Raw genomic sequence first — 57,671 nt, forward strand, 5'->3', positions numbered from 1 at the left:
AAGACACCGCCCTTTCACGGCGGTAACACGGGTTCGAATCCCGTACGGGTCACTTATATGATGGAGGATTAGCTCAGCTGGGAGAGCATCTGCCTTACAAGCAGAGGGTCGGCGGTTCGAGCCCGTCATCCTCCACCATTATCATCGCGGGGTGGAGCAGTTCGGTAGCTCGTCGGGCTCATAACCCGAAGGTCGCAGGTTCAAATCCTGCCCCCGCAACCAAAAAAATGGTCCGGTAGTTCAGTTGGTTAGAATGCCTGCCTGTCACGCAGGAGGTCGCGGGTTCGAGTCCCGTCCGGACCGCCATTTATAAAAAGGCTCGGTAGCTCAGTTGGTAGAGCAACGGACTGAAAATCCGTGTGTCGGCGGTTCGATTCCGTCCCGAGCCACCATTTGCCGGTCTAGCTCAATTGGTAGAGCAACTGACTTGTAATCAGTAGGTTGGGGGTTCAAGTCCTCTGGCCGGCACTCTAAATGATGGAGGGGTAGCGAAGTGGCTAAACGCGGCGGACTGTAAATCCGCTCCCTCAGGGTTCGGCAGTTCGAATCTGCCCCCCTCCACCATTTTATAAATAGGGGCATAGTTTAACGGTAGAACAGAGGTCTCCAAAACCTCCGGTGTGGGTTCGATTCCTACTGCCCCTGCCACTATTTTATTTATTCATCTTCAGATTATGGCGGTTGTGGCGAAGTGGTTAACGCACCAGATTGTGGCTCTGGCACTCGTGGGTTCGATTCCCATCAATCGCCCCATTTTATCATTGGGCTATAGCCAAGCGGTAAGGCAACGGACTTTGACTCCGTCATGCGTTGGTTCGAATCCAGCTAGCCCAGTTGCATTTTTTTAAAAACAACAGCATAAGATGTATTAGGTTCTTTTACATGTTGCGGAAGTAGTTCAGTGGTAGAACATCACCTTGCCAAGGTGGGGGTCGCGGGTTCGAATCCCGTCTTCCGCTCCAAATTACGGCGGCATAGCCAAGTGGTAAGGCAGAGGTCTGCAAAACCTTTATCCCCGGTTCGAATCCGGGTGTCGCCTTTCTATTGCCGGGGTGGTGGAATTGGCAGACACACAGGACTTAAAATCCTGCGGTAGGTGACTACCGTGCCGGTTCAAGTCCGGCCCTCGGCACCAGTTTTACTTACATGTTTGTTTTAAAATATAATCATATCAATGATCTACTTATGTAGATCATTTTTTTATTGCTTCGGTGATTGAAGGGTTATTTCAGCACCAAAAAAAATAGGTAAGTTTTATCTATCACAATTCGATAAATTTTGTGGTAAAATTAAAATTTGAAATCTAATATTTATTTGAAGGAAATCGACTATAAAGGTAGAATAAAGATATAAGAACGTATGTTTGTAGAGAGGAGTTCTGTATCCAATGGAGATTAAAGTTGAGACGCTAAGAACCCTAGTAGAAGAAGCAGACTTTGAAGGCAAAAAAGAGTGGGGTGAGAAATTAGGAATTACTGAGGATAGGCTAAATGAAATAATCAATTCTGGAAAAGTATCTTCTCAAGAAGAATTATTTGATTTATGCAGCTTTTTTGGAGTTACTCCAACAGACCTAGAAGTGAGAGAAAGACAGCAAATCGATTATAGAGAAAGGGAAGCTGGAGATAATTTTATAGACGTAGTAAATAATGAGATCCTTCCAATTCGTCCTTATAAAGTATTAGAAGTATTTGCGGGCGCAGGTGGTTTAATGTTGGGGCTAGAGAAAGCCGGTTTTGATACAGCTGCTGCTTTAGAACTCAATAGGCATGCCTGCGCTTCACTTAGAACTAATCGACCTAACGTAAATGTAATTGAAGGTGACATAGCTGATATTGTTAAAGAAGGAATAAGAAACTACATCGGTGATGAAGAAATAGATGTCTTATCCGGCGGTTACCCATGTCAGGCTTTCAGTTTTGCAGGCAGGAAACTTGGCCTGAAAGATGCACGAGGAACGATGTTCTATTGGTATGCACAGTTATTAAATGAGCTAAGACCGAAGATGTTCCTTGCTGAAAATGTGCGTGGACTAGTTAGTCATGAAAAAGGAAAAACACTTCAAGGAATGATGGATGTATTCGATGAAATTGGATATAACGTAACTTTTAAAGTTTTAAAGGCTACGAACTATAATGTTGCCCAAAAAAGAGAGCGAATTTTTATTATCGGTGTACGTAAAGACCTTGAAGCAGAGTTTAGATTCCCTGCACCTCGTGATTATATACCAGTTCTTCGAGATGTATTGCAGAACGTTCCTGAATCACCAGGCCGTCAGTACCCACAACGTAAACGCGAGATTATGGAGATGGTTCCGCCTGGAGGATACTGGAGAGACTTGCCTGTTGAGGTTCAAAAGGAGTACATGAAAGGTTCTTTTTACTTAGGTGGAGGTAAAACTGGTATCGCAAGACGTATTTCTTGGGACGAGCCATGTTTAACATTAACAACTGCACCAGATATGAAACAGACAGAGCGTTGTCATCCTGAAGAGACTCGACCTTTCACTGTGCGCGAGTATGCACGTATACAGAGTTTCCCTGATTCTTGGGCGTTCGAGGGTTCAATGGGGGAACAATATAAACAAATTGGGAATGCTGTTCCTGTTGAATTGGCTCGTCATGTTGGACTAGCGATGATTCATACTTTAAATGAGATAGTAGCGCCTAATATTATCAACTATAATGTAAATGAAAATGAACGCGAAGTTATGGAACAAATGAACATATTCAGTGTTACTAACTAAATTTTAAAAAGGTACCTGCTTAATTATTCGAGTTAAGGTACCTTTTTATTACTATTTCTGCTCTATTTTATTAGACAAAGGAAACCCATTATAGTGTTTGAAGTTTTCATTGAACAATTGTCTTACAATATCTACATTGTATTGTTCAGCTGCTTCGGCAATATTTTGGAAAACCGTATTATTTGTTGATTGTGGTGTTATCTGTTTTTCTTTGAGGAAATCATCAATTGTTCTTGGAAGAGCTTCGCATAGTTCTGCAAAAGCATTTGGATTCCCTGTTACTAGCTCATAAAACTTGTCACCAGATGCTTTATAAATCTTCGGATTATCCTTGTTATGTATGGTTATTTTCCAGTGAACAAGGAAACTACTTGGAGCAATTATCTGTACCCAATATGCCTTATCTTCGACATTTTCATCTTCAGATACATACGCTTCTAATTCGGTATATAAATCTTTTTGATTACTTCCTTTTACTGTATTATGTTTATTTTTAATGTCCGCATATAAAAGGTCATCTTTTGCTTTAATATCGTATCCTTCTCCGACCGGGAATTTTTCCAAACCTTCAATTCCACCGAGCAGATTTTCATGAAATTCACCAATAGCATTATTCAATGATTTGTCTATCTTCCGGTTTATTTCAGCCATTATTTTTTCAGCAGGAGATTGCCCTAGAAACTTCATATCAAATAAAAGTTTAATCGGGTCAATCATGTTGTTATAAAACTTTTTTATTGTAAATTCCTGTTTTGCATTTTCATATTTTGTGTATAGAACTTGGATACAATTAAAGAGATGTTGGTCAGAAATAAAATCAACGTATTTGTTCTTTGTCTGTTTCGTCAATACGTTCCCCCCAATTTAAAACATTTGTAATAAAATCCTAACACCTAATACAAATATTCACAAGAGAAAAGTGTGATATTTTGTAGGCAGGTCTCACGACTGCTTCAGCGATATAATCCGTAGGAAGGAGCTAGAGAAACATGAAAACATATGGATATGGTCCGTGTCTCTACTATAAACCACAATGAAAAGCCGAAGAAGACGATTCATCAGTATTGTCAAGCATACTTAATCGACCTAGAAAGAATCTTCACCTAAAAAGAAAGAGAAGGGTCCGATGGGAAATTAACATAAATGGTAATTAACGGGTGTTAGGTGAGTGGTCATATTCAAAACTGGAACCGTTTAGGAAGAATATGAGTCACTTGCTTATTCCGACTGTTGAATTTGAATCATTGGGAGCAGTTCATTTCAATTTCTAAGTCAATTGACATATCATCAGGTTCTGGTAACTGTTCAAAAAAATCTTCGCTAGATTTCTGAATTTGAATGTGAGATGATTAAAGACAGTTCACGAATCTCAGGTACATACAAGTCAATTCAAAGTAGTATTCCTTTTTAGAATCATTCATACTTGGAAAGCGAAGATACGGAATATGATTACAAGCAAACTAGGTTGGGAACCTATAAGAGTGAAGTCCTAGCGGCACATGCCTATGATTGAGCTCAACTTATTTGATCAATACGAAAAACTCAATTTTGACAAAGAGTTCTATTTAAGCAGTTTTGTAATCAAAGTTTCCTAGTTGTAAGCTGGGTTAAAGGAATGAATAAATGAATAGTAAATTTTCTTAAGAAAGTATTCAGATGAAGTTTCTGCTGCAACCGCAAAAACAATTATATTAAGGAAAATAATCTTGATAAGCTATTTTGATTCATTTATATTAGGAAGAAAAACGTAAACTCACTAATTAATAGTGGTTTTTTAATACTTTTAATCATGTAGAATAATATATAATATAGATGTGAAAAATGAGGTGACATAATGGAAAAACTACAAGAGTTTTCTAAACAATATCAAGATGAAATGAACTGGAAAATTAAAACAGGTGATTATAAGAGAACAAAATCTTCCTTATTAAATAATTATATGCTACTTACTACCGAAGTCGCAGAGATAGCCGAAGAGCTACGTAAAGCATTTAATATGACAAACACTTTAATCAATGAAGGTTCGAAGAGGATAAAGCGTTTGAAATAGCTAAGGCTTCAATCAAGGAAGAACTGGGTAAAGAATTTGCAGATTGTTTGGCTTATATTACTAAGTTCGCTAATTATTTTGATATTGATTTAGAGGAAAGTTTTTATTCAAAAATGGAAGAAGTAAAAAACAGAAAGAATAAAGATGTTGGACTGAAAAGATAAAAAAACAGAAATTCTCCTTTACAACGGAAAATTCCTGTGGTATATTATTTAATGTCAGTTGAAACGAACCTAAATGATCAAAATTAGTCGTATCAACTTGATAGGAAGTTGGATTATTTTATAGGTTCAAATTCAGTGATACCAACTGATTGAACATATATATCATGCCGGTGTGGCGGAATTGGCAGACGCGCACGACTCAAAATCGTGTTCCTTCTGGAGTGCCGGTTCGACCCCGGCCACCGGTATACAAAGGCTTCTACAATATGTAGAAGCTTTTTTTTTTTGTGTGAAAATATCCTCCAAGGCTTGTGAAAACATGATACGCGTGCAGATTGTCTAAATCCGCTTTTTTCAAAGATACTAACAAAAAGTTCTTTGAAAGAGGTGTTTTTATGGAAGGGACTTGGGCTTGTCTTATCCCATTTATTCTGGTCATTCCCATTTCAATCATTACAAAGCAAGTGCAGTCCGGTCTGTTTGTCGGTTTGCTGGTCGGAAGCTATCTTTTGCATCCCAGCTTGCTTGGCGGGATTGAACATATGGTTCAATATGTCATCAGTAACATTGTCGTCACCAATAATATTAGAATCATTGTGTTTCTATATTCATTTGCCGGCCTTGTAGGGATTATAAAGCTGACCGGCGGGATAAAAGGATTCGTCCGTTTGATCAGTAAAAAAGTTAAAACCAAAAAAGGTGCGATGCTGCTTGCATGGCTGTCGACATTTGGCACGTTCAGTGAACCGGACTTTCGCATCGTCACAATTGCACCGATCATGAAAGCTTTAAGCAAGCGTCTGGACCTGTCGAAACAGAAAATTGCGTATGCCATTGAGTTTACGGCAAACCCTGTCATTGCCTTGATTCCGATAGCAACGGCATTTGTCGGCTACATGGTTTCCATTATCGGACAGGCCCTTAAAACGTCAGGAATAGATCAGCCGGCTTTCACGGTGTATGTGAAAAGTATTCCCTTCAATTTTTCTCCATTGTGATTATAGTAGTCGGAATTTATTACTGCTTTTTTAAGAAACAAAAAGCGGACGAAAGCTTAGAAAAAACAGAAAAGAGCGGACAAACTTCTGCTCGCAAACATAACAAAAATACGGAACCGATTCCGCGGAACAGCGGTGTGTTGCTTTCAAAAGGCTCAGGTTCATTCAACATGGAAACAGGGACGATTTCAGATATTCACGATGGACATACGGGAATGTTCGAAAGTGATGAGCATGCTGACCAGCAGGAGGAGCTGGATTCGGCGCACCGTGCTTATATTAAGGAAACACCGATTCGGCCTTGGAATTTAATCATTCCCGATCGGGCTGTTTTTGCTATTAACACTCTTTCTCAGCTGGTGGGACGGCCATTCAAAAGCACAAGGGTTTTTGAATGCTTTTATCAAAAGCGATATGCTTGGCGTCATGTTAACCGCATTATTGGCAGCGGTTATTGCAGCATTTGCTCTTTTTATGTTTCAGCGTTTTCATGCAGGCGAGCTTGTTACCCATTTTATTAAGGGCGGAAACGAATTGGTCAACGTTATTATTATGTTATCGCTGATTTGGGTCGTAACAGCAGTATCTGAAGATCTGGGATTCTCGAAATATGTTACTTCTCATTTAACGTCATGGATCCCTCATATGTTTATTGCGCCGTCTCTTTTTATACTGGGGGCTGTTATATCCTATTTTATCGGGTCATCCTGGGGGACTTGGGGGCTTTTAATGCCGCTCGGCGTAACGCTGGCGGTTCAGTCACATACCAGTTTATTATTAGCGATCGGGGCCGTGTTTGCGAGCGGAACATTTGGAGCGTTTGCTTCTCCTCTCAGTGATAATACGGTGACAACCTGTACGGTGTTGGGGATCGATGTTGTGAAGTATGCCCGTTCGAAGCTTGTTCCGGCGCTTATCGCCGCGGGGATCTCCGTTGTGTTATACGGTGCGTTTTCATTTTTCAGATAACAAATACTTTTTAAAGGCGGTATCCGGAATGGGGGGTAACGCCTTTTTATGAGCTGTTATACTAGAGGAAAAAAGAGGTGATGACATTGAAGCAGATTATTGCAATGGGCGGCGGGGGCTTTTCCATGGAGCCGGATCATCTTGTGCTGGATCAGTATATTTTAGAGCAGTCGGCGCGGTCAAAGCCGAAAATTTGTTTTTTGCCGACGGCAAGCGGAGATTCGGAGAATTATATCGGCAGGTTTTATCAGGCCTTTCAAAAGCTGCGGTGTGAGCCGGATCACTTGTCGCTGTTTAAACCGCCGGGTTCTGATCTCAGATCCTTTCTCATGAAGAAAGATATTATATATGTCGGCGGCGGAAATACGCGCAATATGCTTGTCTTATGGAAAGAGTGGGGGCTTGACCTTATTCTTCGTGAGGCTTGGGAAAACGGCATCATGTTGGCGGGTCTCAGCGCCGGGGCGATTTGCTGGTATGAAGAAGGAGTGACGGATTCAGCTGGAGATTTGAGAGAGTTAAGAGCTTTAGGATTTTTGCGGGGAAGCTTTTGTCCGCACTATGACGGAGAAGCGGAGCGCCGGCCGGTGTATCACCGTCTGATTTCAGAAAAGAAACTCAGGGAGGGCTATGCCGCTGATGACGGCGCTGCGCTTCATTATAAAGACGGTCAGCTGTTCCGGGCTGTCTCCTCCCGGGAAACCGCAAAGGGTTATCGGGTTTTTAATACCGAAAAAGGCGTTCGGGAAACAGAGCTTATGACCTTACCGTTATCTGAATTTTGATAATATGCTTTTTTTTGTACACAACTTATGTTACGATGAGAGCGAAATCAATAGTTACTGGGGGTGCCCGTCTGAGCGGGCTGAGAGAGAAGCGGCGGCTTCTTAACCCTTTGGACCTGATCTGGTTCGTACCAGCGTGGGGAAGTAAAGGTTTTATTATTGTTGATGAAAACAATAATAGTTTCTTTCTGACTGCAAAACCGGGTTCTTCTTTGAACCCGGTTTTTTTGTGCTGGTGCTGAGCTTGGTTCTGTTATTCAAATGATAAAGGAGAGATTTGTATGCAAAATCAATCAGTACAGCAAGCGAACATTTCCATTATGTCGAGTTTTTCCGGCAGTAAAAAGGTTTATGCAGAAGGTTCTTCGCCCGATATACGAGTGCCGATGCGGGAAATCAGCCTGAGTGCGACTACGGGGGCATTCGGGGAAGAGGAGAATGCGCCGGTCCGTGTTTATGATACGAGCGGGCCGTATACAGACCCAGATGTACAGATTGATATTCATGAAGGGCTGGGGGCGCTCCGCACAAAGTGGATTACCGGGCGCGGAGATGTAGAAGAATATAACGGCCGGACCGTGAGACCTGAAGACAACGGCTATAAAAAAGAGGGCCGTGCCGCCGAATACCCCGGCCTACAGCGGAAACCGCTTCGGGCCAAGCCGGGGAAAAATGTAACACAATTGCATTATGCGAGAAAAGGCATCATTACGCCGGAAATGGAGTTTATCGCAATACGTGAGCATGTGTCTCCCGAATTTGTCAGGGAAGAGGTGGCGAGCGGCCGGGCGATTATTCCTTCTAACGTCAACCACCCGGAAAGCGAGCCGATGATTATCGGCCGGAATTTTCATGTGAAAATCAATGCCAATATCGGCAACTCGGCTGTTACATCTTCTATCGAAGAAGAAGTCGAAAAAATGACGTGGGCGATTCGCTGGGGCGCCGATACGATGATGGACTTATCCACGGGAAAAGACATTCATACGACGCGTGAATGGATTATCCGCAACTGCCCCGTGCCTGTGGGGACGGTGCCGATATATCAGGCGCTTGAAAAAGTAAATGGCATTGCCGAGGATTTAACGTGGGACATTTATCGTGACACATTGATTGAGCAGGCGGAGCAGGGCGTGGATTATTTCACCATCCATGCCGGCGTACTGCTTCGTTACGTCCCGTTAACGGCTAAACGCACGACGGGAATCGTATCCCGCGGCGGGGCAATTATGGCGCAATGGTGCCTGGCTCATCATCAGGAAAGCTTTCTGTACACGCATTTTGAAGACATTTGTGAAATTATGAAAACCTATGATATCGCTTTTTCTCTTGGTGACGGGCTTCGCCCCGGTTCGATTGCGGATGCCAATGATGAAGCGCAGTTTGCGGAATTGGAAACTCTCGGAGAATTGACGGAGATTGCGTGGAAGCACGATGTGCAAGTGATGATCGAAGGACCGGGTCATGTGCCGATGCATAAAATTAAGGAAAACATGGACAAGCAGCTGGAAATTTGTAAAGAGGCGCCTTTTTACACGCTCGGACCATTAACGACGGATATCGCTCCGGGTTATGACCACATTACTTCAGCAATCGGCGCGGCGATGATCGGCTGGTACGGGACGGCGATGCTTTGCTATGTCACGCCGAAGGAGCATTTGGGGCTGCCGAATCGTGATGATGTAAGAGAAGGTGTCATCACGTACAAAATCGCGGCACATGCCGCAGACCTTGCTAAAGGGCATCCGGGTGCACAGATCCGTGACGATGCTCTGTCTAAGGCGCGGTTTGAATTCCGGTGGCGTGATCAATTTCATTTGTCGCTTGATCCTGAAAGAGCAATGGAATATCATGATGAAACGCTGCCGGCTGAAGGCGCAAAAACGGCTCACTTCTGTTCGATGTGCGGTCCGAAGTTCTGCAGTATGAGAATTTCTCAGGATATTCGTGATTATGCGAAGGAAAACGGACTTACTGAAGACGAGGCCGTCAACGAAGGGCTGAAAGAAAAAGCAAAAGAGTTTGCAGAGAAGGGAAGCCGTTTATATCAATAAAAGAAAAGATGAAGATGGAGTTTGCCCATCTTCATCTTTTTTAGAAAAACGGTGAACGGCGAAGCGGCGGAATGCTCTGTTCAAAGCGGAATATATTTTCCGGATCGTATTTCGTTTTGACTTGACGGAGGCGGTGAACATTTTCTCCGTAATACGTTTGCAGCCAGTTTCTGATTTCTCTATCAGGCCAATTCACGTAATCTCCCATCGTTTCTCTTGATAGGGACGTTCTCAGTCCTTCGATCCAGCGGACATTTTGTCTTTCTTCTTCAGCAGATGTCCAAGTTGTAATATATTCTTGGGCAATGATTGCGTTGCGATAGTAGAATGCCGTTTGGTCAGGAGCGATCCGTCCGGCCGCCCCGCCGAGAGATTGCTGCCACACACTGGCGTTTTCGTTCGGAGCGTGCTCTAAATAGCGCTTTAAAGTGGAAATCGCGCGTGTTGATAATGGTTTTTCAATAAAGGATCCTGACCGCTTCATCTTTTGCGGCTGATTGCCTCCCGGGCTGTTAAAAAAGGCTGCCGCTTTAATAAATGGCACTGTCTTGACCATGCCGCTTGCCGGTTTTCCCGCTTTCATTAACGGAGCCAGCAGTTCTTTCAGCTCATCCTTTGTCCCGGTAAATTGACCGAGCGCTTCTATGCGGTTTACTTCCTTAGGCCAAAACTGAATTGATGAGGTAAGCCGGTTGTCTGTAAATGGAGCCCAGCGCTGCCATGTGTTAAATACTTCCTCAAAATCATCCCAGCCCCAAGTGACAGAAAAAACAGACACGCACGAGATCGGCACGGCTTTAAACATCATGGATGTGACAATGCCGAAGTTGCCTCCCCCTCCGCCCTGAGATGCCCAAAATAGATCAGAGTGCTTTGAGCGGTTGACTGTGATCAAGTCAGCACCCGCTTTTTCGTCCGCTATGATCATTTCGAGCTGGAGGAGACGATCGCAAGTAAGTCCGGCTGTCCTTGTTAAATATCCGATTCCTCCCCCGAGCGTCAGCCCTGTGATTCCCACATTCGCAATGGTTCCCGCAGGAAGGGTCAAGCCGTACCGCCAGAGTGTCCGGTAGACTTCCCCCAATTCGGCTCCCGCTTCAATCGAGACCAGCCGCTTATCCTCATTTACTCTTATTTTCTTCATTTCACTGAGATCAATGACTAGTCCGTCATTTAACAGGGAAAAATTTTCGTAGCTGTGTCTTCCGCCTCTGATACGGAAAGGCACATTGTTCTCACGTGCCCATCTCACCGCATTGAGGGCGTCATGTTTGTTTTGACAAAACACAATGATGTCTGGATATCTTTGCAGGCTTAAATTGATATTGGTTCTTGCAGCATTATAGTCCGGGTCATCTTTTTTGACGATGCGACCGGTCAATGTTGTCTTTTCCACATTCTCACTCACTTTCACTTGTACTCTGCTATGTTTTCTAGCATATGCGGAAAAATGAGAGAGTGTATGAGGAAAACCCCCGGAAGGAAACGATATTTTAAATTATAGTTGACAGGTAGGGATTGTATGAATTAACATAATCATTACATATTTCCAAACGATGGCTGATCGGATCACCGAAGGCTCTTATCTTTTAAACAGATAAGGGCCTTTTTTGCGTGAAAGTCATGAATGAAATGAAAAGCGGAGGGATAAAAGTGGCGTTAAAAAAGGTATCACATGTACGCAAAAAGAGCAAAAAACGAAAAAAGTACAGAAAATACACATTGAATTTCGAACTGCTTGTAGAGAAAAACAAACGGGAGATTATGAGAAATGAGGAACAGATGGAGCAGATTTATATAAAGATAGATGAAAAGCATGCGGGGGTTCGATAAAGATGAAGGAGAGAAAATGGAGGATAAAAACAACGGTACTCGCGCTGTCGGTATCCATCATGTTATCAGGGTGCGCGTTAGGGAGCGCCGGGGAAGAACCGTCATCTGCGGTGGATAAAAAGGAAGAAACACGTATTGCCCATGTCAAGACAAAGGAATTTAAAGCTTCTCATCCGGCGGCCATTCCCGCTAAATCGAAAGCCAGAACTGACACTTTTGTTGCTGGGATTTCCGCGCCGGGCGGTGTGTTTCTGCCGTACTTTTACGAAAACGGCTGGGACGGAAATGCGACAGATCCTATTTTTGAACCGTTAGTCAAACTGGATAAAACGGGGAAGCCTGCCCCGGCTCTTGCGGAAAGCTGGAAAATTTCCAAAGATCAGCTTACATACACGTTCCGTTTAAGAAAAAATCTCGTTTTCAGCGACGGTTCACCGCTGACCGCAAAGGATGCCGCATTCACTTTAACACTGCTGCATGATCCTGCATACGCGGGCTATGAAGATATCACCATGGCCTATATTAAAGGCGGTAAGGCTTACAAAGAAGGAAAGGCAAAGACGATAGAGGGCATTCGCCTCCTTGATGACAGAACCATTCAAATCACGACTGAGAAAGTCAGTGCGAAGTCGCTGCTTCTTTTAGGCGGCCAGGTGCTGTCAGAAGCCTACTACGGAAAGAAATATCAATTCGGCAAACTGGACTATTTAAAAGAGCTTTATGCCAAACCGCTCGGAGCGGGACCTTATCAATTTACAGAATATCTTCCGGGACAGGAAATACGCTATCAGGCTAATGAACACTATTATGCCGGAAAACCAAAAACCGAAAAGCTGATTTATAAAATTATCGATCCGTCAACTTCCCTTCAGCTGTTTGAAACGGGTGACCTAGATTACGCTTCTTTTTCACCTGATGATGATACGGTTCAGCATTTAAAAAGTCTCGGTTTTGCCAATATAAGCGTATCTGTCGTGAATGATTACGGGCTTGTGTACGTCAATCACAAGCGTCCGCCTTTTCAAGATAAGAAAGTGTCCCAGGCGCTTATTTACGGACTTGACCGTCAAAAAATCGTCGATGTCCGCTTTAAACGCTACGGAGAAGTCGCGAATGTGCCGGTGTCTCCGGTTTCGTGGGCTTATGATGACAAAGATGTCAATCGATACGCGTTTAACCCTGAAAAAGCCAGAAAGCTTCTCGATGAAGCGGGCTGGAAAACGGGCAAAGACGGTGTACGTGAAAAAAACGGCAAAAAGCTTGAAATCAGCTATTACACGTCTAAAGCGGATGATGATTTCATCCCGATCGCGAAAGAAAATTACGCGGACATCGGAATCTCATTAAAACCGGAAGTGATGGATTTTAATACAGAAGTAGCGAAAATAAATGACAAACAATATGACCTTGCCGCCGTTTCCACCTCGCAGATTCTTGATCCGAATGACACGGTGGAAAAGCTGGCTTCCGGCCATCCCAATAATGTAACGGGGTATTCCAATCCGAAAGCGGACCGGCTGATAGAGAAAGGAGCCGGCACGCTTGATATCAGCAAAAGAAAAGAGATTTATCACCAGCTGTACCAGGAGCTCGGGGAAAACCCGCCTTACATTCTGATTCATTACCGTCAGAGCGCAAGGGCGGTCAGCGGAAAAATAAAAGGGCTTGTACCTGACAATTATTCTGGAATCAGTTCAAGTCTCTCAAATGTCTCAATTCAATAGAACGGTTGGGCAAAATACCCGGTGCATCCCGGGGATTTTGCCCTTTCAGCGGAAAGGAGAGGCTTTTTGTGAAACGGTATGCCGCAGAACGATTCATTCAAATGCTTGTGATCTTATTTGGTACGTCCTTTATTATTTTTTTCTTATTCGCCATGCTGCCGGGCGACTATATTGATTCCAATGTAAACCTGACTCCTGAAAGAGCGCAGGAGTTAAAAGCGCTTTACGGGCTGGATCAGCCGATTTGGCAGCGCTATGTGACATGGCTCGGAAATGTGCTCAGCGGAGATTTTGGGTTTTCTTTGAAATATCAGGAGAACGTCCTGTCACTGCTTCGGAAATATGTCTGGAATTCGTTTTTTGTCGCGTTTTTGGCGTTGCTTGTCACATGGTCAGCCGCGATGATAACGGGTGTCATATCCGCTGTCAGGAAATACTCATGGTTTGACGGGATCGTGACGTTTCTTGTTTTTGCTTCCATGGCGTTCCCGTCTTTTTTTATCAGCCTTCTGTTTATTAAGTGGTTTGGGGTGGATTTGAAAATATTGCCCGTCGGCGGGATGATTGATACCGGAAGCACGAGTACAGGTTTTTCGTACGTGCTTGAAGCCGCCAGACATATGATTCTTCCGGTCGTGATTTTATCTATGCTCGGCATCGGCTCGCTGACAAGGTATTTCCGCTCCGGCATGCTGGACGTGATCAGACAGGATTATATCAGAACGGCGAGAGCGAAGGGATTGAAAGAGCGCACCGTCATCTGGAAACATGCGTTGAAAAACGCGCTCATTCCGGCCATCACCCTGCTTGCTTTTGAACTGCCGGGACTGTTTTCCGGAGCCATCATTATTGAACAGATTTTCGGGTGGCCGGGTGTCGGACGTATTCAGATGGAATCTGTGCATTATCGTGATTATCCGGTTTTGATGGCGTTTACCTTGTTTTTGTCTTGTTTAACGATTGTGGGGAACTTCTTGGCGGATATCGCTTATGCCGCGGTTGATCCGCGGGTCAGGCTGAAATAGGGGGTGTTCGGAATGAAAAAACAAAAAGGGGCGCCGCCTTCTCTTTGGAAGCAGACGTACCGCCGCCTGCTGCAGCATAAGCTGACGGTCATCAGTCTTCTTTTCTTATGTTTTATGTTTTTATTGTGCTTTATCGGGCCGTCTTTTTCTCCGTACATAACAGATCGGACGGATATTTCAAATGCCAATCAGCAGCCGGGAATCCATCATTGGCTGGGAACTGACCAGTACGGGAGAGATGTGCTGACGAGGCTGATGCTGGCGGGGCAGATTTCTCTGACCGTGGGGCTTGCTTCAATGGTGCTGTCGCTTGTCATCGGTTCTTTACTCGGGGCTGCGGCCGGATTTTATCGGGGAGCCGCTGATATGATCATTATGCGTATTGCTGATATGCTCATGTCCATCCCGGGACTGCCGCTGCTTTTGATTTTGGCTGCGGTGATGTCGGAGTGGAAAGTGCCTTCTGAATACAGAATGTACCTGATTATGATGATGTTAAGCCTGATCGGATGGCCCGGTCTGGCGCGGCTTGTACGCGGACAGATTTTGTCGCTCAAGGAGCAGCCGTTTATGATGGCCGCGGAAGTTCTGGGGCTTAGTGATAAACGGAAAATCCTCTATCATTTGCTTCCCAATACATTGCCGTTATTACTGGTAGCGGCGACTTTGCATGTGGCGGGAGCGATGCTGAGTGAATCGGCGCTGAGTTTTCTCGGGCTTGGCGTTGCTCCGCCGACACCTTCTTGGGGAAACATGATGGAAGCGGCGAATCATTTTATGGATTTTACACTCCGTCCGTGGCTGTGGATTCCGCCGGGAACGGCCATTTTTCTGACCGTTGTGGCGATTCATCTGCTTGGAGACGGTTTAAGAGACGCTTTTGATCCTAAGGTAAAACGGCAGGTGAAAATGAAATGAAAAAACCGCTTTTAGAAGTGAGGCATTTGGAAACGGCTTTTTATACTGAGGAGGGGGCGGTAAAGGCCGTGGACGATGTCAGCTTTACGATACATGAGGAGGAAACGGTTTGTATTGTAGGGGAGTCCGGCTGCGGGAAAAGCATGGCGTCATTGTCCATTATGCAGCTTATTCCCGAGACGGGGAGAATCGAACGGGGAGCGGTGCATTTTTCCGGACGGAACCTGTTGGAATTGAAACCAAAAGACATGCAGAAAATCCGCGGCAGCGAAATCGGGATGATATTTCAGGAACCGATGACATCTTTGAATCCGGTATTTACAATCGGTGAGCAGCTGGCCGAACCGATTCGCGAACATTTATTGCTGAGTAAGAAAGAAGCATGGCGGAGGGCCGTTGAACTGATCACGTTAGTGGAGATCCCGCATGCCGAGCAGGTTATGCACCAATATCCTCATGAACTGAGCGGCGGCATGCTGCAGCGCATCATGACGGCTGTCGCGCTAAGCTGCGAACCGAAACTGATCATTGCCGACGAGCCGACGACAGCGCTTGACGTAACCATTCAGGCGCAGATATTGGATTTATTGCGGGATATGAAAAAGCAATTTCGCACGTCTATTTTATTCATTACTCATGACCTTGGCGTGGTTGCTGAAATGGCTGATTATGTGATTGTCATGTATGCGGGAAAAATTGTGGAGGAAGGACCGGTTGCAAAGCTGTTTTCTGATCCGAAGCATCCGTATACGAAAGGGCTGCTCGCGGCCAAGCCGGTTATCGGTCAAAGAAGGGAGATGTTGTACACCATTCCGGGGCAAGTCCCCGAGCTTGCGGACCTGTCGGGATCGTCTTGTTATTTTGCGGAGCGATGTGAACACAGCACGGAAATATGCCGGAAATCGAGCCCGCATTTTACTGAATTCGGGAAGGGGCATCAGGCGGCGTGCTGGCTTTACAGAGAGGAGAAAGCAGATGAGTGATGTGTTGCTGGAGGTCAAGGGGCTGAAAAAATATTACGAGGAGCATGGGGGGATGAGAAAGACCCGCAAAAATCCCGTAAAAGCGGTTGACGGTGTCAGTTTTACGATAGGAAAGGGAGAAGTGTTCGGCTTAGCGGGAGAATCGGGCAGCGGAAAGTCATCAATCGGCAAGACCATTTTGAGGCTTCATGAAAAAACAGAGGGAGAGGTGTTTTTTCAGGGGCGTGATGTGTTTCGGATGAGCCGGCGCGAGCTCAAAACTTTCAGATCAGAAGCGCAGCTCATCTTTCAAGATCCGTTCAGTTCTTTAAATCCCCGGCGCCGGATCGGAGAAGCCATCGGTGAAGCGATGATCGAGCATCAATTGGCGGTGAAACGGAACGCGCGTGATAAAGCGGCGGAAGTTCTTGAAGCCTGCGGACTTTCCGCAAACTTTATCGACCGTTATCCGCATGAATTTTCCGGAGGGCAGCGGCAGCGGATCGTGATTGCAAGAGCGATGGCGCTCAAGCCGCAATTTATCATTATGGATGAACCCGTGGCGGCGTTAGATGTCTCCATCCAGGCGCAGATGATCAATTTGTTCAGCAGCCTTCAAAAACAGCACGGGCTGTCATATTTATTCATTTCTCATGATTTAAGCGTGGTGGAGCACTTATGTACGAAGGTCGCCATCATGTATTTAGGGACGATTGTGGAATACGCGTCAAAGGAGGAGCTCTTTTCACGGCCGCTTCACCCTTATACGAAAGCGCTGTTATCAGCCGTGCCTGTTCCTGATCCCGGAGCGAAAAGGGAGCGGATAATTTTAAAGGGTGATATACCGAGCCCCTCTGATTCGCCTTCAGGCTGTAAATTCCGAACGAGATGCCCGGCAGCCAAGAAGATATGTGCTGAGAAAAGTCCGGCGCTGTCAGAAAAAGGGCTTCATCATTTTGCGGCATGCCACTTCGTATAATTGAGAAAAAAACGGTTTTATTGATAATAAACAGAAAAAACCTGCCGGGCAGACCGGCAGGTTTTTTGATGTTATTTTGGTGATGGCAGTCCGAGTCCTTCGGCAACGCGTCTGCCGTATTCAGGATCAGCTTTGTAGAAGTGGCCGATCTGGCGCAGCTTAATTTCTTCTTTTTCCACAGGTTTCATCGCACTGACGATATTGGCGACAAGGCGCGCGCGCTCTTCTTCGCTCATCAGGCGGTACAGGTCGCCGGCTTGTGTGTAATGATCATGATGATTATAGCTTACACTGTCTGCGAAACCTGATACAGGATATGCCGCCTGTTTATCTTCAGGTGACTCTTTCGGGCCGCCGAAGCTGTTAGGCTCGTAATAGACGGAGCGGCCGCCGTTATCATCAAAACGCATTTGTCCGTCACGCTGATAGTTTTTCACTTCATTGCGGGAACGGTTGATCGGCAGCGCCTGATGGTTCGCGCCGACACGGTAGCGATGCGCGTCATGGTATGCGAACAACCGGCCTTGAAGCATTTTGTCAGGTGAGACGTCGACGCCGGGGACTAATGTGCCGGGAGAGAACGTCGCCTGTTCTACTTCCGCAAAGTAATTTTCCGGATTGCGGTTCAGAACCATGCGGCCGACTTCGATCAGCGGATAATCTTTTTGAGACCATACTTTTGTGACGTCAAACGGATCAAAGCGATATGTGTTTGCGTCTTCTAACGGCATGATTTGAACATATAATTTCCATGCGGGGAAATCGCCGTTTTCAATCGCATTGAACAAATCTTCCGTATGGTAATCGGGATTTTCGCCCGCGATTTTTGCGGCTGTATTAACATCAAGGTTTTTCACGCCTTGCTCTGTTTTAAAGTGATATTTGATCCAGACGCCTTCGCCTTTATCATTTGTCCATTTAAATGTATGGCTTCCGAATCCGTGCATATGGCGAAGAGTCGCCGGAATGCCCCGGTCTGACATCAGAATGGTTACCTGGTGCAGGGATTCCGGTGACAGAGACCAGAAATCCCAAACGGCCGTCGGGTTTTTCAGATGTGTTCTCGGATCTCTTTTTTGTGTATGGATAAAGTCAGGGAACTTGATGGCATCGCGGATGAAGAACACGGGTGTATTGTTTCCGACGATGTCGTAGTTTCCTTCTTCTGTATAAAACTTAACGGCAAATCCGCGCGGGTCGCGCACTGTGTCACTAGAGCCCAGTTCGCCCGCAACGGTTGAGAAACGGATGAAGAGCGGCGTGCGTTTACCGACTTCTGACAGAAATGCGGCTTTCGTATATTTTGTAACGTCATTTGTGACTTCAAAATAACCGTGTGCGCCCGCGCCTTTTGCGTGAACGACACGCTCGGGAACGCGTTCTCTGTTAAAGTGCGCCAATTTCTCAAGCAGATGGACGTCTTGTATTAAAGCAGGACCGCGATCGCCGGCCGTCATTGAGTTTTGGTTATCTCCGACAGGAGCGCCCCAGCTGGTTGTCAATTTATTTGAACTCATGTGATCACCTCTTTAGATTTATAAAAACATAATATCACCTATCATTAAAAAGTCAATATTATTTTATAATGATTATAAAATAATTATTTTTATTATCGAAAAAAGGGTTTGGGTTTGAAAGCCTACTTGACTGACGGGAATAATGGGTTTAAGGTGAGAAAAAATAGAAACCGCTGACTTGGACACAAGAGGCTCTTATTCTTCACTGGATAAGGGCCTTTTTTTATTGTCAGGCGGTAAGGGAGGCGGCGATTGTATGCTTTTCCGGCAGCATTTTAAACCTGTCGATATTCACGGTCATCTGCCGTACAGCCTTTATTTCGGCAAAAACGATAAGACATTTTCCGATTATAACCGGGAGCGGTCAGAAAGAATGAATCTGACTTGGGATTTTCCTGATCCGCATGATGTGGAGGGCGATGACGGCGAAATCGCTTTGATGACAAGATGGGAGAATGAATTAGATAAGTATGGCATTGACGTGCTGAATTTTTTAACAGCAGAGAGCAATGACCGGATGGCGGCGTTTATTCAAGCCAATCCCGCGAGATTTACCGGATTTGCATATCATCCTTTGGAGCGGGAGGATGCGTATGAAGAGCTGAAAAGAGCGGTAGAAGAGCTCGGTCTGAAAGGGTATAAACTGTTCGGGCCGCTGACAGACATCGATTTTCATGATCCGTCGCTGAAAAAGCTGTGGACGTATCTGGCTGACAAAAGGCTGCCTGTATTAATTCACTTCGGGCTTTTAGGAAGAGCGGGGGGCATTGTCAGCCATCGCAACATCAACCCGCTCTCCATCTATCGCGTCGCGAGAGAGTATGCTGATATCCCGTTCATCATTCCGCATTTCGGCGCCGGATATTATCAGGAACTGCTGCAGCTGTGCTGGAGCTGCCCGAATGTGTATATTGACACGTCCGGCTCAAATCAGTGGATGAGGTGGATGCCGTACCCGCTTGATTTGGAAATTCTGTTTCGGAAGACATCTGAATTAATCGGTGCTGAACGGATCATCTTCGGGACGGATTCGAACGGATTTCCGAGAGGATATGTATACAGATATCTTCAGGAGCAGGTGAGGACCTGCCGGGAAATCAATATGCGGGAAGAAGATATAGAGAACATTTTCGGCAACAACGCGCGGACATTATTGAAAATCGCCCGCCAAGAAAAGGAAGTAAATACGTGATACAGCCGATGCGCTCTCTGGCAGGGTTATACCGGAGGGCGTATTTTAATCCTTATAAAAAACAGTTGACAAGTCGGAATAATTTGAATTAACATGATATTCAAATTTAAAAACAAACGGGTTGCCGATCGGACCGCCGAAGGCTCCCATCTCTGCAAGCAATCGGAGATGGGGGCCTTTTTGTTTTTCGATCGCACGCGGCAGAAAGAGAGGGGAAGACAGATGGCTGTAACCATCAGCATACAAGAAAAAGCTTTTGAGCATGAAGGCCGGAAAACGCCGGTGCTGAATGATATTGAGCTGTCAATTGCATCGGGAGAATTTTTGACTGTCATCGGGCCGAGCGGATGCGGCAAAAGCACGCTTTTAAAATTGATTGCCGGTCTTGATACCGATTATAAAGGCTCTGTCACAATAAACGGCCGCAATGTGTCGGGACCGGGCATCCGGCAGGGATTTATCTTTCAGGAGCACCGGCTGTTTCCCTGGCTGACGGTAAAACAAAACATCGCTGCCGATCTCAATATGAACGACCCGGCCGTTCGGAAAAAAGTGGATGATCTGATTGAGGTTGTCAGGCTGCAGGGAGCGGAGAACGCTTATCCGCGCGAATTATCCGGCGGCATGTCGCAGCGGGTTGCCATCGCCAGAGCCCTTTTGCGCGAGCCGGAGGTGCTGCTTTTAGATGAACCGTTCGGGGCGCTTGACGCTTTTACGAGAAAACATTTGCAGGATGTGCTGCTTGATATATGGCGCGAGAAAAAAACGACGATGATTCTGGTCACGCATGATATTGATGAATCCGTCTATTTAGGCGATAAGCTGGCGATCCTCAGGGCAAAGCCCGGCCGGCTGCACAGCCTGATGCCGATTCAGCTTCCGCATCCGCGCAATCGGACCTCAGCGGATTTTCAGGCCGTCCGGCAGAAGGTGCTTTCTGAGTTTGAGAAAACGGAAGACCTCCGGTTTGCGGATGGGTCCGGGATATAGAAGGGACGAAGTGAAGTGAAAAAAATCATCATTCTTTTAGCCGCAGCAGTCATGATGTCAGCCGGATGCAGTGCAGACAGGACAGGGGGGAGCGGGAAAACGGTGAAAGAAATCCGGATCGGCATCCAGCAGAGTTTAAGCCCGCTTCTCATTGCCAAGGAAAAAGGCTGGTTTGAAGAGGCCTTCAAAAAAGACGGAATAAAAGTAAAATGGGTCGAATTCCAAAGCGGTCCTCCGCAATTTGAAGGTCTTGCCGCCGATAAGCTTGATTTTTCCCAGGTCGGCAATTCACCGGTCATTTCCGGTCAGGCGGCTGGAATTGATTTTAAAGAGATCGGGCTGTCTCAGGACGGGTTAAAGGCAAACGGCATTCTCGTAAACAAGGGCAGCGGGATTCAGAGCCTGAAAGAATTGAAAGGTAAAAAAATCGCTGTAGCCAAAGGCAGCAGCGGCTTTGATTTTCTCTATAAAGCTTTAGATAAAGCGGGGCTTTCCGCCGATGACGTCACCATCATCCAGCTTCAGCCTGATGAGGCGGTTTCCGCTTTTGAAAACAAATCAGTTGACGCATGGTCCATTTGGGAGCCGTATTTGTCGATTGAAACGCTGCAGCACGGGGCGGAAATATTGGCGAACGGAGAAAGCACAGATTTATATTCTCCCGGTTTCACGTTAGTCAGAACGGGATTTTCCAAAGAACACCCGGATGAGGTGGTCCGTTTTCTGAAAGTGTTCAATAAAGCAGTTACATGGCAAAAGGAACACAAAGATGAAGCTGTCTCCTTATATGCGAAAATCAAACATCTTGATCCGAAAGTCGTCAGAAACGTGCTTAACAATACTGAGCCTCTCAATGAACCGATCAATGATGATATTGTCAAAGCCCAGCAGGAAACCGCTGATTTTCAATATCAAACAAAAGCGATTCATAAGAAAATTCATGTAAAAGACGTTGTCGACAATTCATTTATTAAAAAAGCGCTTGAAACGGGGGGTGGCAAGTAATGAAAGCAGAAGCATCAACGGCTGCCGGCGCAATAAGCCAATCAGAAAAGAAAGCTCTGGCAAGATCCCGGAAGTATTCATACCAATGGATGAAAGGGGTTGTACTCCCGGCTGCGGTTATCGCAGTATGGCAGGTTATCGCAAGTCTGGGCATCGTCTCGGCCACGGTGCTCCCCTCACCTGTCGTCATCTTGCAGACGTTTCAGGAACTTCTTCTTTCAGGTGAACTTTGGGGTCATTTAGAGATCAGCTTATACCGGGCGGCTGCCGGATTTCTGCTTGGCGCGGGCCTCGGACTTGTTTTCGGGCTGCTGGTCGGTTTCTCAAAGCGGACGGAAGCATATCTAGATCCGTCTCTTCAAATGCTCAGAACGGTTCCGCACTTGGCCGTGACTCCTCTGTTTATTTTGTGGTTCGGGTTTGATGAGACATCAAAAATTCTGCTGATCGCATTAGGGGCATTTTTCCCCGTGTACATTAATACGTTTCTCGGAATCCGCAGTGTGGACGCGAAGCTGTTTGACGTCGCGCGGGTGCTGGAATTTAACTGGTATCAGCAGATGACGAAATTAATTCTTCCGGCATCTCTGCCGAATATCCTGCTCGGCATCAGGCTCTCTCTAGGCATTGCGTGGCTCGGTCTCGTGGTGGCGGAACTGATGGGATCGAGCGAGGGCGTCGGTTATATGATTATGGATGCCAGACAATTTTCACAGACAAATAAGGTGTTTGTCGGCATTATCATTTTTGCGGCTGTCGGCAAGCTGACAGATGCATTGGTCAGAATGCTCGAACGGAAACTATTAAAATGGCGGAACAGTTATGAAGGGTAACCTATTAAAAAAGGAGAGATTCATATGGAGATTCTTTGGTTTATTCCGACGCATGGTGACGGCCGGTATTTAGGGACGCAAACGGGAGGGAGAACGGCGGATCATCTTTATTTTAAGCAAGTGGCACAGGCGGCGGACAGACTCGGTTATACGGGGGTTCTGCTGCCGACGGGGAGATCATGTGAAGACCCGTGGCTGACGGCTGCCGCTTTAGCGGGGGAAACGAGTGACTTGAAATTTTTAGTGGCGGTCCGTCCGGGACTGATGCAGCCGTCTGTCGCCGCGAGAATGGCGTCGACAATGGACCGGCTGTCAGACGGCCGTTTGCTCGTAAATGTCGTAGCGGGCGGAGATCCTTATGAACTGGCGGGAGACGGCATGTTTATCAGCCACGATGAACGTTATAAGGCGACTGAAGAATTTTTAACCGTCTGGCGCGGACTCATGCGGGGCGAAACGGTGACATATGAAGGGGACCATATCAAAGTGGAAAACAGCAATCTGCTGTTTCCGCCAAAGCAGTCTCCGCATCCGCCATTATATTTCGGCGGTTCATCACAGGCGGGAATTGAAGCTGCGGCGAAACATACAGATGTCTATTTAACATGGGGAGAGCCGCCGGAGCAGGTAAAAGAAAAGATTGAAACCGTTAAAAAACAGGCTGCCAAGGAAGGAAGGACGATGCGTTTTGGCATCAGACTTCACGTGATTGTCCGGGAGACTGAGGAAGAGGCATGGGAAGCGGCTGATCGATTAATCAGCCACTTAGACGAAGAGACGATTGCGAAAGCGCAGGCTGCGCTTCGGCGCGCTGATTCTTCGGGACAAAAACGGATGGCCGATCTCCATAACGGTGACCGCTCGAAGCTTGAGATCAGCCCGAATCTCTGGGCCGGCATCGGACTGGTCAGAGGCGGAGCGGGCACGGCGCTTGTCGGTGATCCGCAGACTGTCGCTGCTCGAATTTTAGAGTATCAGGCACTCGGCATTGAGTCGTTTATCTTTTCAGGCTACCCGCATCTGGAAGAAGCTTATTATCTGGCTGAACTCGTGTTTCCGCTTCTGCCGTTTCAGAATGAACGGACTAAAAAGCTTGAGCGCAGACTGGGTGAAGCAATGGGAAACGACCATTTTGCAAGAGGAAATAAAGCGACAGTCTGATGACGTCGCAAGGCGGATAATTGACGGCGGGCGCTTTCTGCGGATTCATTTCCGGGGAAATGCCGGCAGTGAAGGCGGGTATTCACCCGCCTTTTTAAGCGCTTAGCTTGCACGATGCTCATATGGATGATATGATACAAAACGTAATTATTACGATTTGTTAGGAGTGCTGAAATGGCAAAAAAATCAAAAGTGATCAAAGAGCTCAAGCGGCAGAAGCTTGTTGAACAATATGCGGACATCCGAAGAGAATTAAAGGCAAAAGGAGACTGGGAAGCGCTGGGCAAACTGCCGCGTGATTCTGCTCCGGCCAGGCTTCATAACCGCTGTACGTTGACGGGGCGGCCCCGCGGATATATGAGAAAATTTAAACTGTCCAGAATCGCATTCAGGGAGCTGGCCCATAAAGGCCGGATTCCCGGGGTGAAAAAAGCGAGCTGGTAACGTAAAAAACTCCGGATCTGTCATGAACCGGAGTTTTTGCCGTGCTTATGAAAAGTGAAAACATAAGCCAAATGCTGAATCATCATCAGAATGAAAATCAAAAGAATCGGAAAAAAGGGAAGATGCGGCTGAATCAGCGGATAAAACAAAAGCAGAACGGCTGCGGCCGGCAATGAGAAGTAAACGGCGATATACGAGGAACGGCAAGCTTTAGCCGTCATCATCCGTTCTCTTTCATCCTGTTCCTCAAATTCATCGGGCACAAGCCTGTGCTTTTTGCCGTTCCGTTTTTTCTTTTCAGTATAGATATATAATGCAGTACAAACGGTAAACAGCAGAAACGGCGTGATATTCAGCTCAAATGAACCGCTCCCCTCCGTTTGGAAAAACTGAGCGATCCGCGGCGCCGCTTCCATAAAGGAAATAAGCGTCCAGCAGGCCAATCCGTAGAGTGCAAGGTGAAAACACGCTTTTCTTTTCAAACTCATTTTTTCTCCTCCTCCAGCCAGAAAACTTCCTCCATCGGCAGGGAGAAAGCCCGGCAGATGTTAAGCGCCAATAAAAGTGAAGGCACATAATCTCCTTTTTCAATCGCTGCAATCGTCTGTCTGGTGGCTCCGGCTTCTTTTCCGAGCGTTTCCTGAGAATAGCCGAATCTGGCTCTCAGCTCTTTTACTTTATTTTTCATCATCAGGCGTACCTCAAGTTTTCTTCTTTTTCATATTGTATGAGACTCTTAACAAAATGTAAACCCAACTTAACATGTGGACAAAAAAAGAATTTTTTTCGACAAATTTTTTAACATTCCCTTGACGAAAAAAAAATAAACATGTAATATTAGAAACATCAAATCGGTACTGACAAAAAATAATTTTGATGCGGGTGTAGTTTAGTGGTAAAACCTCAGCCTTCCAAGCTGATGTCGTGAGTTCGATTCTCATCACCCGCTCCATACATACGTTATTAACGCAGTGTTTCGTTTCTCTGATAAACGAAGTATTGCGTTTTTTTATGTGAAAAAAGACACGAAGGCGTGTCTTTTTATGAAAGCCAAGAGACGGTATGCGTGCCTCCGTGAATTTGTTCAAACATTTTTGTTAAGGATGATAGCAGCTCATCCGCCGCGTCGGCATGAAATGAAGGCGGGAAAAAGATCAGCTGCAGCATTTTCTTTGTGCCGGGCGTGACAGGGCGTGTATTGATATGTCCGGTGAAGTCGCCGAAAACGCCGTCCGGGCCGGAGAAAGACAGTACGCTTTCTTTTTCTCCGATCGTAATTGAAATCGGTTCATCTATTTCTGCGGCATCATACGCCATGATAGGCAATGAATATTTCAAGGAGAAAAAAAGTATGGTATCATGGGCTGAATTCACACTTTCAATGAATCGTTCCCGGGAAATATCGCCGAGCATAAGCTCCATCGGCGTTTTTTGTCCTGAAAAGGCGAGACTGAGCTGTTCCATTATACGCGCCCACTCTTTTACAAAAGGCTGCTCATCTATACCGCCGTCAGCATAATCAAAGTAAAGAGATTCTTGAAATAAACGGAGGCGGCCTTTCAGCATTTGCGGAGCAGGCCCGACTTCGATCTGTTCATATAAGACGGCTGCCGCTTTGATCCCCGGCACCCGTTCAGCAATAAGTCGATCTAAACTGATGTTCAAGTGTGTTCACTCCATTTCGGGATGATAAAACTCTATTATACCTGTGCGGGAGCCTGATCACAAAGAAAGGAGGCTTTGCAAAAAATGAATATTCATAAACTGAAAGAGGAATTAATCGAATACGCCAAAAGCATAGGAGTCGACAAAATCGGGTTTACGACGGCTGATACGTTCGACAGTCTGCGGGACCGGCTGATTCTTCAGGAATCACTCGGCTATTTATCCGGGTTTGAAGAGCCGGATATTGAAAAACGGGTTACTCCGTCTTTGCTTCTCCCGAAAGCCAAATCAATCGTCGCCATCGCCCTTGCTTATCCTTCCAAAATGAAAGATGCGCCGAGGAGCACGAGGGACGGGCGGCGCGGCATTTTTTGCAGAGCTTCCTGGGGGAAGGATTATCATGACGTGCTGAGGGAAAAGCTTGATCTGCTGGAGAATTTTCTCCAAAGCAAACATGAGGATATCCGCACGAAGTCAATGGTGGATACAGGGGAATTGTCCGACAGGGCCGTGGCTGAACGGGCGGGAATCGGCTTCAGCGCCAAAAACTGCATGATCACCACGCCTGAATACGGCTCTTACGTCTATCTGGCTGAAATGATCACCAATCTGCCCTTTGAACCGGATGTGCCGATTGAAGATATGTGCGGTACGTGCACAAAATGTTTAGACGCGTGTCCGACCGGCGCGCTCGTCAATCCCGGACAGCTTAACGCCCAACGCTGTATTTCGTTCCTGACCCAGACAAAGGGATTTCTGCCGGATGAGTTCCGCACGAAAATCGGAAACCGTCTGTATGGCTGTGACACGTGCCAGACGGTCTGTCCAATTAATAAGGGGAAAGATTTTCACCTTCATCCGCAGATGGAGCCTGATCCGGAAATCGCAAAGCCGCTGTTAAAGCCGCTTTTGACCATAAGCAACCGCGAATTCAAAGAAAAATTCGGACATGTATCGGGATCATGGCGCGGCAAGAAGCCGATACAGCGGAATGCGATTTTAGCTTTGGCTCATTTTAAAGATGCCTCGTCTCTTCCGGAATTAACGGCCTTGATGCACCAAGATCCGCGCCCTGTTATCAGGGGGACGGCCGCCTGGGCCATCGGGAAAATCGGTGATCCTGATTATGCGGGGGAATTAGAAAAAGCGCTTCAAAAGGAGCAGGATGAGGAAGCTATACGGGAAATTGAAAAGGGACTGGAGCTGTTATCGGTTTCTGATAAGACTAAAACCGGCCGGTCCTGACATATGTATAGAGAAAAAGCACTTGGCGTGAGTTCAAGTGTTTTTCTTTATAAAACAGTATGGTAGGTGGAGCGCTTGAAGCATATTATTGAAGATTTAGCGGAGGCCCGGCTTCATTATTTAATCAACGGAACCGAGATGAGGCACAATGGGCAGCCCGGCGATCTTGAGGTCCTGACGAGAAAAAAAGAGCTGTTTGAAAAACGGAAAGTTGACATCGTGAAAGCGAAGGCAAAAGCCGTCATTGTCAAAAGCAGCCTTGAGGACGACGGCACGTTATGCGTCATGTACACGATTCATTTCGAATATTTGTGCAAGGAGCATGACGGACACCTTTACTTAGAAGAGCAGATTGAGGAACGGACTGCATTTCTCTATGATCAGCTTTTGATTAAAGACCGGGAAGTAAAGAAAAAACCGGCGGGATTTTCTGACGGAAACAGCGTAATTGAATATGAGCGGAGTGAACGGGAAGATTTCGGGCGGGCGTTTCAATACGACCGTCTGGCTGCCGTGCAGTACGCGGAGAAGTTTTGGAATAAACGAAACCCCGCTTATAAAAATTTCAGCGACAACTGCACCAATTTTATTTCCCAATGTTTACATGCCGGAAAAGCACCGATGCGGGGGCATCCGAACAGAGGCTCAGGCTGGTGGATGAAGGCAAGCTCGTGGAGCTACAGCTGGACGGTCGCGCATTCGATGAAGATGTATCTGGCCCAATCCAAGGCAGGGCTTCGCGCGGTGCAAGTATCAAGAGCCGAAGAACTGATGCCCGGAGATATCATTTGCTATGATTTTGAAGGAGACGGCCGTTTTAATCATACGGCGATCGTGGTCGCGAAAGATAAAAGCAATATGCCGCTTGTCAATGCCCAAACGTATGACAGCAGAATGAGATATTGGTCATATGAGGATTCAACGGCGTATACTCCTTCCATCAGATATGCGTTTTTTCATATTACGGATGATACGACAAAAGAGTAATTAATGATATAATGGTGGGCGGAATAAAAAACAGAGGTGAACATCGTGGCATTACATGTCGTTTTATATCAACCCGAAATCCCGGCCAATACGGGAAATATCGCACGTACTTGTGCGGCAACAGACACAACGCTTCATTTGATCCGCCCGCTCGGATTCTCGACCGATGATAAAATGCTGAAGCGCGCCGGACTCGATTATTGGGAGTTCGTCAACGTCGTATATCATGATTCATTGGAAGAGTTATTTGAGGCATATGAGAACGGAAAGTTTTTCTTCATTACAAAATTCGGCCAAAAGCCGCACACATCATTTGATTACTCAAATACGGAGGAAGACTTTTTCTTCGTATTCGGCAGAGAAACGAGCGGACTTCCGAAAGAATTGATCGAAAACAATATGGACCGCTGCCTGCGTCTGCCGATGACCGAGCATGTGAGATCATTAAACCTGTCCAACACGGCCGCGATTCTTGTATATGAAGCGCTGCGCCAGCAAAATTACAGAGATTTGACGTGAGAAAAAACGCCCGCATCCGGGCGTTTTTTTATTGAATAAAAAAGACGGACAGCAGCTGTTCACGGCATTTTTATAATTCCAGGCTTAACAACGTAACAGTGTTATGTTACAATACATTCATCGAAGGAGCTGGATTCATGGAGGAACAACTGATTTCTAAAAAAGAATTGCTGGAAGAAACATCAATTTCATACGGGCAGCTGTACCGCTGGAAACGGAAAAATTTAATCCCTGAAGAATGGTTTATCCGAAAATCAACATTTACAGGCCAGGAAACATTTTTTCCGAGAGCGGAAATATTAAAACGTATCTCAAAAATACAGAAAATGAAAGAAAATTTGTCTTTGGATGAAATGAGAGAAATGCTGTCTCCGCAAATGACTGATGTCAATATAACGTCTGCGGAACTGCTTCAAAAGGGACTGATTTCAAAAGCCGCGCTGCAAGTTTATGGCGAAGACGGTGTGACATTCACGTCTCGCGCGCTGCTGTCTTTATATGTGCTTGAAGGGCTTTTGCAATCGGGCAATATCAGCCTTGAGGAAGGAAAATTGGCGGCAGGGGTGCTGAAAACGTATGAGGCTTCCGAACTGAAAGCGAATACGGAGCTTGTCATGCTCCGAAAGCTTGGCGTAACGACGTGCTTCATCGCAGAGGCGGAACATATTTTATTTGAACCGACTGTCAAAGTGGTTGAACGGGTGGCGCTTGCTGCGGCATCGGAAGAATTAAAAACGAAATGGATGCAGGAGGACCATCAATGGAAGTAACAGATAAATTAATCATCAACGGTTCAGGAAGTTCAAAAGGAGGCCGTTTTCATACAGTGGAGATCAACGGAAGCGGCACGGTGTCAGGTGATGTGGAGTGCGTGAGCTTTTTGTTTAACGGCAGCGGAAAAACAGACGGACATGTCAAGACGCAAACGCTGACGATCAGCGGTTCGGGGAAAATTTCCGGCAGTGCCGAAGCTGAATCCATCCGTATCAACGGAACGGGTGTCATTAAAGGTGATGTCAAAACGGAGCGGCTGAACGTAGCGGGATTTTCATCTTTCGGCGGCGGTGTGAAAGCTGATGATATTTTCATATCCGGGAAAGCCGGGATTGAAGGCGATTGCGAGACAGAGACGTTCCGTTCGGAAGGCAAATGCAAGATCGGCGGCCTGCTGAATGCCGATGAAGTCAGTATTAAGCTGGCGGCGGGAGAAAGCCATGTGAAAGAGATCGGCTGCCGCCATTTGAAAGTGATGAGCAGAAAGAGCGTGCTTACGCGTTTTAAGCTGATGCCGGCCCCGGTGCTGACAGCGGAGCTGATTGAAGGTGACATCATTGAATTGGCGGACACGAACGCGAAGGCAGTCCGCGGAAATCATGTGCGGATTGGCGCAGGCTGCACCATTGGGACTGTGGAATACAGCGGCGATTTTACATGTGATCCTTCCGCTTTGGTTAACAAAGTCGTGAAACGATAGGAGGAACTGCGATGGAAACGACAAAAAAATTGAGTCATTTAAAAATGTACGGAGCCGGACACGCCTCCGGCGGCTCCTACCAAAATGTAAGCATTAAAGGGGAAGGAACTGTCGGCGAAGGACTTCAAAGCGAACGCTGCCGGATATTCGGTACGGGACTTTTTCTAGGAGATGCCGAGATCAACAGGCTGAAAATTTTCGGAGAGCATGAAGTTGCAGGAGATTTATCAGTACGTTCAGCAAATGTGATGGGCACATTGAAAGTCGGCGGCTCCATGCGTTTCGCCACGATGAGGCTGAAAGGGCTTGCTGAAATTGGCGGCGGGGCCGCGGGAGAGCAGTGTCATATAAAAGGCAGTCTCACCGTCGGCGGCGATTGCGAGACGGAGCTGCTTCATGTAACAGGATGTATCAATGTGGCGGGATTGTTAAACGCGGGGGACGTAAACATCCATTTGCGTTATGACCGAAGCCGCGTGAAAGAAATCGGCGGCACATCGATCACCGTCAGACGGAAACCCGGTTTTCTTAAACGGAAAGCCGGCACGCTTTCTGCTGAATTGATCGAAGGAGACGCAATTTACCTCGAATACACGGAAGCGGACATCGTCAGAGGAAAGCATGTGGAAATCGGCCCGGGCTGCAAAATCGGAAAAATCGAGTATCAAACAAGCTGCAAATCTCATGAAAAATCAACTGTCCAAGAACATATTCAAATATGAAACATTGTTATGTTGTACAGGAAAGGGTGCTCTTCATAAAGAGCACCCTTTTGCCGTTATTTGTTTTCAGGTTTGCTGTCGTAACCCGCCGTAAAAATGGATACTAAAAAAGTGAGAATGACCCCAAGTAAAATGATCGTTTTCATCATTTCTCCTCCTCTTTGCTTTTCCATTTGATGTCCGAGTCTGGATGAAACTGTATTTCTTTCATTATGAACGGTGCACCGGACCCTTGTCAATGACGGCCTTGTAACGTCTTTATTTTTAAGAAACGAAAAGCATGTATTATCACGTCACCGCATAGATTGTAACAAAGTACCTTATTTCTAGTGCATTAACCATGACAGAGGAGGTTCTTATGGATATATTAAAGAAAATTGAAAAGTACAGAGAGGAAGAGCAGCGTCTCAAATGGGAAGGGACGTTCGCTGATTATTTGGAGATCATAAAAGAAAATCCATTGGTCGCGCAGTCTGCTCATTCTCGCGTTTTTAATATGATAAAAGACAGCGGAATCGAGGAGGATGACGGTAAAAAGACATACAGCTTTTTCTCGCGGGAGCTGTTCGGCCTTGAGGAATCTCTGGAACGGCTCGTGGAGGAATACTTTCACCCGGCTGCCAAGCGGCTCGATGTAAGAAAACGGATTTTACTATTGATGGGACCCGTCAGCGGCGGAAAGTCAACTCTTGTCACCATGCTGAAAAAAGGGCTTGAAGCCTACTCATTGACAGACAACGGCGCTGTTTACGCCATTAAAGGCTGCCCGATGCATGAAGATCCTCTCCATCTCATTCCCCATCATCTGCGCGACGACTTCTACAGAGAATACGGCATCAGAATTGAGGGCAGCCTTTCTCCGCTTAATGTCATGCGGCTTGAAGAAGAATACGGCGGCAGAATTGAGGATGTAAAGGTTGAACGTATATTCTTCTCTGAGGATAAACGTACCGGAATCGGAACCTTCAGCCCGTCTGACCCGAAATCACAGGATATCGCCGACTTGACGGGGAGTATTGATTTTTCAACAATTGCCGAATACGGCTCAGAATCAGATCCGCGCGCTTATCGGTTTGACGGTGAATTAAATAAAGCGAACCGCGGAATGATGGAGTTTCAGGAAATGCTGAAATGCGATGAAAAATTTCTGTGGCACCTTCTGTCACTCACGCAGGAAGGGAATTTCAAAGCCGGACGGTTTGCGCTCATCTCAGCCGACGAATTGGTTGTTGCGCATACGAACGAAACGGAGTACCGCTCGTTTATTGCCAATAAGAAAAATGAAGCCCTTCACTCCAGGATCATCGTGATGCCTGTTCCTTATAATTTAAAGGTGTCAGAGGAAGAACGGATTTATGAAAAAATGATTTCTGAAAGTGATGTTTCTGACGTACACATCGCCCCCCATACATTAAAAGTGGCCGCGATGTTTTCTATTTTGACCCGACTGAAGGAACCGAACCGCTCTGATATTGATCTCGTCAAAAAAATGAGGCTCTATGACGGAGAAAACGTTGAAGGTTACAATTCCGTTGATCTTGAGGATATGAAGAAGGAATTCCATGATGAAGGAATGAGCGGAATTGACCCACGCTATGTCATCAACCGCATTTCCTCAACAATTATCAGAAAAAATATGGAATCGATCAATTCGCTTGATGTGCTGCGTTCCTTAAAAGAAGGACTCGACCAGCATCCGTCCATCTCCGCCGAGGACAAAGAGCGGTATATGAATTTTATTTCCGCCGCCAGGAAAGAGTACGATGACATCGCTAAAAAAGAAGTGCAGAAGGCGTTCGTCTATTCATATGAAGAATCCGCGAAAACTCTCATGGACAATTATTTAGATAATGTGGAAGCGTACTGCAATAAAAATAAGCTCCGCGATCCGCTGACGGGTGAAGAAATGAATCCTGACGAAAAACTGATGAGATCCATTGAAGAGCAGATCGGCATTTCAGAAAACGCGAAAAAAGCGTTCCGCGAAGAAATCTTAATCCGCATATCCGCCTATGCAAGAAAAGGAAAACGCTTTGACTATAATTCGCACGAAAGACTCCGCGAAGCGATTCAGAAAAAGCTGTTCGCAGACTTAAAAGATGTGGTGAAAATTACGACCTCAACCAAAACGCCGGATGAGCAGCAGCTTAAAAAGGTCAATGAGGTAGTGGCAAGGTTAATAGATGAACACGGCTATAACTCGACTAGCGCTAATGAACTGCTGAAGTATGTCGGAAGCTTGTTAAACCGCTGATGTTTGATTTCATTGAGAGGCCCGTCTGTAAAAGGACGGGTTCTTTTGTCTGTTTTTCACAATTGTTTGTCAATTGGAGAGTCCGGCCGGCATAAGATAAAAATAAATCTTTTCGCCGGACTTGTTTCATAAACAGGACCAAGCCGGAATACACATGTAAAACGACCATAACGGTTAAGGAGGGGAATTCATGTCCCGTAATGACAGCGGAAATTTTTTGATTTCAGAGGAAGACTGGTCCCTCCATCGCAAAGGCTTTGACGACCAGCAGCGCCACCAAAAGAAAGTACAGGAAGCGATAAAAAACAACCTTCCGGACCTTGTTACTGAGGAAAGCATTATTATGTCCAACGGAAAAGATGTCGTGAAAATCCCGATTCGTTCGCTTGATGAATATAAAATCCGTTATAACTATGATAAAAATAAACATGTCGGCCAAGGCGACGGCGACAGCGAAGTCGGCGATGTCGTCGCAAGAGACGGCGCAGATAAAAAGCAGGGGGCCGGAAAAGGCCAGGGAGCCGGCGATCAGGCAGGCGAGGATTATTATGAAGCGGAAGTTTCATTGATGGATCTGGAAGAAGCGCTGTTTCAGGAATTAGAACTGCCGAATCTGCAGCAAAAGGAAAGGGACAATATCGTCCATACCGATATCGAGTTCAATGATATCCGGAAAACCGGGCTGACAGGGAATATCGATAAGAAAAGGACGATGCTGTCGGCCTATAAACGAAACGCCATGACAGGCAAGCCGTCGTTTTACCCTATTTATCCGGAAGATCTGAAATACAAAACATGGAATGATGTGACGAAGCCGGAATCGAAAGCTGTCGTTTTAGCGATGATGGATACAAGCGGTTCGATGGGCGTATGGGAAAAGTATATGGCGAGGAGCTTCTTTTTTTGGATGACACGATTTTTACGGACAAAGTATGAAACGGTTGATATCGAATTTATCGCCCACCATACGGAAGCGAAGGTTGTGTCAGAAGAAGATTTTTTCTCGAAAGGCGAGAGCGGGGGCACCATCTGTTCCTCCGTTTACCGGAAGTCTCTTGAATTAATTGATGAAAAATATGACCCCGCCCGCTACAACATCTATCCGTTTCATTTTTCAGACGGAGATAACCTGACTTCGGATAACGCCCGGTGCGTAAAGCTCGTCAATGACATCATGAAAAAATCGAACCTGTTCTGTTACGGTGAGGTCAATCAATATAACAGGCATTCCACCCTCATGTCCGCCTATAAAAATGTCAAAGATGATAAATTTAAATACTACATCCTGAAACAGAAATCAGACGTATTTCAAGCGCTGAAAAGCTTTTTTAAAAATGAGGAATCCGGTGTAAGCAAAGCATCGTATGAAATATAAAGCCGAGTGAAGAATCGTGCGGCCGCGGTTCTTCACCCGGCTTTTTTAAATTAAAAATAAAGAGAAAAAACGGCATAAAAAAAATCCTTAAAAAATGAAACTTTTCTCTTTACAAACCTTCTTTCATTTATTAATATTTTATCTTGTGAACTATTATTAAGGGAATGAGGTGAAAATACGGTGATTGAATCAGAGCTCGCTTTGCTCAGTTTTGAACAACTGTTTGATACTTCCAGATCGATTTACAAAAAGCAGAAAATGATTCTGGAGACAGTTCTTGAACCTTTTGATATTACAGTGCTGCAGTATCTGCTGATGTTCAAAATACATAAGAGCAAAAGCACGCAGCTTTCAAGGCTGGCTTTGTCGCTTGATCTGAAACCGGCGTCTGTCACGAGAATGACCGATATTCTGTATAAGCGCCGCCTAATGGTTCGGAGCGACTATCACGACGACCGGCGTGTTGTTATGATTCAGTTAACCGAAGAGGGGGAAGAACTTCTAAAGAAAGCTGCTGTTCAATATGCCGAAAAAGCGGCGGTCTTATACCGGCAGCTCAATACCGGTGAACTGCAGTACCTGCGCAAGCTTGCGGAAAGTTTAACGAAGCTTGCAAACGGCTGTGCAGTGAAAAACGGAAAATAAAAAAATCCCCACATATTTTTATCATCATTCCACAAAATGATAGAGGAAGAAACGAAAGGAGAAAACAAAATGAACAGAGGACGTTTAATTCTGACCAACATTATCGGTTTGATTGTTGTTCTTGCAATTATAGGCGGAGGTGCTTACTACTATTATCAAAGCACACACTATGTAAAAACCGATGAAGCAAAAGTTGCCGGCGACATGGCTGCTATCACAGCTCCTGCTGCGGGTAAAGTAACTGACTGGAACCTTGATGAGGGGAAAGAAGTAAGCAAAAACGACGTTGTTGCAAAAATCAAAGGACAGCAAAATGCTGACGTAAAAGCCATCATGGATGGAACAATCGTGAAAAACGAAGTGAAAAACGGCCAAATGGTGCAAGCCGGTACGACAATTGCCCAGGAAATTGACATGAAACACCTTTACATCACTGCAAACATTAAAGAAACAGACATTAGAGACATTGAAGTAGGAAACAAAGTAGACGTAATTGTTGACGGCGACCCTAATACAACATTTGACGGAACAGTAGAAGAAATCGGTTATGCGACAAATTCAACATTTGATATGCTGCCTTCTTCAAACTCAAGCGGCAACTACACAAAAGTAACGCAAAAAGTTCCTGTTAAAATTTCACTCAGCAACCCATCTGACAAGGTGCTTCCTGGTATGAACGCATCTGTAAAAATCTCTGAATAATACAGATCAGTCATCAAACCATGAAGGGAGGTTGTCTTAGGTGGCTAAATCAGATAATCAAGTAAAAAGTCCTAAAACATTGCTTATTGTGCTTATGGCCGGGTTATTCCTGGCGATCTTGAACCAAACGCTTCTTAACGTGGCGATGCCGCACTTAATGACCGAGTTCGGTGTGAGTGCGACGACGATTCAGTGGCTTACGACCGGATACATGCTGGTCAACGGTGTTTTGATTCCGTTATCTGCGTTCTTAATTACCCGGTTCGGACAGAGAAGCCTCTTTCTCGTAGCCATGTTCTGTTTTACAGCGGGAACGTTAGTCTGCGGAATCGCGCCTAACTTCTCAACCATGCTGATCGGCCGGTTAATTCAGGCGGTCGGCGGCGGTATCCTGCAGCCGCTGGTCATGACAACCATTCTGCTTATCTTCCCGCCTGAAAGCAGGGGGAAAGGAATGGGGATTTTCGGTCTTGCGATGATGTTTGCTCCGGCGGTCGGACCGACTCTTTCCGGCTGGATCATCGAGCATTACACATGGCGCATTATGTTCTACGGCCTTGTTCCGATCGGGGCAATCGTTATTATCATAGCGTTCTTCCTCTTTAAGAACTTGGTGGAACCGCAAAAAATCAAACTCGACAGCTTGGGTGCGATTCTATCCATTGTCGGATTTGCCTCATTGCTTTACGGAGTCAGTGAAGCGGGCAGCGACGGCTGGGGAGATCCGATCGTGCTGTCTACCGTCATTGTCGGTGTCATCGCGATTGCCGCGTTTGTCATTCAGCAATTGCGCTCTGAAAAACCGATGCTCGACTTCCGGGTATTTAAATATGATATTTTCTCACTTTCCAGTGTGATTAACATCATTATTACCGTTGCGCTTTACACAGGAATGTTCCTGCTTCCGATTTATTTGCAGAACTTAGTCGGCTTTACAGCGCTGCAATCGGGCCTCTTGCTATTGCCGGGCGCGATTGTCATGCTGATCATGTCGCCGATTTCTGGTATTCTGTTTGACAAAATCGGTCCGAGACCGCTTGCGATTATCGGGCTGGTCATCACGGTCGCAACGACATTCCAGTACACAAAATTGACAATTGACACACCTTACACGCACATTATGCTTGTCTATGCCATCCGCGCATTCGGTATGTCACTGTTGATGATGCCTGTTATGACAGCCGGAATGAACCAGCTTCCGGCACGGTTGAACAGCCACGGCACGGCGATGAGCAACACGCTCCGCCAGATCAGCGGTTCAATCGGAACAAGTTTGATCACAACGATTTATACGAACCGTACGACAATGCACTATTCGCAGATTGCGGATAAAACGAGCACGGCTGATCCAAGCTTCATGCAGTCGTTCCAAAGCGCGGTTTCGAATTTAATGGTCAACATGAACATGTCGCTTGATGCGGCGAAACAAACCGTTTATTCATATCTCTACAAAACAGCTTCACTTAATTCCAACGTTATGGGGATTAATGACGCGTTTATGTGGGCGACGATCTTTGCGGTTATCGGCGTAGTCCTGAGCCTGTTCTTGCGTGACGTACGGAAAGACAAACAGCGGGCGAAGAAAAAAGAGGAGCTGTCATTGCTTCCGGCCCCTAAAGAAGTGAAGGAATCTTAATCATCTGAATGGGAGGTTTCCTGAATGAAAATTTACGTAGTGTACGATAGTGAAGGCGAACATACAAAACACCTTGCTGAAGCCATTGCCGAAGGAGCACGAGAAAACGCTGAGGCTGAAGTCCTGATCGACCATGTCGATCAAGCAGACATCCGCAAGCTGAAAGACATGGATGCCATTATCTGGGGATGCCCAGGACACTTTGGCACCATCAGTTCAGGCTTAAAAGCGTGGATCGACAGACTCGGCTATCTGTGGGCTGAAGGCGAGCTGATTGATAAAGTCGGCGCCGTATTCTGTACGACGGCGACAACACATGGCGGATTAGAAATGACAATGCACAATCTGATCACTCCTATGTTTCACCAAGGCATGATTGTTGTCGGACTTCCCGGCAACGTTCCTGAAAACGCGCTGTACGGCTCTTACTACGGTGCGGGCGTCACATGCCCGGTTGACAGCGATGTGCTGATGACGGAAGAAGGCCTTCAATTAGGCCGTGCGCTTGGCAGACGTGTCAGCCAAGTCACAGGTAATCTAACTGCCGGACGACAGTAAGGAGAGGGTTATATGGCCATTATTATAGCGGTTATTGCTGCTGTCATTGTGATTGCACTTCTTATCACATTCAATGTCCGCAGCACTTCTGCAGGACAGGATGTCAAAGAAGAAAAGAGAGAAGCGATCGGCACTACAGCCGAACAGCCGGAAAAGCATGATCCGGCCGAGGAGCGCTCAGCCGAGCATGCTCCCGTCGTTGTAAAATCTGAATCTCCCCGTGAGAAAAAGAATACAATGGGCGATGATGTGTACCGTCAGGCGCTTCAGAAGTTTAAGACTTCTGAGACGGATCAGGAACCAAACGATCCTGATAGCGGCGGCAAAATGCAGGATAGCAGCTATCGTGATGCGCTGCTCTCCTTAAAAAACAAAAAGAAGTAATTGAAAAGGCAAATCTGCGTAAGAGCGGATTTGTCTTTTTTTTATTGAAGATATTGTAATACGTGATGATCTAGTGTACTATGTTACTCATACACTTGATCCGAATGGAGAGAGAAAGAATGACATCGTTTTTAGGTTTGCTGAAAAAAGATGCGAAAGTTTCATGGATTTGGCTCGCGGTGTGGCTTTGCGGCATGATTTGCTGGGCGTTTGCAGCCCACGTCATCGCTGCCCGTCAGAAAGAACCGCTCGTCATTTTCGGCTTTTTTACGGCAATGGGGTTTTTTCAATTTCTTGTAGCGCCGCTTTTTATGTACTATCACCTTCATAAAGAAGGAAAAAATCAGCTGTGGCTTTACAATCCGAATGGAGGATTTTATCTGCTGGCTTCCAAGCTGACGGCCTCACTGCTGTATCAGTTGATCGGGCAGCTGGCGCTGACCGGTTACGGCATTTGGATGTACCGGATGCTTTCTGCAAAAGGAGCGCTGGAACACACCATTCCCCTGGCCGGCACATTAACCGGACTGAATGCTTACCTGCTGATCAGTTCAGCGTATTTATCTGTGATCGTGGCCGTATTTTGGACTGTTTTTCACTCATTAAAACATGTTCCCGTCCTCCGTTGGGTGATCTGCATCGTGCTTGCGTTTGTCTGGACCTATATTGACGATAAAATCATTACGCCTTTCACTTCATCTCAACATGATTTATGGCCGGTAAAAGTGTATGCGGATTTTGATTTTCACTATACAAAATTGACCGGCTGGACGGTGGAGCTGAAGGCCGTCCACATCTCGCTTTTCAGCTTCCTGGCAGTGATCGTGCTTGCGGCGCTCTGTCTCGCGCTGGCCTCTATGCTGCTGAATCGAAAGGTTGAGGTGTAATGATGGAGAATGAATTTCAGTCATCCAAGCCGATTTATCTGCAGATTGCCGATCGTGTATATTACCGGCTGATCCGAGACGAGCTTTCACCGGGGGACAAACTGCCGTCCGTAAGGGAGATGGCCGTACAGATGAAAGTGAATCCGAATACGATACAAAGAACGTACAGTGAAATGGAAAGGCTGGGGATCGTGGAGACGAGAAGAGGACAGGGAACCTTTATAGCGGAAAGGTCCGATCTGAAAGCGGAGCTGAAAGACAGGCTGACTAAAGACGTTTTCAAACGCTTTATTCAGGAAATGGCGGAGCTGGGGTTATCTCCTGAGGAAATGATCGACGGGATCAAACAATATGCGGAGGAAGCAAACGATGAATCTTGATTTTGAACGCGTAACAAAAAAATACGGCCGCAGGCTCGCGGTCAGCGATGTATCATTTTCATTGTCTCCGGGTAAAATCTACGGAATTTTAGGGCCGAACGGAAGCGGTAAATCAACAACGCTTAAAATGCTTGCCGGGCTAGCGTTCCCGACATCGGGCGCCGTCCGGATGGGAGACTGCGCAGTAAGCAGGAACATGCTGTTTCGTACGGCTTATTTAACCGAACACGATATGTTTTCCGCCCGGACGACCGTCGGTGATATGCTCACATTTTATCATTCGCAATTCCCGGATTTTCAGCTGGAAAAAGCACATAACCTATTAACGGAAATGAATCTTTCAGCGAAGCGGAAGATAAAAGAGCTGTCCAAAGGCAGCCGGGGCAGGCTGAAAATCGTTTTGGCCCTGTCGAGAAAAGCATCCGTCATTCTGCTGGATGAGCCGTTTTCAGGTCTTGATCCGGCTGTCAGAGAATCGATTGTCAACAGTCTCGTATCTTATATTGATTTTGACAGCCAGATCGTCGTCATTGCCACGCATGAGATCGGCGAGATTGAGACGCTGTTAGACGAAGTGATGGTTTTCATAAAAGGGAAAATCGCTGAACGGCGCGAGGTCGAAGAAATTCGGGAACAGGAAGGAATGTCCGTGCTGCAATGGTACAGAAGCGTCATGCAGGCGCACGAAATAGAAGGGGGATTCTAATTGGAAACGGTATTAGAACTGCAACAGGTAAAGAAAACGATAAAAGGACGAACGATTATTCATGATCTGAGCTTCTCCGTCCGGGCGGGCGAAGTGTTTGGGTTTCTAGGGCCGAACGGAGCGGGGAAAACCACTACGATCAGAATGATGGTCGGATTAATGAAACTGTCTCAGGGAGACATCGTAATCTGCGGGGAATCCATTACGAAAAACTATGCAAAAGCGGTCAGGCACGTCGGAGCCATCGTTGAAAACCCGGAGCTGTACAAATTCCTGAGCGGCTATAAAAATTTACAGCAGTACGCAAGGATGGTAAAAGGCGTTACGAAAGAAAAAATAGATGAGGTCATCGAGCTCGTCGGGTTGCAGGACAGAATACATGACAAAGTAAAAACCTACTCTCTCGGAATGAGACAGCGTCTCGGCCTCGCCCAAAGCCTGCTGCATAATCCTAAGGTGCTGATTCTGGATGAACCGACAAACGGCCTTGATCCCGCGGGCATCAGGGAAATCAGGGACCATCTGAAAAAGCTGACACGTGAAAAAGGAATGGCTGTCATCGTCTCAAGCCATCTGCTGTCAGAAATGGAGTTAATGTGCGACCGAATCGGCATTCTGCAAAAAGGGGAGCTTGTCGATATTCAAAAAGTAAGGGATGAAGGAAAAGAGGATAAAGATACATACTTCTTCCATATTGAACAAAGAGAAGAGGCTCTGGCCGTTCTGAGTCAGTTTGACTGTATGAAGAAGACAAACGGCATTGAGATCAGGCTGTCAAAACAGGAAGTGCCTGATGTGATATCACTGCTCGTCCGTGAAAACATCCGCTTATATGAAGTGAAAATCATGACAAAATCTTTGGAAGACCGTTTCTTGGAGATTACCGGCGGGACGAAAGAGGAGGTTCAATATGTTTAAGCTGATCTATAATGAATGGATAAAAATTTTCAGCCGCGTCGGCACGTGGGCTATGATTGTAATTTTAGGCGTTTCGATGATCGGTTTTGCGCTTCTGTCAAACCATTTCACCTCGAGCGAAGCCAATCCGAATTGGAAACAGGAGCTCCAGGCCGAAAACAAAGAAATGAAACAGCAGATGAAGGAAACCGGAAATCAGACTGTCATTGATAGTCTGAAACAGAATATCGCGATAAATCAATACCGTATGGATCATAATATTCCTGAGGATACAGGGTACACAGTGTGGTCATACGTAGCTGATTCTTCGATGATGACGGTTTTGACCGGGCTGTTTACGATTATCATTGCCGCAGGCATCGTGGCGAATGAGTTCAACTGGGGGACGATCAAGCTGCTGGCTATCCGTCCGCTCAGCCGTTTTCAGATTTTGCTTTCTAAATATATGACGGTGCTGCTGTTCGGACTGCTGATGCTTGTGATTTTATTTGCCGGCTCCGCTCTGCTGGGATTGGTCTTTTTCGGTACAGGGGGAGATACTGCGGCTGATGTTCATCTCGTATACAAAGACGGCCATGTTTTTGAGCAAAATATCATCGCTTTCCTCGCTAAAACCTATGTCTATGAATCTGTCTCCGCTTTTATGCTTGCGACGATGGCGTTTATGCTGTCTGCGGTATTCCGGAACAGCTCATTAGCGGTCGGATTTTCTATTTTTCTATTGGTTATGGGGAACACGGCGACTGTATTTCTTGCCACGAAATTTGAATGGACCAAATATATTTTATTCGCCAATACGGATTTGTCGCAATATATGAACGGGACTCCTTTAGTAGAGGGGATGACGATGACATTTTCGGTTGTGATGCTTGTGATTTACTTCATCATTTTTCTGGCGCTCGCATTCGGCGTCTTCTTAAAACGCGATATTGCCACCTGATATAAAAAAGCTGTTTTGCCTTTGCAAAACAGCTTTTCGTTTTAGATGAAAAAAACCCTGCCGGCGTACACCGGCAGGGTTTTTAAACAATTTATGCTTTTGTTACGTTAGCAGCTTGTGGTCCGCGGTTTCCTTCAACGATTTCGAAAGAAACAGATTGGCCTTCTTCTAAAGTTTTGAAGCCTTCGCCTTGAATAGCAGAGAAGTGAACGAATACATCGTCTTGACCTTCTACTTCGATGAATCCGAATCCTTTTTCAGAGTTGAACCATTTTACTTTACCTTCTAACATGAAATTTCCTCCTAAAGCGACATAACGCTTAAATTCACTATTCTTGCTCTAAAACAAACTTCCAAGACGAAAACTCTTACAAAACTTTCTTCTTAAAGATAGTTCGAACAAAAATAATTACCTTTACTCTACCAGTAATTCGAAGAAAAAACAACTGCTAAATGTAACTTTTTTCGAAATAACATGTTTTAAGAGGGGAACGCTCTGATACGGAAATCTGATTTGAGACTAGAACAGCCCATTTTCAGCTGATAAAAACCGCTTTACGGTCTCTTAAGGAAGCAATTGACAACCTTTTTTTTAATCGGTATTGTATGTAATCATGAGCCCGAATACCATGGTGCCGCCTCTGTACATAAAAATAGATAGGGAGTAGGTCAACTTGAACCTGCGGCTTATAAACAGTCTGTTTCTTTTCATTTTGATCATGTCACTTACTTCATGTCATTATCCTGACGGGAACCGGACAATTACTATCGGAATCAATGAATCTGATCAATCGATCTGGGAGTTTGTCGCGAAAAAAGCCGGTGAGGAAGGATTGCAGCTTTCTTTGGTAACGTTTTCGGATTATGCCGAGGCCGATTTGGCGCTTGCCGGTGGGGATCTCGACGCCAATGCGTTTCAATCCGTTTCTTATTTTCAATCTTTGCCGCCTCATATGAAAAAGAAGCTGGCTCCTTTAGGAACGACATATGCGGCATCGCTGGGGGTGTATTCCAAGCAACATAAACGGCTGAAGGATATACCGGACGGAGCTGTCATTGCCGTGCCTGGTGAAGCGGCGGCCTTCGGCAGGGCGCTTTTTCTCATGCAGGAGGCCGGACTGATGACATTGAAAAAGGGATTCACCGGTACGGGTTCAACTGATATGATCAAGGACAACCCGAAGCATCTGACCTTAAAAACGGAAACAAAAAAGAACGCCTATCAGGCGGCGGAACATGCTGACGCAGCAGTTCTCAGTCAAAGCGAGGCGAAAAGAGCAGGATTTCATGCGGAGAAGGACGCGCTGATCCGATCGGCGCAAATGAAGGAAGCATATATTCATCTGATCGCCGTCAGAGCTGAGAATAAAGATGATGAACGGATGCAAAAACTCCTGTCTTTGTATCAATCAGATGATACCGCGGCGTTTATTGAAAAAGAATATGAGGGCAGCCTGATTCCTGTTTTCCTGAGGGGCGGTTTTCTCACTGAAAAGAAAGAATGATTTCCTCTTCGGGCGATCATTCTTTTTTTTCAGTGCTGCACACTTGATTGCGCCCTGATGTTTTCGCTTTGTACAGCATCCGGTCCGCGATCAGGGGCAATGTCTGAGGATCCGATGTATTTGTCGGATAATGCGCGATGCCGAGGGAAACGGTCACGGGAATTGTATCTCCGCTCGTCAGCAGAATCGGGTTCGCGTCAATCGTGTGCCTGATTTCTTCTGCGAGGTGAAGCCCTTTTGTATACGTGCAATTGGGCATAAGCACGGCAAATTCTTCCCCGCCGATACGGGCTGACGGATCAGAACTGCTGAGTAAGAACCTCAGGCGCGCCCCCAGTTCCTTCAGCACTTGGTCCCCTTCATAATGGCCGTATTGGTCATTGATCTGCTTAAAGTGATCAATATCCAAATAAATAAGCGCGAGCTGAGACGAGGGGGATTGAGACGCCCGATCGTACAGAACGCGCGAGACTTCCTCGAATTTTCTCTTATTAAAAATCCCCGTCAGAAAATCATAATTCGCTTGAAACTTGTATTGCTTGAACAAAAGGCGGGCATCGGCTTCGTGTTTAATGATATACAGCGACAGCATTCCGCCCAAGGTAGAAATGAGCCAAAAATAAACGAGGGCCCCGGCAGGCTGTTCAGGCATAAGTAACAGCAGCGTCAGGGTGATAATAACATTTGAAAAGAGCAGCATAACGAACGCATTTTTGTGATTCGGCTTTTTTCCTCTGAATACGGCCACAGAAAGTATCGCAATCATGCCGACCGCGGCGATAGAATAAATGGCGCTGGCATTGAAATTGATCAGGATACGGCCTGCCACGATAATGATAAAGGCAGCTGCTGTAGACACCCAGCCTCCGTAAAGAGCGGCGATGATAATGGGGATATTTCTGAGATCAATGATGGAATCGGAGTAAGAAAAGCCGAAAGCAATCAGAAAAACCCCTAAAAGCCCGCAGACCGTCCCCTTCAGTAATTGAAACACCGGACGGTCTTCTTTATGTGAAAGCGACTCTTTAAAAAGAACGGTGAAGAGATAATTAAATGTGATTAAAATCGTCAAATTAAGAAACAGTTCCTTCAGCATAACAATCACCCTTATATAAGTTACTAAAGAAAGGATGGAAAGAAAAGAGAAAAATCAATAAAAATACATATATTGTCAATTCTTACTTGACCGATCGGAATTGATGTAATATAGTGTTTAAGGATAATGAGCAAGGGAGTGTTTACCTGTTTTGGAGAATTTATTTGTAATCTTACATGTTTTTATTTTGTTTTTGTTTATAGCAGGTCTGTTTGTGATGCAAAAAAAACACGTTTCCTTTTCTAAACGTGTCTTTACCGCACTCGGATTAGGCATTGTATTCGGTTTTGCACTGCAATTGATTTACGGGCCGGCCTCACATGTCGTGACACAAACGGCCGATTGGTTTAATATTGCCGGCGGCGGTTATGTCAAATTGCTTCAGATGATCGTCATGCCGCTAGTCTTTATTTCTATTCTCGGCGCATTTACGAAGCTTAAACTGACCCATAACATTGGGAAAATCAGCGGACTGATCATCGGAATTTTGATTGCTACGACAGCAATTGCCGCGGCAGTCGGAATTGTTTCGGCGCTTTCCTTTGATCTGAAAGCCGTTCATATCGACCAGGGGAGCACCGAGTTATCAAGGGGTCAGGAGCTGCAGCAAAAATCTGAGGATATGACGGCCAAAACGCTGCCTCAGCAAATCGTTGAGCTTCTGCCGGGGAATCCGTTTCTTGATTTCACGGGAGCCAGACCGACTTCCACCATCGGAGTCGTTATTTTCGCCGCTTTCCTCGGCATCGCTTTTCTGGGCGTGAAACGGAAACAGCCGGAGCACGCAGCGACATTCAGCGGAATTGTCGATGCGGTTTACGCGATTATTATGCGCGTCGTGACATTAATTTTAAGACTGACGCCTTACGGAGTATTGGCGATTATGACCAAAACGATCGCGACAAGCGACATCGACAGCATTGCGAAACTGGGGATGTTTGTGATCGCTTCATACGCCGCGCTTATCGCCATGTTTATCATTCACTTGCTGCTGATCACGTTCAGCGGTTTAAATCCGATCACATACGTGAAAAAAGCTTTTCCGGTTATGGTGTTTGCGTTTACGTCCCGTTCAAGCGCAGGGGCTTTGCCGCTTAATATTAAAACACAAAAAAGCATGGGCGTACCGGAAGGCATTGCGAACTTCGCCGGTTCATTCGGCTTATCAATCGGTCAAAACGGCTGTGCCGGCATTTATCCGGCGATGCTCGCGATGATGATTGCGCCGACAGTGGGGCAAAACCCGTTTGAACCGGGATTTATCATTTCCGTCATCGCCATCGTGGCAATCAGTTCATTCGGTGTAGCAGGCGTGGGAGGCGGCGCGACATTTGCGGCTCTGCTCGTCCTATCCGCTTTGAACATGCCTGTGGCGCTTGCCGGACTGCTCATTTCAATTGAGCCGTTAATTGACATGGGGCGCACCGCCTTAAATGTCAGCGGCAGTATGACCGCAGGGCTGTTAACAAGTAAAATGACGAAGGAAACCGATACCGCGGTGTACAATGATTCCACAATCGTCATTGAAACTGAAGAAGCTTAATAAAAAAGCAGATAGCACTAAAACGAAAAATCCTTCATCGTTGAACGAATGAAGGATTTTTTTTTCGTTTCTAATGATTTCCGGGTTCAATTTCTTCCAGCATATTCATCACGGTGCTGTCATTTAAAACATTTACCGCGCTTTCTTCGAAGTGAATCGGCTCGGTATAGTGAGGCTTCGGCGAAGTTTCTTTACTGCGGCTGCGGTCTGCCTGTCTGTCCGTATGGGATGAGCCGGAGTGATTGCGGGAAGTCTGCTCATGCTGCTGTCCGCTGGATTCGTCGCCGAAAGCCTGTTTAATCAGGTCGGCAGGCTTCAATGAGCCGGTTTGTGAATGCCGGGCTTTGTCCGTGTGCTGCTGTCCGCCGGATTCGCCGCCGAAAGCCTGTTTAATCAGGTCGGCAGGCTGCATGGAGCCGGTTTGTGAATGCCGGGCTTTGTCCGTGTGCTGCTGTCCGCCGGATTCCCCGCTGAAAGCCTGTTGAATCAGGTCAGCAGGCTGCATGGAGTGTGTGCCATCTTTATGCTGCATTCTGCCTGAAACCATTCCGGAGATTTTCCGGCGGATTTCGGGTGATAAAGCTGCAATCAGAATCGATGATCCGATCAGCAGCGCTGTCGGGCTGATACCGCTTTTTTTTCTGAACAAGTTAAATCCCTCCTCATTCAATTGATTACGCTTACCTTTCCCTTTCCTTCTGATATTTATCCAAACCGCTCAGGATGCAAACGGCGTGCATAAATCCCGCCGAATAGAAAAACCTATACGTAAAGTGAGAAAGGAGGAATTCACATGATAAAAAAGCAAGCAGTTATCTCTGCCCTTCTTCTGCCGATGCTGATTACCGCAGGGTGCAGTATGGGGAACCAAGGAGAAGGAAAACGAAATGACAACCGCACCCAGAATGTAAATTACCGCAACACGCCTAACGACGGTGCGACAAATATGAATACAGTGAACCGTCATAACCAAAACACCGATCACAATGACAATCGTAACCTGAGAGTGGCTGATAAGGCCGCCGACAAGGTGACTGATTTAAAAGAGGTTAAAAATGCGACTGTGATCGTTGCCGGAAACAGCGCATATGTTGCCGTTGTTTTGACAAACGGGCAAAAAGGCGCCATCGCCAACCATTTGAAAAATAAGATTACCGATAAGGTGAAATCAGCCGATAAACATGTCCGGACTGTATATGTATCAGCGAACCCGGACTTCGTTGAACGCATGCAAGGCTACGGAAAACGAATCCAAAACGGACATCCTGTATCCGGTCTGTTTGATGAATTCGGCCAAATGGTGCAGCGTGTATTCCCAAACCCCAATAAATAAATGAATGGAAAAGCCGCATTTGCTGCGGCTTTTTTATTTTATCTGCCGTCACGACCCAGCGCTCCTGAGCATAAAGTAAAGAATGAGATGAAAATGAAAGGATCGGGGAGGGGAGCTTGTTTGCGTGACGGCATGGGGAAACGGGCGGCATTCACTCTGATCCTGTGCGGAGTCCTTGTCATATTGGCTGTCAGTTCAGCCGTTTCAGTAAGTATGATGTACGTCCTGTCAGGCCAAAACAGCCGCTCTGTTCCGACGAAGGAACAAGTGACTGAACACATGAATAAAGAAATTTACAAACATACAGCGATTTACTATACGGCGGATGAAAAGCCGCTCTTGGATCTGACCAAGCTTACGCTGGACCACGCAAAGCGTATCAATCAAATCATTGTCGGCTATAAAGGTGCAGCGCCGCTTGAACTCATTTTCTTTTCAGATGAAGCTGAAATGGAGCAATATTCAGGATTGAAAAATGTAGTCGGTTTTTATTCAGAACAGGAGCAGATGATGGGGCTTTTGCCTGAAGAGAAAAAACAGCTTTTGAAAAAAGATGAGCTGGCCGTTTTCATGTATAAGCAATTGATTATACATGAATATACACACTATGCGTTTCATCAAAAAACGCGGCAATTGGGGACGGATACGTCTGTATTTCCGCTTTGGTTTCATGAGGGGCTGAGCGAGTGGGTCGCGCATTATGATGTAGTCATTGATCCGATTGCATTTTCCGTCGTGCCGTTTGATCAATTAACGACCGACCGAAAATGGCAGAAATCGCGTATGGAATATGAAACGGATGTCTATTTGCAAAGCTTCTATATGATAAAGGACTTAACCGAAACATTCGGAGAAGGCATTATCTTAACCATTATCAATAAAACCGCCGAAACACAGGATTTTGAAAAAGGCTTTGAAGCGGCTACGAAAGAAAGCCTGAAACGATTTGAACATGATTTCACAAAAGCATATGAAAAAAAGAAAACGGCGTTGGAGAGTCAGGTTTCCAACGCCGTTTTTTAATCAATGGAGATTTTGCTGCTGCTGTCCCATTTGTCCTTTAATCGGAGGCATTTGCGGCTGTCCCTGGGCCGGTGCAAATGAATTCAGCATGGTCTGCATATCTTGTGCATTGAGCTGAGGAACCTGATAATAACCGTGTTTGTTTTGGTATAAGAAGATTTCATACGCCATTTCGACATATTGCTGAATTTGGGCGGAGAGCACTCTTCTAGTGACGGGATTGGTCATTTCAAGCGAGCTCATCGTCAAGAGAGAAGCTTGAGCTTTAATCAGGCCGAGCATATGGCCGCTGATCCCGAGATCTTTGACATCATTTAATGATTGATTCGGTTTTTTCGGCTGAGTCGGTTTTATACCGTAGACGGCCTGGTTCTGTTCCTTCATCATATATGTCGACGTTTCCTGAGAAGGCTTTTGGCCGGTCTTAAAGCATTCTGCCGTCAGATTATAGAGTCCGAGAATGAATTGATACTGGCGGTCAAGGATGTCGGCCAGCTGCTGATCCTGTATAAACTGTCTGAGCATCATAAATTGATCCAAAACGCCGACTGTTCCGGCCAGCACTTCATGCATATCGAAAAGCTCATGTCCTCCGTGATTCACTTGCGGTGAACCCGGGATCCCTTGATTTACTGGCGGCTGCTGATTCTGCTGCTGTTCCACTGGTTGTTTTCCTCCTTCATGTCAAATCATCATTAAGATGTGAAAAAAGCCGATCCGTTATACATCAAGACCTGTTTCGTTACGTGGGGATTATTTACTATTTTGCGCCAGCGAAGACAATCTTTACAAAAAAGTGATGTGATTTTTAAGAAAATAAGCTAACGTATTTCTTAGAAGACAGGGGGGAAATGAATGAAGAAAAAAAGGGGTATGCGTCTTTCGTGCTGTTTGCTGACGGTTAGTTTTTTGATGTTCAGCGTGAAAGATGCGGAAGCAATCGGACAAGCCGGATCACTGAATGAAGCCGGCACGGATAAAGCGTATAAAGAACAGCAGACAGAAGACTCCGGCCGTGTCCCGCTCAGAATCATCAGCATGAATGATCTGCACGGAAAAATTGATCAGCAATATGAGCTTGACCTTAACGGAGACGGTAAACCGGATGGCACGTTCGGGCGGATGGACTACGCCGCAGCGTACATTAAAAAGGCGAAAGCCGAGAAAGAACACGCCTTTGTCGTGCATGCGGGCGATATGATCGGGGGCAGCTCTCCCGTGTCAGCCCTTTTTCAGGATGAACCGACAGTAGAATTGATGGAAGACATCGGTTTTGATGTCGGAACTGTCGGCAATCACGAATTCGATGAAGGAACGAATGAGCTTAAACGGATCATCAATGGAGGAGATCATCCGGACGGTAAGGGGACAAGCGGTTATGACGGCCAAAATTTCCCGCTCGTCTGCGCCAACTGTAAATTGAAGTCAGGGGAGTCCTTTCTGCCGCCGTATGAAATTAAATACGTTTCCGGAATTCCGGTCGCATTTATCGGGGTTGTAACCAGATCGGCGGCAGGCATGGTCATCCCGGACGGAATTAAAAATATTACGTTTACAGATGAGGTAAAGGCCGTCAATGACGCCGCCGCTGACCTGAAGAAAAAAGGAATTAAAGCAATAGCCGTGCTCGCCCATATGTCTGCTGAACAAAATGGCTCAGCTATCACGGGAGAATCCGCAAAGCTTGCAAGCGGAACAGATTCCGAGATTGATGTGATTTTCGCCGCGCACAATCATAAAGTCGTAAACGGAGAAATCGACGGCAAGCTGATCGTGCAGGCATTTGAATACGGAAAAGCAATCGGAATCGCCGATCTTGAACTTGATAAAGAGTCGAAGGATATCGTGAAAAAATCAGCGGAAATCCAATATATCGATCAAAGTAAAATCAAGCCTGACCCGGCTGCGGCAGGCATATTAAGCAAATATGAAGAGAAAGTGAAACCGATTATCAGCGAAGCGGTCGGGGAAGCGGCCCATGATATAACGGGCGGGTATTCAAATGACGGCGACACGGCGCTCGGAAATCTGATTGCCGACGGTATGAAAGCGAAGATGAAATCCGATTTTGCGCTTATGAATGGGGGAGGCATCCGGGACGGCATAAAAAAAGGGACGATTACATGGGGAGACCTTTATAATGTACAGCCGTTCGGCAATGTGCTGACGAAGCTTGAAATCAAAGGAAAAGATTTGCGGGAGATCATTAACGCGCAAATTTCTCCGGTGTACGGTCCGGATTACAGCATCAGCGGATTTTCCTATACATGGAACCCGGAAACCGGACAAGCGGTTGAAATGAAAATGGCGGACGGGACAGACATACAGCCCGAAAAAGGATATACAGTAACAGTCAATCAATTTATGGCGACGGCAGCGGGGGCAAAATACGGTCCGATCGGGAAACTCGGCAAGAATCCGGTGACGGGGCCTGAGGATTTGGAAGCGACAGTAGACTATGTCAAAAGCTTTTCCGCACCGATTTCTTATCAAACCGACGGCCGCATCCGCACGGCATCAGCCGCCGAAACACCTGATGACACCGGCAATCAGCCGGGAAGCGGGGAAACACCGGGCGGCACCAGGCCTGATAAAGGAGAAAAACCTCAAGCGGAAAAACCCGCTAAAAAACCGGATGCAGCAGAACAGCCTGATCAAACCAAAAAACCTGAACGTCCTGTCGCAGAAGAAACAGCATCTGATACAGTGCAGTCAATTCCCGAATCCCGTCCGGCGTCTGCCGCAAATTCGGAACAAAGCACAAAACAGACTGAAAGCGGCACACAAAAAGGCCGCCCATTGCCTGATACTTCAGCGGGCAGCCATCAGACGGCATTGGCCGGACTGGTGATCACGGGTGCCGGCGTATATTGGCTTTTCAGAAAGAAAAGGGGAACCCGCACACGATGAACAAACTGAAACATATTCCGCTTCTCGTCATCATCGCCGGTATCATCATCACATGTTACGGAAGCTGGAAGATCATTGATTCACATATGAAAACGAACCATTCGCTTGAAGAAGCAAAAAAAGCAACAGAACCTGTCTTGGAAAAGAACGAAACAAAAAGCGCTGTGCTGACACAGCGCAAAAAAGAATTTCACCCCGAAACGGGTGAGGCAAGCGGCATTTTAGAAATCCCTGAAATCGACGCTGAGCTCCCGATCGTGGAAGGGACTGACGCAGATGATTTAGCAAAAGGCGTCGGACATTATAAGGACAGCTATTATCCGGGCGATCACGGCCAAATTGTGTTATCCGGCCACAGGGACACGGTGTTCCGCAGGACCGGCGAATTGAAAAAAGGAGACAGACTGAACGTGATTTTGTCTTACGGCACGTTTTCTTATAAAATCAGCCGTACAAAAATTGTCAGCCGGGATGATACATCTGTCATCACCCTTCAGCACAAGCGGGAGGAACTGATCCTGACCACTTGCTATCCGTTTTCTTACATTGGAAATGCGCCGAAACGATATATTATATATGCCGACCCGGTTTAAGAAAAATACGTTTCGGTAAAATGAGCCAGATCAGCCGGCATCGGCGCCTCGGCAACAATTTCTTCTCCTGAGATCGGATGGACGACACTGACTTTTTTTGCGTGAAGCGCCTGCCTGTGAAACAGCGTCCTGCTTCCGCCGTACAGGTCATCGCCCGCCAACGGATGGCCGATGCTTGCCATATGCACCCTGATTTGATGTGTTCTCCCGGTTTCCAGTTCAAGCTCTGCCAATGTAAGCTGCGCACCGGGATGATAGCCTTTCACTTTGTAATGGGTGACGGCGGCTTGTCCGCCGGGTGAGACGCGCCGTCTGACGGAATGTGACCTGTCGCGTCCGATCGGCGAGTCAACCGTGCCTTTTTTCGGCGTGACTTTTCCTTCCGCCGCGGCGATATAGGTGCGTTTTAATGTTTTGGTTTCGAGCTGACGGTCAAGGATTGCATGGGCCAGGCGGTGTTTCGCGAAAACGACCGCGCCTGACGTGTCACGGTCAAGACGGTGAACGTGGCGCACTTTCGCCTGCTCGCCGTTGATTTGAAAATGGTAAGCGATCAGGTTGCTGAGGGTGCCGGTCTGACCCTCTTCATTTGGATGAGTCGGCATTCCCGCCGGCTTATTTGCAATCAGCATATGATTGTCCTCAAATAAAATGTCCGGCTCTCCGTATTCCGGAGTCACCGAAGAACCCGTTTTTTCTTGAAGATCAATGAATAAGCGATCTCCGGTTTTCAGTATGATGTTGTTTTTCGGGGATGTTCGATTCACCTGAATACTTTCTTGGTTCATCCATTCCATAATTACGGGTTTTGACGCCTGGAATTCAGATTTTAGGACTGAAAACAGCCATTGTCCGGCGTGCTTTTCCGTAATCAGGAGTTCTAGACCGCGGTCATTTTGTTTCATATCATAAAGCTCCTTTTCAAGCGGAAAGCGGCTGTTTCAATAGGAAACACTTACCTTAGCTTTCGCGTTTTTTTCTATGCTATTCTTGATAAAGATTAAGGATATTCACATGGCAAGAAAGGTGATTGATGTGAGAATTGTGAACGCAGCGACTGACGGACAAGAAAGCGCGATACAAGAGCTTTCCTCTGAATTGTTTCAAAATGTCTTTCCTCTTTATTTCTCCGAACTGGAAATTCAGCGCTTTAAAAAAAGGGGCGTATTATCATTACAAAACCAACGTTACCAAGGAACTTTAAAAGAAGCGTTTCAAATTATGGCTTGTCTGCAAACGGTACATATCATGCTGTCAAAGCCGCACCCGGTATATGACGTCAAAGAGCGGGCGCTGTTTGATAAAAATTGCGCTTTGCTGAATGAATGCGGAATGAATTTTCCCTTTACCTATGATGATTTCGAGACAGGGGCCGGATCAGAAGCCTGCGGTCACAGAAGGCTGATCTGATGGGTATAAAGAGCCTTTTGACAGGCTCTTTTTTGCTTCCTTGACATGATACCACAATTTCTTTCCTCTAACTCCCTTTATAATGAGACAAATCCCCGAGCATAATAAATGTCGAAAGGGGTGCTTTACAATGAGTTCAATCAAACAATCAATGACTACCCACGTGGCTACCGTTTCTCCCAATCAAACGATTCAGGAAGCGGCTGCGCTGATGCACCAGCATAATGTCGGAGCAATTCCCGTCGTTGACGGAGGGGAATTAAAAGGAATGCTGACAGACCGTGATATCGCATTGAGAACAACGGCTCAAGGCCGCGACGGCCAAACACCTGTTTCACACGTGATGTCTTCTGCAGTTGTATCCGGAAACCCGGAAATGAGTCTTGAAGAGGCGTCACATCTGATGGCCCAACACCAAATCCGCCGCCTTCCCATTGTCGATCAAAATCATCTGGTCGGGATCGTTGCGCTTGGAGACTTAGCGGTCGATCAGCGTTCAAATGAGTCTGCGGGAGCAGCTCTTTCCAATATTTCCAGTCAAAACACACAGTAACGGATGAAGAGAGCTTGCACTCATGCAGGCTCTTCTTTCCGTGAGAATGTTACATTTTGAACGCGAAAGAAATTCACGGTATAGTGTATACATAGGTCAGTACGTTTAGCTAAAGGAGCTGTAACCATTGATAAAAGCATTAATCTTTGATTTTGACGGGTTAATTTTAGATACAGAAACCCATGAATATGAAGTGCTGCAGGAAATGTTTGAAGAACACGGTTCAACATTGCCTTTATCCGTCTGGGGAAAGGTGATCGGAACGGCCGCGGGGTTTAAGCCGTTCGCATATTTAGAGGAGCAGCTGGGAAGAAAGCTCGATCATGATGAACTGACGGCGATCAGGCGCGGGCGCTTCGAACAGCGGATGAAGACGGAAACGGCGCGCCCCGGGGTGGAAGCTTATTTAGCCGCGGCAAAAGAATTAGGATTGAAGGTGGGGCTCGCGTCCAGCTCAGATTTTAAATGGGTATCGGGCCATCTGAAGGAATTAGGCCTGTTTGATGAATTTGAAGTGATTCAGACGGCTGACGACGTAGAAGAAGTGAAGCCGAATCCGGAGCTCTATCTGAAAGCTGCGGAACATTTAGGCGTTGAACCATCTGAATGTCTGGCCTTTGAGGATTCGGTCAACGGCTCTATCGCAGCCAAACGGGCCGGCATGAAATGTGTCATCGTGCCGAATAAGGTAACAAGCGCCCTGTTATTTGAAGAATACGATCACAGACTGGAATCGATGGCGGAAATGGAACTTGAATTACTCTTACAGCGATTGAACGATCAAAACGAACCGGCAGGGGGAAGCAGCATTGTCTGAGAAACTTGATCTGACCCGTTTTGAAAAGAAAATGGTCATACGGAATATGGAAGAGAAAGATATCAACAAAATTATTGAGCTGCAAAAGGATTGTTTTCCGGGGATGGAGCCGTGGGAGCCTGAGCATTTAATCAGCCATCTCGCGCACTTTCCGGAAGGTCAGTTTTGCGCCGAGTACGAAGGGGAAATTATCGGTTCATGCTCAAGCCTGATCATCAATTTCGATGAATATGATGACCGCCACACGTGGCAGGACATTACAGACGACGGTTATATCACGAACCACAACCCGGACGGATTGAATCTGTACGGGATTGAGGTAATGGTTCACCCGGAATACAGACGGATGAAAATCGGACACCGGCTGTATGAGGCGAGAAAAGACTTGGCGAGACGATTGAATCTGAAAAGCATTATTATCGGCGGGCGGATTCCGAATTATCATAAGTATGCGGAAGAAATGACGGCGAGAGCTTATGTCGAACAGGTGACGCGCCATCAGATTTATGATCCGGTGCTTTCTTTCCAGCTGATGAACGGATTTACGCTCATGCGGATCAATCCGAATTATCTCCCGGATGACACCGCGTCCATTAAATATGCGACATTAATGCAATGGAACAATGTCGATTACCTGCCGCAATCGAAGCGCTATTACAAATCGGCATTTCCGGTGCGCATCTGCGTCATTCAATATGAAATGAAAAAGATTTACTCCTTCGAGGAATTTGCCAATCAGGTTGAATACTATGTCGATGTGGCTTCCGATGCGAGATCTGATTTCGCGGTGTTCCCGGAGATTTTCACGACGCAGCTGATGTCTTTCCTCGAGGAGCGTTCTCCGAGTCTGGCCATTCAGAGGATTACCGAATATACCGAGGACTATATCAGCCTCTTTACAGATCTCGCGGTGAAATATAACGTCAACATCATCGGCGGCTCCCACTTCGTTGAAGAAGAGGGTAAAATTTATAACATCGCGTACTTATTCAGACGTGACGGCACGATTGAAAAACAATATAAGCTTCACATTACGCCGAATGAGCGGAAATGGTGGGGCATCAGCGCCGGAGACAGGGTGCGCGTATTTGATACGGACTGCGGAAAGATCGCCATTCAGATCTGTTACGATATCGAATTTCCGGAGCTTGCGAGAATTGCCGCGGATCAAGGGGCGAAAATTATCTTTACGCCGTTCTGCACTGAAGACCGCCAAGGCTACTTGCGCGTAAGGTACTGCTCTCAGGCGAGAGCGGTTGAAAACCAAATTTACACCGTCATCTCAGGTACGGTCGGAAATCTGCCGCAAACAGAAAATATGGATATTCAATACGCGCAGTCAGCCATTTTTGCTCCGTCTGATTTTGAATTTGCCAGAGACGGAATCGTCGGTGAAACGAATCCGAATATCGAAATGGTCGTGATCGGGGACGTGGACCTTGAAATCTTAAGAAGGCAGCGTGAAAACGGAACCGTGCGCCAGCTGAAAGACCGGCGCAAAGACATTTACCGGATTACGCATCTGAAATAAAAAAACGCCCGCTCCGCTTGGGACTGACCCCCGTTTTTGAGACAGGGATCAAAACACCTTCATACAGCCAATTGCCGATATTGTATCGGCGATTGGCTGTTTAGTTTCGTTTGAATACGAATATTGTTATAATAATGAATGTATTCTATGGCAGTGCGTTCTACGATGGCGGTCGTAGTTCGATCAATGCTGTTAAGATAGAACGTTTCAGACTTTAGTGAGGAATGAAACGATTCGATGGAGGCATTATCAGCGGGCGTCCCTTTGCGGGACATGCTCATGGTAATGCCTTTTGTTTTAACAGCTTTCTGATACTCATAAGATGTATAAACAGAACCTTGGTCACTATGTAACACGCAGTTTTCAGGAAGTGTTGGCAGCTGATCAAGTGTGTCTAAGACAAAGTCTGTGTCCTGCTTATCTCCAATCGTAAAAGCAATCACTTCTCCATTGTATAAATCCAATATACTGGAAAGGTACAATTGTTTCTGTCCATAAGGCAAATATGTGATGTCCGTTACCAGTTTTTCAAGAGGGCGATCAGACTGAAAGTTCCGATCCAATATATTATCGACCACAGAATATGGCTGCCCACTTTTTTTACGCTTTTTCATCTTAACCCGACACTGCCATTGATTTTTCTGCATAATACGTTGAACAGATTTATGATTAATACTTATTCTCTTTTTTAGTATGGCTGTGATTTTTCGATATCCATATCGATACTTGTGTTCTCGGCACAACGTGCCGATTTGTTTCTCCAGTCGTATCTTAGGATTACTCTTAGTCAGATTCTTTCTCCATCTATAATATGAAGTGCGTGAAATATCTAAATGGACACAGATGTCCTGTACCGTCATCGTCTTGCGCAATTCTTCTACCAGTTTGATTGTCGTTTCCCTATCAGCTTCCTTTCCAATTCGTTGTACTTTTTTAACACTTCATTCTGTTGTCTCAGATAACGATTCTCTGCCTGGAGTTTCTCTAATTCAGAAGAATACTCCGGACCCT

At 46.1% G+C, this 57,671-nt stretch carries 56 protein-coding genes, 15 tRNA genes, 1 pseudogene and 1 riboswitch (2 of these 73 cut by a window edge); of the genes and pseudogenes, 60 read left to right on the forward strand and 12 right to left on the reverse strand.

Annotated features, from left to right (window positions below):
- The 14 genes from NYE68_RS05125 to NYE68_RS05190 form a co-directional block, all read left to right on the forward strand.
- Window positions 1-52, forward strand: a tRNA-Glu gene (locus NYE68_RS05125); it begins 20 nt to the left of the window's first position.
- A gap of 10 nt (window positions 53-62) precedes the next feature.
- Window positions 63-138, forward strand: a tRNA-Val gene (locus NYE68_RS05130).
- A 7-nt stretch (window positions 139-145) separates the two neighbouring features.
- Window positions 146-222 (forward strand) — tRNA-Met (locus NYE68_RS05135).
- Between the two features lie 7 nt (window positions 223-229).
- A tRNA-Asp gene (locus NYE68_RS05140) sits at window positions 230-306 on the forward strand.
- A gap of 10 nt (window positions 307-316) precedes the next feature.
- Window positions 317-392: transfer RNA gene (locus tag NYE68_RS05145), tRNA-Phe, on the forward strand.
- Between the two features lie 3 nt (window positions 393-395).
- Window positions 396-468 (forward strand) — tRNA-Thr (locus NYE68_RS05150).
- An 11-nt stretch (window positions 469-479) separates the two neighbouring features.
- A tRNA-Tyr gene (locus NYE68_RS05155) sits at window positions 480-564 on the forward strand.
- A gap of 10 nt (window positions 565-574) precedes the next feature.
- Window positions 575-648: transfer RNA gene (locus NYE68_RS05160), tRNA-Trp, on the forward strand.
- A 29-nt stretch (window positions 649-677) separates the two neighbouring features.
- Window positions 678-753, forward strand: a tRNA-His gene (locus tag NYE68_RS05165).
- A gap of 9 nt (window positions 754-762) precedes the next feature.
- Window positions 763-834: transfer RNA gene (locus tag NYE68_RS05170), tRNA-Gln, on the forward strand.
- Window positions 835-887: 53 nt separating this feature from the next.
- Window positions 888-962, forward strand: a tRNA-Gly gene (locus tag NYE68_RS05175).
- A 6-nt stretch (window positions 963-968) separates the two neighbouring features.
- Window positions 969-1,039 (forward strand) — tRNA-Cys (locus NYE68_RS05180).
- A 7-nt stretch (window positions 1,040-1,046) separates the two neighbouring features.
- Window positions 1,047-1,135, forward strand: a tRNA-Leu gene (locus tag NYE68_RS05185).
- A 252-nt stretch (window positions 1,136-1,387) separates the two neighbouring features.
- Window positions 1,388-2,746, forward strand: coding sequence for a DNA cytosine methyltransferase (locus NYE68_RS05190; protein WP_015417073.1), 1,359 nt, complete (start codon window positions 1,388-1,390; stop codon window positions 2,744-2,746).
- A 51-nt stretch (window positions 2,747-2,797) separates the two neighbouring features.
- On the opposite strand, the gene NYE68_RS05195 is transcribed toward NYE68_RS05190, so the two are convergent.
- Window positions 2,798-3,595 (reverse strand): Eco47II family restriction endonuclease, encoded by a 798-nt coding sequence (locus NYE68_RS05195; protein WP_015417074.1) that lies wholly within the window; start codon window positions 3,593-3,595, stop codon window positions 2,798-2,800.
- A gap of 985 nt (window positions 3,596-4,580) precedes the next feature.
- Between NYE68_RS05195 and NYE68_RS05200 the strand changes: the two genes are divergently transcribed.
- The 5 genes and pseudogenes from NYE68_RS05200 (at window position 4,581) to thiC (ending at window position 9,766) form a co-directional block, all read left to right on the forward strand.
- The gene (locus NYE68_RS05200) at window positions 4,581-4,796 is read left to right on the forward strand and encodes a hypothetical protein (protein WP_324636028.1); all 216 of its coding nucleotides are present in this window, start codon (window positions 4,581-4,583) and stop codon (window positions 4,794-4,796) included.
- Window positions 4,797-5,126: 330 nt separating this feature from the next.
- Window positions 5,127-5,208: transfer RNA gene (locus NYE68_RS05205), tRNA-Leu, on the forward strand.
- A 147-nt stretch (window positions 5,209-5,355) separates the two neighbouring features.
- A pseudogene (locus NYE68_RS05210) lies at window positions 5,356-6,927 on the forward strand (Na+/H+ antiporter NhaC family protein).
- Between the two features lie 86 nt (window positions 6,928-7,013).
- Window positions 7,014-7,712 carry a Type 1 glutamine amidotransferase-like domain-containing protein gene (locus NYE68_RS05215; protein WP_033574442.1) on the forward strand — a complete coding sequence of 233 codons (699 nt, stop codon included), beginning with the start codon at window positions 7,014-7,016 and terminating at the stop codon, window positions 7,710-7,712.
- 49 nt (window positions 7,713-7,761) lie between these two features.
- Window positions 7,762-7,872, forward strand: a riboswitch (TPP riboswitch).
- A gap of 121 nt (window positions 7,873-7,993) precedes the next feature.
- Complete coding sequence (thiC, locus tag NYE68_RS05220; RefSeq protein WP_015417078.1) at window positions 7,994-9,766, forward strand: phosphomethylpyrimidine synthase ThiC; 1,773 nt, start codon at window positions 7,994-7,996, stop codon at window positions 9,764-9,766.
- A 40-nt stretch (window positions 9,767-9,806) separates the two neighbouring features.
- On the opposite strand, the gene NYE68_RS05225 is transcribed toward thiC, so the two are convergent.
- A complete protein-coding gene (locus NYE68_RS05225; protein ID WP_025284453.1) occupies window positions 9,807-11,162 on the reverse strand; it encodes an FAD-binding oxidoreductase in 1,356 nt (451 codons plus the stop codon).
- Between the two features lie 257 nt (window positions 11,163-11,419).
- Between NYE68_RS05225 and NYE68_RS05230 the strand changes: the two genes are divergently transcribed.
- The 6 genes from NYE68_RS05230 to NYE68_RS05255 all read left to right on the forward strand — a co-directional run bounded on the left by NYE68_RS05230 (window position 11,420) and on the right by NYE68_RS05255 (window position 17,207).
- Window positions 11,420-11,599, forward strand: a complete 180-nt coding sequence (locus NYE68_RS05230; protein WP_015417079.1) for an FbpB family small basic protein — start codon at window positions 11,420-11,422, stop codon at window positions 11,597-11,599.
- Window positions 11,600-11,601: 2 nt separating this feature from the next.
- Entirely contained in the window at window positions 11,602-13,323 is a 1,722-nt protein-coding gene (locus NYE68_RS05235) for an ABC transporter substrate-binding protein (RefSeq protein WP_324636026.1), read from the forward strand.
- A gap of 68 nt (window positions 13,324-13,391) precedes the next feature.
- Entirely contained in the window at window positions 13,392-14,348 is a 957-nt protein-coding gene (locus tag NYE68_RS05240; RefSeq protein ID WP_039252257.1) for an ABC transporter permease, read from the forward strand.
- Between the two features lie 12 nt (window positions 14,349-14,360).
- Entirely contained in the window at window positions 14,361-15,266 is a 906-nt protein-coding gene (opp4C, locus tag NYE68_RS05245) for an oligopeptide ABC transporter permease (protein ID WP_033574444.1), read from the forward strand.
- Complete coding sequence (locus tag NYE68_RS05250) at window positions 15,263-16,249, forward strand: ABC transporter ATP-binding protein (RefSeq protein WP_033574445.1); 987 nt, start codon at window positions 15,263-15,265, stop codon at window positions 16,247-16,249. The genes opp4C and NYE68_RS05250 overlap by 4 nt, the downstream gene beginning before the upstream one ends.
- A complete protein-coding gene (locus NYE68_RS05255) occupies window positions 16,140-17,207 on the forward strand; it encodes an ABC transporter ATP-binding protein (RefSeq protein ID WP_324636025.1) in 1,068 nt (355 codons plus the stop codon). The genes NYE68_RS05250 and NYE68_RS05255 overlap by 110 nt, the downstream gene beginning before the upstream one ends.
- A 71-nt stretch (window positions 17,208-17,278) precedes the next feature.
- On the opposite strand, the gene katA is transcribed toward NYE68_RS05255, so the two are convergent.
- Window positions 17,279-18,724, reverse strand: a complete 1,446-nt coding sequence (gene katA, locus NYE68_RS05260) for a catalase KatA (RefSeq protein ID WP_003155420.1) — start codon at window positions 18,722-18,724, stop codon at window positions 17,279-17,281.
- Between the two features lie 256 nt (window positions 18,725-18,980).
- On the opposite strand from katA, the gene NYE68_RS05265 reads away from it, so the two are divergent.
- From NYE68_RS05265 to rpsN, 6 genes are all read left to right on the forward strand, one after another.
- Window positions 18,981-19,916 carry an amidohydrolase family protein gene (locus tag NYE68_RS05265; protein WP_033574447.1) on the forward strand — a complete coding sequence of 312 codons (936 nt, stop codon included), beginning with the start codon at window positions 18,981-18,983 and terminating at the stop codon, window positions 19,914-19,916.
- Between the two features lie 222 nt (window positions 19,917-20,138).
- Window positions 20,139-20,906, forward strand: a complete 768-nt coding sequence (locus tag NYE68_RS05270) for an ABC transporter ATP-binding protein (protein WP_014417255.1) — start codon at window positions 20,139-20,141, stop codon at window positions 20,904-20,906.
- A 15-nt stretch (window positions 20,907-20,921) separates the two neighbouring features.
- On the forward strand, window positions 20,922-21,911 hold the full coding sequence (locus tag NYE68_RS05275; RefSeq protein WP_031378418.1) for an aliphatic sulfonate ABC transporter substrate-binding protein: 990 nt from the start codon (window positions 20,922-20,924) through the stop codon (window positions 21,909-21,911).
- The gene (locus NYE68_RS05280) at window positions 21,911-22,744 is read left to right on the forward strand and encodes an ABC transporter permease (protein ID WP_031378419.1); all 834 of its coding nucleotides are present in this window, start codon (window positions 21,911-21,913) and stop codon (window positions 22,742-22,744) included. Before NYE68_RS05275 ends, NYE68_RS05280 begins: the two co-directional genes overlap by 1 nt.
- Before the next feature lie 24 nt (window positions 22,745-22,768).
- Window positions 22,769-23,905, forward strand: a complete 1,137-nt coding sequence (gene ssuD, locus NYE68_RS05285) for an FMNH2-dependent alkanesulfonate monooxygenase (RefSeq protein ID WP_039252247.1) — start codon at window positions 22,769-22,771, stop codon at window positions 23,903-23,905.
- 174 nt (window positions 23,906-24,079) lie between these two features.
- Window positions 24,080-24,349 (forward strand): 30S ribosomal protein S14, encoded by a 270-nt coding sequence (gene rpsN / locus NYE68_RS05290; protein ID WP_015417090.1) that lies wholly within the window; start codon window positions 24,080-24,082, stop codon window positions 24,347-24,349.
- Between the two features lie 20 nt (window positions 24,350-24,369).
- Here rpsN and NYE68_RS05295 read toward each other — a convergent pair whose 3' ends face one another.
- Complete coding sequence (locus NYE68_RS05295) at window positions 24,370-24,837, reverse strand: hypothetical protein (RefSeq protein WP_015417091.1); 468 nt, start codon at window positions 24,835-24,837, stop codon at window positions 24,370-24,372.
- Complete coding sequence (locus NYE68_RS05300) at window positions 24,834-25,037, reverse strand: helix-turn-helix transcriptional regulator (RefSeq protein ID WP_003155407.1); 204 nt, start codon at window positions 25,035-25,037, stop codon at window positions 24,834-24,836. The genes NYE68_RS05295 and NYE68_RS05300 overlap by 4 nt, the downstream gene beginning before the upstream one ends.
- A 190-nt stretch (window positions 25,038-25,227) precedes the next feature.
- Between NYE68_RS05300 and NYE68_RS05305 the strand changes: the two genes are divergently transcribed.
- Window positions 25,228-25,301, forward strand: a tRNA-Gly gene (locus tag NYE68_RS05305).
- An 89-nt stretch (window positions 25,302-25,390) separates the two neighbouring features.
- Here the strand turns inward: NYE68_RS05305 and NYE68_RS05310 are convergent.
- A complete protein-coding gene (locus NYE68_RS05310; RefSeq protein ID WP_324636024.1) occupies window positions 25,391-26,014 on the reverse strand; it encodes a hypothetical protein in 624 nt (207 codons plus the stop codon).
- A gap of 84 nt (window positions 26,015-26,098) precedes the next feature.
- Here NYE68_RS05310 and queG point away from each other — a divergent pair, with 84 nt between their 5' ends.
- The 18 genes from queG to NYE68_RS05400 all read left to right on the forward strand — a co-directional run bounded on the left by queG (window position 26,099) and on the right by NYE68_RS05400 (window position 42,346).
- Complete coding sequence (queG, locus tag NYE68_RS05315; RefSeq protein WP_015239452.1) at window positions 26,099-27,259, forward strand: tRNA epoxyqueuosine(34) reductase QueG; 1,161 nt, start codon at window positions 26,099-26,101, stop codon at window positions 27,257-27,259.
- A 75-nt stretch (window positions 27,260-27,334) separates the two neighbouring features.
- Window positions 27,335-28,246: an amidase domain-containing protein gene (locus tag NYE68_RS05320; RefSeq protein WP_012117141.1), complete on the forward strand. Its 912-nt coding sequence runs from the start codon at window positions 27,335-27,337 to the stop codon at window positions 28,244-28,246.
- 36 nt (window positions 28,247-28,282) lie between these two features.
- Entirely contained in the window at window positions 28,283-28,765 is a 483-nt protein-coding gene (gene trmL, locus NYE68_RS05325) for a tRNA (uridine(34)/cytosine(34)/5-carboxymethylaminomethyluridine(34)-2'-O)-methyltransferase TrmL (RefSeq protein ID WP_007610253.1), read from the forward strand.
- A 137-nt stretch (window positions 28,766-28,902) separates the two neighbouring features.
- Window positions 28,903-29,535, forward strand: coding sequence for a YhbD family protein (locus NYE68_RS05330; RefSeq protein WP_254003622.1), 633 nt, complete (start codon window positions 28,903-28,905; stop codon window positions 29,533-29,535).
- Complete coding sequence (locus NYE68_RS05335) at window positions 29,526-30,239, forward strand: polymer-forming cytoskeletal protein (protein WP_229041530.1); 714 nt, start codon at window positions 29,526-29,528, stop codon at window positions 30,237-30,239. Before NYE68_RS05330 ends, NYE68_RS05335 begins: the two co-directional genes overlap by 10 nt.
- A gap of 11 nt (window positions 30,240-30,250) precedes the next feature.
- A complete protein-coding gene (locus NYE68_RS05340) occupies window positions 30,251-30,961 on the forward strand; it encodes a hypothetical protein (protein ID WP_254003623.1) in 711 nt (236 codons plus the stop codon).
- 358 nt (window positions 30,962-31,319) lie between these two features.
- Window positions 31,320-33,215 carry a serine/threonine protein kinase PrkA gene (gene prkA / locus NYE68_RS05345; protein WP_254003624.1) on the forward strand — a complete coding sequence of 632 codons (1,896 nt, stop codon included), beginning with the start codon at window positions 31,320-31,322 and terminating at the stop codon, window positions 33,213-33,215.
- Window positions 33,216-33,405: 190 nt separating this feature from the next.
- Complete coding sequence (gene yhbH, locus NYE68_RS05350; RefSeq protein ID WP_012117146.1) at window positions 33,406-34,590, forward strand: sporulation protein YhbH; 1,185 nt, start codon at window positions 33,406-33,408, stop codon at window positions 34,588-34,590.
- 180 nt (window positions 34,591-34,770) lie between these two features.
- On the forward strand, window positions 34,771-35,235 hold the full coding sequence (locus NYE68_RS05355; protein WP_015417097.1) for a MarR family transcriptional regulator: 465 nt from the start codon (window positions 34,771-34,773) through the stop codon (window positions 35,233-35,235).
- Window positions 35,236-35,271: 36 nt separating this feature from the next.
- Window positions 35,272-35,937, forward strand: a complete 666-nt coding sequence (locus NYE68_RS05360) for an HlyD family secretion protein (RefSeq protein ID WP_007610259.1) — start codon at window positions 35,272-35,274, stop codon at window positions 35,935-35,937.
- A gap of 40 nt (window positions 35,938-35,977) precedes the next feature.
- Window positions 35,978-37,573, forward strand: coding sequence for an MFS transporter (locus NYE68_RS05365; RefSeq protein WP_003155387.1), 1,596 nt, complete (start codon window positions 35,978-35,980; stop codon window positions 37,571-37,573).
- Window positions 37,574-37,597: 24 nt separating this feature from the next.
- On the forward strand, window positions 37,598-38,131 hold the full coding sequence (locus NYE68_RS05370; protein ID WP_003155386.1) for an NAD(P)H-dependent oxidoreductase: 534 nt from the start codon (window positions 37,598-37,600) through the stop codon (window positions 38,129-38,131).
- A gap of 12 nt (window positions 38,132-38,143) precedes the next feature.
- Window positions 38,144-38,515, forward strand: a complete 372-nt coding sequence (locus tag NYE68_RS05375) for a hypothetical protein (RefSeq protein ID WP_003155385.1) — start codon at window positions 38,144-38,146, stop codon at window positions 38,513-38,515.
- A gap of 119 nt (window positions 38,516-38,634) precedes the next feature.
- Window positions 38,635-39,402 carry a hypothetical protein gene (locus NYE68_RS05380; RefSeq protein WP_012117148.1) on the forward strand — a complete coding sequence of 256 codons (768 nt, stop codon included), beginning with the start codon at window positions 38,635-38,637 and terminating at the stop codon, window positions 39,400-39,402.
- Window positions 39,403-39,404: 2 nt separating this feature from the next.
- A complete protein-coding gene (locus tag NYE68_RS05385) occupies window positions 39,405-39,782 on the forward strand; it encodes a GntR family transcriptional regulator (RefSeq protein WP_031378425.1) in 378 nt (125 codons plus the stop codon).
- Entirely contained in the window at window positions 39,772-40,488 is a 717-nt protein-coding gene (locus NYE68_RS05390) for an ABC transporter ATP-binding protein (protein ID WP_039252235.1), read from the forward strand. The genes NYE68_RS05385 and NYE68_RS05390 overlap by 11 nt, the downstream gene beginning before the upstream one ends.
- Window positions 40,489-41,406: an ABC transporter ATP-binding protein gene (locus tag NYE68_RS05395; RefSeq protein WP_031378427.1), complete on the forward strand. Its 918-nt coding sequence runs from the start codon at window positions 40,489-40,491 to the stop codon at window positions 41,404-41,406.
- Window positions 41,399-42,346 (forward strand): ABC transporter permease, encoded by a 948-nt coding sequence (locus NYE68_RS05400; RefSeq protein ID WP_031378428.1) that lies wholly within the window; start codon window positions 41,399-41,401, stop codon window positions 42,344-42,346. The genes NYE68_RS05395 and NYE68_RS05400 overlap by 8 nt, the downstream gene beginning before the upstream one ends.
- A gap of 91 nt (window positions 42,347-42,437) precedes the next feature.
- Here NYE68_RS05400 and cspB read toward each other — a convergent pair whose 3' ends face one another.
- Window positions 42,438-42,638: a cold shock-like protein CspB gene (cspB, locus tag NYE68_RS05405; RefSeq protein ID WP_003155376.1), complete on the reverse strand. Its 201-nt coding sequence runs from the start codon at window positions 42,636-42,638 to the stop codon at window positions 42,438-42,440.
- A 382-nt stretch (window positions 42,639-43,020) separates the two neighbouring features.
- On the opposite strand from cspB, the gene NYE68_RS05410 reads away from it, so the two are divergent.
- Complete coding sequence (locus NYE68_RS05410) at window positions 43,021-43,851, forward strand: MetQ/NlpA family ABC transporter substrate-binding protein (RefSeq protein ID WP_053573517.1); 831 nt, start codon at window positions 43,021-43,023, stop codon at window positions 43,849-43,851.
- Between the two features lie 16 nt (window positions 43,852-43,867).
- On the opposite strand, the gene NYE68_RS05415 is transcribed toward NYE68_RS05410, so the two are convergent.
- Window positions 43,868-44,947 carry a diguanylate cyclase gene (locus NYE68_RS05415; RefSeq protein WP_053573518.1) on the reverse strand — a complete coding sequence of 360 codons (1,080 nt, stop codon included), beginning with the start codon at window positions 44,945-44,947 and terminating at the stop codon, window positions 43,868-43,870.
- Window positions 44,948-45,098: 151 nt separating this feature from the next.
- On the opposite strand from NYE68_RS05415, the gene NYE68_RS05420 reads away from it, so the two are divergent.
- Complete coding sequence (locus NYE68_RS05420; protein WP_015239461.1) at window positions 45,099-46,490, forward strand: L-cystine transporter; 1,392 nt, start codon at window positions 45,099-45,101, stop codon at window positions 46,488-46,490.
- A gap of 70 nt (window positions 46,491-46,560) precedes the next feature.
- Here NYE68_RS05420 and NYE68_RS05425 read toward each other — a convergent pair whose 3' ends face one another.
- Complete coding sequence (locus NYE68_RS05425; protein ID WP_342494073.1) at window positions 46,561-47,139, reverse strand: hypothetical protein; 579 nt, start codon at window positions 47,137-47,139, stop codon at window positions 46,561-46,563.
- 144 nt (window positions 47,140-47,283) lie between these two features.
- On the opposite strand from NYE68_RS05425, the gene NYE68_RS05430 reads away from it, so the two are divergent.
- The gene (locus NYE68_RS05430; protein ID WP_003155362.1) at window positions 47,284-47,823 is read left to right on the forward strand and encodes a YhcN/YlaJ family sporulation lipoprotein; all 540 of its coding nucleotides are present in this window, start codon (window positions 47,284-47,286) and stop codon (window positions 47,821-47,823) included.
- A gap of 120 nt (window positions 47,824-47,943) precedes the next feature.
- Window positions 47,944-48,846 carry a hypothetical protein gene (locus NYE68_RS05435; RefSeq protein WP_025649518.1) on the forward strand — a complete coding sequence of 301 codons (903 nt, stop codon included), beginning with the start codon at window positions 47,944-47,946 and terminating at the stop codon, window positions 48,844-48,846.
- On the opposite strand, the gene NYE68_RS05440 is transcribed toward NYE68_RS05435, so the two are convergent.
- Complete coding sequence (locus NYE68_RS05440; RefSeq protein ID WP_060674945.1) at window positions 48,847-49,509, reverse strand: spore coat protein; 663 nt, start codon at window positions 49,507-49,509, stop codon at window positions 48,847-48,849.
- 192 nt (window positions 49,510-49,701) lie between these two features.
- On the opposite strand from NYE68_RS05440, the gene NYE68_RS05445 reads away from it, so the two are divergent.
- Together NYE68_RS05445 and NYE68_RS05450 are read left to right on the forward strand one after the other, a co-directional pair.
- Entirely contained in the window at window positions 49,702-51,756 is a 2,055-nt protein-coding gene (locus NYE68_RS05445; protein ID WP_324636009.1) for a 5'-nucleotidase C-terminal domain-containing protein, read from the forward strand.
- The gene (locus NYE68_RS05450; RefSeq protein ID WP_039062837.1) at window positions 51,753-52,349 is read left to right on the forward strand and encodes a class D sortase; all 597 of its coding nucleotides are present in this window, start codon (window positions 51,753-51,755) and stop codon (window positions 52,347-52,349) included. Before NYE68_RS05445 ends, NYE68_RS05450 begins: the two co-directional genes overlap by 4 nt.
- Here NYE68_RS05450 and NYE68_RS05455 read toward each other — a convergent pair.
- Complete coding sequence (locus tag NYE68_RS05455) at window positions 52,346-53,254, reverse strand: RluA family pseudouridine synthase (RefSeq protein WP_324636008.1); 909 nt, start codon at window positions 53,252-53,254, stop codon at window positions 52,346-52,348. The two genes, NYE68_RS05450 and NYE68_RS05455, sit on opposite strands and share 4 nt — an antisense overlap.
- Before the next feature lie 109 nt (window positions 53,255-53,363).
- On the opposite strand from NYE68_RS05455, the gene NYE68_RS05460 reads away from it, so the two are divergent.
- From NYE68_RS05460 to NYE68_RS05475, 4 genes are all read left to right on the forward strand, one after another.
- Entirely contained in the window at window positions 53,364-53,759 is a 396-nt protein-coding gene (locus NYE68_RS05460; RefSeq protein WP_007408448.1) for a DUF5365 family protein, read from the forward strand.
- Window positions 53,760-53,889: 130 nt separating this feature from the next.
- Window positions 53,890-54,312, forward strand: coding sequence for a CBS domain-containing protein (locus NYE68_RS05465; RefSeq protein WP_007408449.1), 423 nt, complete (start codon window positions 53,890-53,892; stop codon window positions 54,310-54,312).
- A gap of 127 nt (window positions 54,313-54,439) precedes the next feature.
- Complete coding sequence (locus tag NYE68_RS05470) at window positions 54,440-55,129, forward strand: HAD family hydrolase (protein WP_003155347.1); 690 nt, start codon at window positions 54,440-54,442, stop codon at window positions 55,127-55,129.
- Window positions 55,122-56,660: a bifunctional GNAT family N-acetyltransferase/carbon-nitrogen hydrolase family protein gene (locus NYE68_RS05475; RefSeq protein ID WP_007408451.1), complete on the forward strand. Its 1,539-nt coding sequence runs from the start codon at window positions 55,122-55,124 to the stop codon at window positions 56,658-56,660. The genes NYE68_RS05470 and NYE68_RS05475 overlap by 8 nt, the downstream gene beginning before the upstream one ends.
- 59 nt (window positions 56,661-56,719) lie before the next feature.
- Here the strand turns inward: NYE68_RS05475 and NYE68_RS05480 are convergent.
- Window positions 56,720-57,671 (reverse strand): IS3 family transposase gene (locus tag NYE68_RS05480; protein ID WP_254003395.1). Its coding sequence is split into 2 segments (ribosomal slippage): window positions 56,720-57,597 and window positions 57,597-57,671, totalling 1,152 coding nucleotides (it continues 199 nt past the right edge of the window); the frame shifts between segments, so codons are not numbered across the junction.

This window comes from Bacillus sp. FSL R5-0447 (assembly GCF_038606125.1).
GTDB classification, from domain to species: Bacteria; Bacillota; Bacilli; order Bacillales; family Bacillaceae; genus Bacillus; species Bacillus velezensis.

Bases quoted from the DNA above. Each gene is read 5' to 3' on its own strand.
- NYE68_RS05190 (WP_015417073.1), top strand. From the start codon at position 1,388: ATGGAGATTAAAGTTGAGACGCTAAGAACCCTAGTAGAAGAAGCAGAC.
- NYE68_RS05250 (WP_033574445.1), top strand. From the start codon at position 15,263: ATGAAAAAACCGCTTTTAGAAGTGAGGCATTTGGAAACGGCTTTTTAT.
- NYE68_RS05280 (WP_031378419.1), top strand. From the start codon at position 21,911: ATGAAAGCAGAAGCATCAACGGCTGCCGGCGCAATAAGCCAATCAGAA.
- NYE68_RS05380 (WP_012117148.1), top strand. From the start codon at position 38,635: ATGACATCGTTTTTAGGTTTGCTGAAAAAAGATGCGAAAGTTTCATGG.
- opp4C (WP_033574444.1), top strand. From the start codon at position 14,361: ATGAAAAAACAAAAAGGGGCGCCGCCTTCTCTTTGGAAGCAGACGTAC.
- ssuD (WP_039252247.1), top strand. From the start codon at position 22,769: ATGGAGATTCTTTGGTTTATTCCGACGCATGGTGACGGCCGGTATTTA.
- katA (WP_003155420.1), bottom strand. From the start codon at position 18,724: ATGAGTTCAAATAAATTGACAACCAGCTGGGGCGCTCCTGTCGGAGAT.
- NYE68_RS05265 (WP_033574447.1), top strand. From the start codon at position 18,981: ATGCTTTTCCGGCAGCATTTTAAACCTGTCGATATTCACGGTCATCTG.
- NYE68_RS05385 (WP_031378425.1), top strand. From the start codon at position 39,405: ATGGAGAATGAATTTCAGTCATCCAAGCCGATTTATCTGCAGATTGCC.
- NYE68_RS05335 (WP_229041530.1), top strand. From the start codon at position 29,526: ATGGAAGTAACAGATAAATTAATCATCAACGGTTCAGGAAGTTCAAAA.
- NYE68_RS05340 (WP_254003623.1), top strand. From the start codon at position 30,251: ATGGAAACGACAAAAAAATTGAGTCATTTAAAAATGTACGGAGCCGGA.
- NYE68_RS05200 (WP_324636028.1), top strand. From the start codon at position 4,581: ATGGAAAAACTACAAGAGTTTTCTAAACAATATCAAGATGAAATGAAC.
- thiC (WP_015417078.1), top strand. From the start codon at position 7,994: ATGCAAAATCAATCAGTACAGCAAGCGAACATTTCCATTATGTCGAGT.
- NYE68_RS05450 (WP_039062837.1), top strand. From the start codon at position 51,753: ATGAACAAACTGAAACATATTCCGCTTCTCGTCATCATCGCCGGTATC.
- NYE68_RS05415 (WP_053573518.1), bottom strand. From the start codon at position 44,947: ATGCTGAAGGAACTGTTTCTTAATTTGACGATTTTAATCACATTTAAT.
- NYE68_RS05235 (WP_324636026.1), top strand. From the start codon at position 11,602: ATGAAGGAGAGAAAATGGAGGATAAAAACAACGGTACTCGCGCTGTCG.
- NYE68_RS05270 (WP_014417255.1), top strand. From the start codon at position 20,139: ATGGCTGTAACCATCAGCATACAAGAAAAAGCTTTTGAGCATGAAGGC.
- NYE68_RS05400 (WP_031378428.1), top strand. From the start codon at position 41,399: ATGTTTAAGCTGATCTATAATGAATGGATAAAAATTTTCAGCCGCGTC.
- NYE68_RS05460 (WP_007408448.1), top strand. From the start codon at position 53,364: ATGGCAAGAAAGGTGATTGATGTGAGAATTGTGAACGCAGCGACTGAC.
- yhbH (WP_012117146.1), top strand. From the start codon at position 33,406: ATGTCCCGTAATGACAGCGGAAATTTTTTGATTTCAGAGGAAGACTGG.
- NYE68_RS05330 (WP_254003622.1), top strand. From the start codon at position 28,903: ATGGAGGAACAACTGATTTCTAAAAAAGAATTGCTGGAAGAAACATCA.
- NYE68_RS05300 (WP_003155407.1), bottom strand. From the start codon at position 25,037: ATGAAAAATAAAGTAAAAGAGCTGAGAGCCAGATTCGGCTATTCTCAG.
- NYE68_RS05375 (WP_003155385.1), top strand. From the start codon at position 38,144: ATGGCCATTATTATAGCGGTTATTGCTGCTGTCATTGTGATTGCACTT.
- NYE68_RS05295 (WP_015417091.1), bottom strand. From the start codon at position 24,837: ATGAGTTTGAAAAGAAAAGCGTGTTTTCACCTTGCACTCTACGGATTG.
- rpsN (WP_015417090.1), top strand. From the start codon at position 24,080: ATGGCAAAAAAATCAAAAGTGATCAAAGAGCTCAAGCGGCAGAAGCTT.
- NYE68_RS05360 (WP_007610259.1), top strand. From the start codon at position 35,272: ATGATAGAGGAAGAAACGAAAGGAGAAAACAAAATGAACAGAGGACGT.
- NYE68_RS05465 (WP_007408449.1), top strand. From the start codon at position 53,890: ATGAGTTCAATCAAACAATCAATGACTACCCACGTGGCTACCGTTTCT.
- prkA (WP_254003624.1), top strand. From the start codon at position 31,320: ATGGATATATTAAAGAAAATTGAAAAGTACAGAGAGGAAGAGCAGCGT.
- NYE68_RS05370 (WP_003155386.1), top strand. From the start codon at position 37,598: ATGAAAATTTACGTAGTGTACGATAGTGAAGGCGAACATACAAAACAC.
- queG (WP_015239452.1), top strand. From the start codon at position 26,099: ATGAATATTCATAAACTGAAAGAGGAATTAATCGAATACGCCAAAAGC.
- NYE68_RS05455 (WP_324636008.1), bottom strand. From the start codon at position 53,254: ATGAAACAAAATGACCGCGGTCTAGAACTCCTGATTACGGAAAAGCAC.
- NYE68_RS05390 (WP_039252235.1), top strand. From the start codon at position 39,772: ATGAATCTTGATTTTGAACGCGTAACAAAAAAATACGGCCGCAGGCTC.
- NYE68_RS05445 (WP_324636009.1), top strand. From the start codon at position 49,702: ATGAAGAAAAAAAGGGGTATGCGTCTTTCGTGCTGTTTGCTGACGGTT.
- NYE68_RS05430 (WP_003155362.1), top strand. From the start codon at position 47,284: ATGATAAAAAAGCAAGCAGTTATCTCTGCCCTTCTTCTGCCGATGCTG.
- cspB (WP_003155376.1), bottom strand. From the start codon at position 42,638: ATGTTAGAAGGTAAAGTAAAATGGTTCAACTCTGAAAAAGGATTCGGA.